The 57,671-nt window shown below is 68.0% G+C and carries 52 protein-coding genes, 3 tRNA genes, 1 pseudogene and 1 other annotated feature (1 of these 57 running past the window's edge); of the genes and pseudogenes, 32 read left to right on the top strand and 24 right to left on the bottom strand.

All coding sequences use genetic code 11. The features are described from left to right. The coding region (locus GX543_RS14885; protein ID WP_290853002.1) for a hypothetical protein at positions 1-387 on the bottom strand (387 nt) is incomplete at its 3' end. Between the two features lie 14 nt (positions 388-401). Then, positions 402-1,115 carry a LuxR C-terminal-related transcriptional regulator gene (locus GX543_RS14890; RefSeq protein WP_290853004.1) on the bottom strand — a complete coding sequence of 238 codons (714 nt, stop codon included), beginning with the start codon at positions 1,113-1,115 and terminating at the stop codon, positions 402-404. A 209-nt stretch (positions 1,116-1,324) separates the two neighbouring features. Here GX543_RS14890 and GX543_RS14895 point away from each other — a divergent pair, with 209 nt between their 5' ends. Beyond that, a complete protein-coding gene (locus GX543_RS14895; RefSeq protein WP_290853006.1) occupies positions 1,325-2,056 on the top strand; it encodes a response regulator in 732 nt (243 codons plus the stop codon). Positions 2,057-2,065: 9 nt separating this feature from the next. Here GX543_RS14895 and GX543_RS14900 read toward each other — a convergent pair whose 3' ends face one another. Beyond that, complete coding sequence (locus GX543_RS14900) at positions 2,066-3,100, bottom strand: BadF/BadG/BcrA/BcrD ATPase family protein (RefSeq protein WP_290853007.1); 1,035 nt, start codon at positions 3,098-3,100, stop codon at positions 2,066-2,068. A 136-nt stretch (positions 3,101-3,236) separates the two neighbouring features. Here GX543_RS14900 and GX543_RS14905 point away from each other — a divergent pair, with 136 nt between their 5' ends. Then, positions 3,237-4,403: a cation:proton antiporter gene (locus tag GX543_RS14905; protein WP_290853009.1), complete on the top strand. Its 1,167-nt coding sequence runs from the start codon at positions 3,237-3,239 to the stop codon at positions 4,401-4,403. A 57-nt stretch (positions 4,404-4,460) separates the two neighbouring features. Here the strand turns inward: GX543_RS14905 and GX543_RS14910 are convergent, their stop codons facing one another. From GX543_RS14910 to GX543_RS14925, 4 genes are all read right to left on the bottom strand, one after another. Further along, complete coding sequence (locus GX543_RS14910) at positions 4,461-5,147, bottom strand: polysaccharide deacetylase family protein (protein WP_290853011.1); 687 nt, start codon at positions 5,145-5,147, stop codon at positions 4,461-4,463. 251 nt (positions 5,148-5,398) lie between these two features. Next, positions 5,399-6,814, bottom strand: coding sequence for an argininosuccinate synthase (gene argG / locus GX543_RS14915; RefSeq protein ID WP_290853013.1), 1,416 nt, complete (start codon positions 6,812-6,814; stop codon positions 5,399-5,401). Between the two features lie 167 nt (positions 6,815-6,981). After that, on the bottom strand, positions 6,982-8,427 hold the full coding sequence (gndA, locus tag GX543_RS14920) for an NADP-dependent phosphogluconate dehydrogenase (protein WP_290853014.1): 1,446 nt from the start codon (positions 8,425-8,427) through the stop codon (positions 6,982-6,984). A 247-nt stretch (positions 8,428-8,674) separates the two neighbouring features. Further along, a complete protein-coding gene (locus GX543_RS14925) occupies positions 8,675-10,861 on the bottom strand; it encodes an MMPL family transporter (protein WP_290853015.1) in 2,187 nt (728 codons plus the stop codon). A gap of 114 nt (positions 10,862-10,975) precedes the next feature. Here GX543_RS14925 and GX543_RS14930 point away from each other — a divergent pair, with 114 nt between their 5' ends. Continuing rightward, positions 10,976-11,236, top strand: coding sequence for a metal-sensitive transcriptional regulator (locus GX543_RS14930; RefSeq protein ID WP_290853016.1), 261 nt, complete (start codon positions 10,976-10,978; stop codon positions 11,234-11,236). 90 nt (positions 11,237-11,326) lie between these two features. On the opposite strand, the gene GX543_RS14935 is transcribed toward GX543_RS14930, so the two are convergent. Then, the gene (locus tag GX543_RS14935) at positions 11,327-12,628 is read right to left on the bottom strand and encodes a TrpB-like pyridoxal phosphate-dependent enzyme (protein ID WP_290853018.1); all 1,302 of its coding nucleotides are present in this window, start codon (positions 12,626-12,628) and stop codon (positions 11,327-11,329) included. Positions 12,629-12,664: 36 nt separating this feature from the next. Here GX543_RS14935 and GX543_RS14940 point away from each other — a divergent pair, with 36 nt between their 5' ends. Further along, entirely contained in the window at positions 12,665-13,603 is a 939-nt protein-coding gene (locus GX543_RS14940; RefSeq protein WP_290853020.1) for a zinc-binding dehydrogenase, read from the top strand. Positions 13,604-13,607: 4 nt separating this feature from the next. On the opposite strand, the gene GX543_RS14945 is transcribed toward GX543_RS14940, so the two are convergent. Both GX543_RS14945 and GX543_RS14950 read right to left on the bottom strand, forming a co-directional pair. Next, positions 13,608-14,516 carry a diacylglycerol kinase family protein gene (locus tag GX543_RS14945; protein WP_290853021.1) on the bottom strand — a complete coding sequence of 303 codons (909 nt, stop codon included), beginning with the start codon at positions 14,514-14,516 and terminating at the stop codon, positions 13,608-13,610. Then, positions 14,513-16,111, bottom strand: coding sequence for an FAD-binding oxidoreductase (locus GX543_RS14950; RefSeq protein WP_290853022.1), 1,599 nt, complete (start codon positions 16,109-16,111; stop codon positions 14,513-14,515). The genes GX543_RS14945 and GX543_RS14950 overlap by 4 nt, the downstream gene beginning before the upstream one ends. Before the next feature lie 41 nt (positions 16,112-16,152). Between GX543_RS14950 and GX543_RS14955 the strand changes: the two genes are divergently transcribed. Continuing rightward, complete coding sequence (locus GX543_RS14955; RefSeq protein ID WP_290853024.1) at positions 16,153-16,770, top strand: TetR/AcrR family transcriptional regulator; 618 nt, start codon at positions 16,153-16,155, stop codon at positions 16,768-16,770. Next, on the top strand, positions 16,767-18,344 hold the full coding sequence (locus tag GX543_RS14960) for a glycerol-3-phosphate dehydrogenase/oxidase (protein WP_290853025.1): 1,578 nt from the start codon (positions 16,767-16,769) through the stop codon (positions 18,342-18,344). The genes GX543_RS14955 and GX543_RS14960 overlap by 4 nt, the downstream gene beginning before the upstream one ends. Before the next feature lie 15 nt (positions 18,345-18,359). Here the strand turns inward: GX543_RS14960 and dinB are convergent, their stop codons facing one another. After that, positions 18,360-19,571: a DNA polymerase IV gene (gene dinB / locus GX543_RS14965; protein WP_290853027.1), complete on the bottom strand. Its 1,212-nt coding sequence runs from the start codon at positions 19,569-19,571 to the stop codon at positions 18,360-18,362. A 147-nt stretch (positions 19,572-19,718) separates the two neighbouring features. Here dinB and GX543_RS14970 point away from each other — a divergent pair, with 147 nt between their 5' ends. From GX543_RS14970 to GX543_RS14995, 6 genes are all read left to right on the top strand, one after another. Continuing rightward, complete coding sequence (locus GX543_RS14970) at positions 19,719-21,245, top strand: HNH endonuclease signature motif containing protein (protein WP_290853029.1); 1,527 nt, start codon at positions 19,719-19,721, stop codon at positions 21,243-21,245. A 152-nt stretch (positions 21,246-21,397) separates the two neighbouring features. Beyond that, the gene (locus tag GX543_RS14975) at positions 21,398-21,679 is read left to right on the top strand and encodes a hypothetical protein (RefSeq protein WP_290853031.1); all 282 of its coding nucleotides are present in this window, start codon (positions 21,398-21,400) and stop codon (positions 21,677-21,679) included. Further along, positions 21,676-22,614 (top strand): ABC transporter ATP-binding protein, encoded by a 939-nt coding sequence (locus GX543_RS14980; RefSeq protein ID WP_290853033.1) that lies wholly within the window; start codon positions 21,676-21,678, stop codon positions 22,612-22,614. Before GX543_RS14975 ends, GX543_RS14980 begins: the two co-directional genes overlap by 4 nt. Beyond that, positions 22,611-23,414, top strand: a complete 804-nt coding sequence (locus GX543_RS14985; protein WP_290853035.1) for an ABC transporter permease — start codon at positions 22,611-22,613, stop codon at positions 23,412-23,414. The genes GX543_RS14980 and GX543_RS14985 overlap by 4 nt, the downstream gene beginning before the upstream one ends. Beyond that, a complete protein-coding gene (locus tag GX543_RS14990) occupies positions 23,411-24,541 on the top strand; it encodes a histidine kinase (RefSeq protein WP_290853037.1) in 1,131 nt (376 codons plus the stop codon). Before GX543_RS14985 ends, GX543_RS14990 begins: the two co-directional genes overlap by 4 nt. Further along, positions 24,538-25,158 (top strand): response regulator transcription factor, encoded by a 621-nt coding sequence (locus GX543_RS14995; RefSeq protein ID WP_290853039.1) that lies wholly within the window; start codon positions 24,538-24,540, stop codon positions 25,156-25,158. The genes GX543_RS14990 and GX543_RS14995 overlap by 4 nt, the downstream gene beginning before the upstream one ends. A 38-nt stretch (positions 25,159-25,196) precedes the next feature. Here the strand turns inward: GX543_RS14995 and GX543_RS15000 are convergent, their stop codons facing one another. Further along, positions 25,197-25,826 carry a class I SAM-dependent methyltransferase gene (locus GX543_RS15000; RefSeq protein WP_290853040.1) on the bottom strand — a complete coding sequence of 210 codons (630 nt, stop codon included), beginning with the start codon at positions 25,824-25,826 and terminating at the stop codon, positions 25,197-25,199. A gap of 98 nt (positions 25,827-25,924) precedes the next feature. Between GX543_RS15000 and GX543_RS15005 the strand changes: the two genes are divergently transcribed. Continuing rightward, entirely contained in the window at positions 25,925-26,719 is a 795-nt protein-coding gene (locus GX543_RS15005) for an LLM class F420-dependent oxidoreductase (RefSeq protein ID WP_290853042.1), read from the top strand. A gap of 87 nt (positions 26,720-26,806) precedes the next feature. Here the strand turns inward: GX543_RS15005 and GX543_RS15010 are convergent, their stop codons facing one another. Further along, positions 26,807-28,510: an MDR family MFS transporter gene (locus GX543_RS15010; RefSeq protein ID WP_290853043.1), complete on the bottom strand. Its 1,704-nt coding sequence runs from the start codon at positions 28,508-28,510 to the stop codon at positions 26,807-26,809. A gap of 60 nt (positions 28,511-28,570) precedes the next feature. Continuing rightward, positions 28,571-29,992, bottom strand: coding sequence for an NAD(P)/FAD-dependent oxidoreductase (locus GX543_RS15015; protein ID WP_290853044.1), 1,422 nt, complete (start codon positions 29,990-29,992; stop codon positions 28,571-28,573). Positions 29,993-30,194: 202 nt separating this feature from the next. On the opposite strand from GX543_RS15015, the gene GX543_RS15020 reads away from it, so the two are divergent. The 6 genes and pseudogenes from GX543_RS15020 to GX543_RS15040 form a co-directional block, all read left to right on the top strand. Next, entirely contained in the window at positions 30,195-31,949 is a 1,755-nt protein-coding gene (locus GX543_RS15020; RefSeq protein WP_290853045.1) for a TPM domain-containing protein, read from the top strand. A gap of 153 nt (positions 31,950-32,102) precedes the next feature. Beyond that, positions 32,103-32,243: an integrase core domain-containing protein gene (locus tag GX543_RS18825; RefSeq protein ID WP_366929083.1), complete on the top strand. Its 141-nt coding sequence runs from the start codon at positions 32,103-32,105 to the stop codon at positions 32,241-32,243. Between the two features lie 43 nt (positions 32,244-32,286). Continuing rightward, positions 32,287-32,607 (top strand): transposase, encoded by a 321-nt coding sequence (locus GX543_RS15025; protein ID WP_290853046.1) that lies wholly within the window; start codon positions 32,287-32,289, stop codon positions 32,605-32,607. Then, positions 32,565-32,676: a sequence feature (AL1L pseudoknot), on the top strand. (Overlaps the previous gene by 43 nt.) Continuing rightward, the gene (locus GX543_RS15030; protein WP_290853047.1) at positions 32,604-33,086 is read left to right on the top strand and encodes an IS3 family transposase; all 483 of its coding nucleotides are present in this window, start codon (positions 32,604-32,606) and stop codon (positions 33,084-33,086) included. Its footprint overlaps the feature before it by 73 nt. The genes GX543_RS15025 and GX543_RS15030 overlap by 4 nt, the downstream gene beginning before the upstream one ends. Before the next feature lie 269 nt (positions 33,087-33,355). Continuing rightward, positions 33,356-34,705, top strand: a complete 1,350-nt coding sequence (locus tag GX543_RS15035; RefSeq protein ID WP_290853106.1) for an IS30 family transposase — start codon at positions 33,356-33,358, stop codon at positions 34,703-34,705. Between the two features lie 4 nt (positions 34,706-34,709). Further along, a pseudogene (locus GX543_RS15040) lies at positions 34,710-35,030 on the top strand (integrase core domain-containing protein); the annotation flags it as partial. A gap of 206 nt (positions 35,031-35,236) precedes the next feature. Here the strand turns inward: GX543_RS15040 and GX543_RS15045 are convergent. After that, positions 35,237-35,319, bottom strand: a tRNA-Leu gene (locus GX543_RS15045). 263 nt (positions 35,320-35,582) lie between these two features. On the opposite strand from GX543_RS15045, the gene GX543_RS15050 reads away from it, so the two are divergent. From GX543_RS15050 to pknB, 7 genes are all read left to right on the top strand, one after another. After that, positions 35,583-36,971, top strand: a complete 1,389-nt coding sequence (locus GX543_RS15050) for a DUF3662 and FHA domain-containing protein (RefSeq protein WP_290853048.1) — start codon at positions 35,583-35,585, stop codon at positions 36,969-36,971. Positions 36,972-37,080: 109 nt separating this feature from the next. Next, entirely contained in the window at positions 37,081-37,548 is a 468-nt protein-coding gene (locus GX543_RS15055) for an FHA domain-containing protein (protein ID WP_290853049.1), read from the top strand. Continuing rightward, positions 37,545-39,011 carry a protein phosphatase 2C domain-containing protein gene (locus GX543_RS15060; protein WP_290853050.1) on the top strand — a complete coding sequence of 489 codons (1,467 nt, stop codon included), beginning with the start codon at positions 37,545-37,547 and terminating at the stop codon, positions 39,009-39,011. The genes GX543_RS15055 and GX543_RS15060 overlap by 4 nt, the downstream gene beginning before the upstream one ends. Then, complete coding sequence (locus GX543_RS15065) at positions 39,008-40,435, top strand: FtsW/RodA/SpoVE family cell cycle protein (protein ID WP_290853051.1); 1,428 nt, start codon at positions 39,008-39,010, stop codon at positions 40,433-40,435. Before GX543_RS15060 ends, GX543_RS15065 begins: the two co-directional genes overlap by 4 nt. After that, positions 40,432-41,934, top strand: a complete 1,503-nt coding sequence (locus GX543_RS15070; protein ID WP_290853052.1) for a penicillin-binding transpeptidase domain-containing protein — start codon at positions 40,432-40,434, stop codon at positions 41,932-41,934. The genes GX543_RS15065 and GX543_RS15070 overlap by 4 nt, the downstream gene beginning before the upstream one ends. Then, positions 41,931-43,271: a serine/threonine-protein kinase gene (locus tag GX543_RS15075; protein ID WP_290853053.1), complete on the top strand. Its 1,341-nt coding sequence runs from the start codon at positions 41,931-41,933 to the stop codon at positions 43,269-43,271. The genes GX543_RS15070 and GX543_RS15075 overlap by 4 nt, the downstream gene beginning before the upstream one ends. 7 nt (positions 43,272-43,278) lie before the next feature. Further along, positions 43,279-45,195 (top strand): Stk1 family PASTA domain-containing Ser/Thr kinase, encoded by a 1,917-nt coding sequence (pknB, locus tag GX543_RS15080; protein WP_290853055.1) that lies wholly within the window; start codon positions 43,279-43,281, stop codon positions 45,193-45,195. Between the two features lie 84 nt (positions 45,196-45,279). On the opposite strand, the gene GX543_RS15085 is transcribed toward pknB, so the two are convergent. Beyond that, the gene (locus tag GX543_RS15085; RefSeq protein ID WP_290853057.1) at positions 45,280-45,936 is read right to left on the bottom strand and encodes an aminodeoxychorismate/anthranilate synthase component II; all 657 of its coding nucleotides are present in this window, start codon (positions 45,934-45,936) and stop codon (positions 45,280-45,282) included. Between the two features lie 55 nt (positions 45,937-45,991). Here GX543_RS15085 and crgA point away from each other — a divergent pair, with 55 nt between their 5' ends. After that, complete coding sequence (crgA, locus tag GX543_RS15090; RefSeq protein WP_290853058.1) at positions 45,992-46,270, top strand: cell division protein CrgA; 279 nt, start codon at positions 45,992-45,994, stop codon at positions 46,268-46,270. Positions 46,271-46,377: 107 nt separating this feature from the next. Next, the gene (locus GX543_RS15095; protein ID WP_290853059.1) at positions 46,378-46,818 is read left to right on the top strand and encodes a PH domain-containing protein; all 441 of its coding nucleotides are present in this window, start codon (positions 46,378-46,380) and stop codon (positions 46,816-46,818) included. A 37-nt stretch (positions 46,819-46,855) separates the two neighbouring features. On the opposite strand, the gene GX543_RS15100 is transcribed toward GX543_RS15095, so the two are convergent. Further along, entirely contained in the window at positions 46,856-47,605 is a 750-nt protein-coding gene (locus GX543_RS15100; RefSeq protein ID WP_290853060.1) for a rhomboid family intramembrane serine protease, read from the bottom strand. 124 nt (positions 47,606-47,729) lie between these two features. Then, entirely contained in the window at positions 47,730-48,260 is a 531-nt protein-coding gene (locus GX543_RS15105) for a peptidylprolyl isomerase (RefSeq protein ID WP_290853061.1), read from the bottom strand. Positions 48,261-48,328: 68 nt separating this feature from the next. Here GX543_RS15105 and GX543_RS15110 point away from each other — a divergent pair, with 68 nt between their 5' ends. The 3 genes from GX543_RS15110 to GX543_RS15120 all read left to right on the top strand — a co-directional run bounded on the left by GX543_RS15110 (position 48,329) and on the right by GX543_RS15120 (position 50,971). Continuing rightward, entirely contained in the window at positions 48,329-48,481 is a 153-nt protein-coding gene (locus GX543_RS15110; protein ID WP_290853062.1) for a hypothetical protein, read from the top strand. A 702-nt stretch (positions 48,482-49,183) separates the two neighbouring features. Then, a complete protein-coding gene (locus GX543_RS15115; protein ID WP_290853063.1) occupies positions 49,184-49,438 on the top strand; it encodes a DUF4190 domain-containing protein in 255 nt (84 codons plus the stop codon). A 105-nt stretch (positions 49,439-49,543) separates the two neighbouring features. Continuing rightward, positions 49,544-50,971 carry an aldehyde dehydrogenase family protein gene (locus GX543_RS15120; RefSeq protein ID WP_290853064.1) on the top strand — a complete coding sequence of 476 codons (1,428 nt, stop codon included), beginning with the start codon at positions 49,544-49,546 and terminating at the stop codon, positions 50,969-50,971. Between the two features lie 94 nt (positions 50,972-51,065). Here the strand turns inward: GX543_RS15120 and GX543_RS15125 are convergent, their stop codons facing one another. Together GX543_RS15125 and GX543_RS15130 are read right to left on the bottom strand one after the other, a co-directional pair. Then, the gene (locus GX543_RS15125; RefSeq protein ID WP_290853065.1) at positions 51,066-51,935 is read right to left on the bottom strand and encodes a universal stress protein; all 870 of its coding nucleotides are present in this window, start codon (positions 51,933-51,935) and stop codon (positions 51,066-51,068) included. A gap of 102 nt (positions 51,936-52,037) precedes the next feature. After that, positions 52,038-53,018, bottom strand: coding sequence for a diaminopimelate dehydrogenase (locus tag GX543_RS15130; RefSeq protein ID WP_290853066.1), 981 nt, complete (start codon positions 53,016-53,018; stop codon positions 52,038-52,040). Positions 53,019-53,200: 182 nt separating this feature from the next. On the opposite strand from GX543_RS15130, the gene GX543_RS15135 reads away from it, so the two are divergent. Beyond that, the gene (locus GX543_RS15135; RefSeq protein ID WP_290853068.1) at positions 53,201-55,246 is read left to right on the top strand and encodes a CocE/NonD family hydrolase; all 2,046 of its coding nucleotides are present in this window, start codon (positions 53,201-53,203) and stop codon (positions 55,244-55,246) included. A 62-nt stretch (positions 55,247-55,308) separates the two neighbouring features. Here the strand turns inward: GX543_RS15135 and GX543_RS15140 are convergent. From GX543_RS15140 to gyrA, 4 genes are all read right to left on the bottom strand, one after another. After that, a tRNA-Ala gene (locus GX543_RS15140) sits at positions 55,309-55,381 on the bottom strand. Positions 55,382-55,408: 27 nt separating this feature from the next. Further along, positions 55,409-55,485: transfer RNA gene (locus GX543_RS15145), tRNA-Ile, on the bottom strand. A gap of 60 nt (positions 55,486-55,545) precedes the next feature. Further along, complete coding sequence (locus GX543_RS15150) at positions 55,546-56,565, bottom strand: DUF3566 domain-containing protein (protein WP_290853069.1); 1,020 nt, start codon at positions 56,563-56,565, stop codon at positions 55,546-55,548. A 49-nt stretch (positions 56,566-56,614) separates the two neighbouring features. Next, positions 56,615-57,671: the end of a DNA gyrase subunit A gene (gene gyrA / locus GX543_RS15155; protein ID WP_290853071.1), read on the bottom strand. It continues 1,445 nt past the right edge of the window; only the last 1,057 of its 2,502 coding nucleotides appear in the window; the start codon falls outside the window, past its right edge; its stop codon occupies positions 56,615-56,617.

Raw genomic sequence — 57,671 nt, forward strand, 5'->3', positions numbered from 1 at the left:
GTCGGCCCCGACCAGCAGACTCTGAAGCACCACCGCCGTCACCACCGTGGGATCCCAGCTCCGCTCCGCATCGGTCTCGACATCAGGTGGAACGGTGCCGCCTGCGCTGGTGTCGTCTGCGCTGGTGTCGTTTGCGGGGATCCTGCCCCGCAACGCCGCGAGGGGTGCCGCAGTGCGGTCGTCGAGTGGGCTGAGGTCGTCGAGCAGATTGACGCCGGAAGGCAGCAGCGCTCGAATCCGAAACATGGCGGCCGTGAAGCCCAACCTCCCGGCGCACACGTCGGCGTGGACGCTCGACAGCATCTGCGCGAAGGCGTCGAGGCGTGACAGTTGCCCGTCCGGTTCGGGCTCGCCCTGCCGGGGTTCACGCTGCTGGCGTCCAGTCATGTACCGTCCTGCTCCTACTCCTGCGCGGGTCCCAGCGACCCATCGAGCCGCAGCCAGCCGTCCGCGACCATCGCGAGCAGCAATTGGGCCTTGTTCGCCACCGCTCGGCCCGACTGCTCGTAACGCCGCGACACGCGACGGTAGTGGGTGCGCACCGTGCACTCGGCGATGAAGTGTTCCGCTGCCGTCTCGGCGACCGTTGCGCCCAGCACATAGGTGGCCAGCACTTCCTGCTCGCGCGGCGACATCGCGACCCGTCCGTCGGCCGCACTGCCGAGGGCCTGCGCGATGGCTGCCTTCACCTCGCCGGAGGCGGCCCGGCCGTTGACGATCACGCGCGCCCGGCCGACCACCCTCGCCGGTTCTGCCGCATCGGTCAGCACGATCACGCAGGCCCGATCAGTCACCTCCCGCGGCAGGAGCGCCGACGTCTGCACCCCGTGGACCAGCAGGACGCGCGGGAGCGCGACCTGCTCGGCGAGATGGCCGACCTCGATCCCTGCCGCGTCGTAGCCGAGCGATCGTACCCACGACGCGGTGGCCTCACCTTCGAACGGACTGCGGGCGACCACCCCGACCGCGTCCACGCTGCTCGCGGGCAGAGATTCGACGGGTCGCGGGCAGGCGCGGACAACGGGCGCATGGCGCACGCTCCGCAATCGCAGTCCCCTGTCTCGAACCCCGCCCTCACGAGGCTCGTGGTCGCGGGCTCCCGCGTTGCCGGTCATGAGTGTGCTTTCCGCGATCGTCATTGATCGGTGGCCTCTCTCCAGAATCAAACGCACTTTCCGATAGAGAGAATCCTGGTGCCCCGCGTACGCTGAAACAGCGAGGCAATCATCCACTTTGGGCTTTTCAGGTAGAAGTTCGCGCACGAATCAGACCACCCCCATGCGCGATCATGCTCGATCTAGAATTTCTAGGTAAGATCTGACACGTGTCGACCGGTCTGCGCATCCTCATCGCCTCCCCGCTGGGACGCATCGTCGCGGCTCCGCTGGAAGCGAACTTCCCGGACGTGACGGTCACCGTCGCCGCCACCGAGTCCGAGTTCGATCGAGCGATCACCGGGCACGTGCGCTACGACGTCGTCGCCGCCGACCTCGTATGGAATCAGCCCGAGACCGAGTGGACCTTCGACGGCCTCGACGCCATCGACCGACTCCGTGAGGTCGACCGGCTGGCGCCGGTCATCCTCGCCACCCAGGGGCACAGCATGGAACTCGACCACCTCGACGAGGCCCGGCTGCGCGACGAGGTCTGGGGCGTGTTCCCGAAGTCGTCCGGCCTGCACCCGCTGATGGATTCGATTCGCTCGGTGGCTCTCGGCAACCGCTTGCCCGCGACCCCGCACGCTGCCACGACCGAGCCGCTGTACACCCACCTGCAGGGCAGACGAGGAAGCACTGCGGGCCGGCTGGCAGGCGCGATCGCGGCAGGCCGCGCCACCGACAACGCCTCACTCGCGCACGCCGCCAAGGTGGCCCCCAGCACCGCGAACAAGGTGACCAGCCACTACCTCGGGCCGATCATGGTTGCTCGCGGCGAGCACGACGCGTCACTCCCGCTGACGCAGGGCGCCGTCTACCGGTGGTGCGGTTTCCACGCCCGCTACCTGGTCAGTTGGTGCCGCCGGAACGGTCACGCCGACGTGCTGTCGGCCGACTGACCCCGGCGCTCAATCGACGTCGGAGATCGCCCGCACCACCAACGGTCGGTGCGTTCCGAAGGAGGCCGGCCAGCGCAGATCGCTCCCGGCGAGGGCGGCGACGGCATCCAGCCCGTCGTGCACCGCGTGCCATCGAATCCCACCGACGAGACCGCCCGTGCGGCGCTCCACCGCCGATCGGAACGCCTCGCGATACAGCTGGTCGCCCGCCATGCCTCCGCACTCGACCATCGTGACGTCGCGGTCGGCGGGCCAGTTCGCACCGCGCATCGCACGCGCCACCGTCGTCGCGAGCTCGTCGGACTGGGTCTGCACGATCCCCGTCGCCCGGGCATCGCCCTGCGCGGCCGCGGAGCAGACACCGATCGCGAACCGCGCGATCTCGGCTTTCATCCGCGGTCCGGCCACCGCCAGGTCGCGAAACGTCCGGGCCTCCCAGTCGGCGCTGTTCTGTTCTACACCGCCATAGCTCCGGCGGAACTGTTTCCGCAACGGCGTCTCGATGCCTTCTTCGACGTCACGAGCGACCGCGCGAATGCCGTCGAGGCCGACCCAGAAGGCCGAGCCCTCGTCGCCACCGACCCAATCGTGGCCGCCGCACTGCACCACCGACCCGTCGGTCGCGCGCACCAGCACGCTCGATCCGGTCCCGGCCACCACCACCCCGTCCGAATCGTGTCCAAGTAGCAGTCCGACGGCATCGTTCAGCACCGCGACGGCCCGCACCGCGCCATCGAACGACTCGGCGACCACCTCCTCGGCCGCGCGCTGGTACTCGTCGCGGAGACCGTCGACGAACCCGGCCGCCGCGATCACCACGACCACCGGCACACCACCGAAACCGTCGTCGACGTAACGGTGTTCGATCGGGGCGAGGATCTCGCGCATCACGTCCGCGATGCGCGCCGGGTCCAGATAGCCGGACAGCGTGGCGGTGCTGTCGAAGCGGATGGGACCGGAGCCTGCTCTGTCTACACCGTCGACGAGAAGCACGGCTTTGCTGCTGGTACCGCCGCAATCGACGGCGACCCGTACGCGCTCCATAGCTCCCACTTTCCGCTGGACCGAATGCGAGTCGCGGCAGTGGACCGCCCGACACCGACTCCAGGCTAGACATCGATTCACACCAACCTGCGATCATCCTGCGTCACCGACCCGTCGAACTGACTACGCTCGGAGGGTGACCGCTGCCACCCTCGTCATTGTGCCGCTACTTGCGGCGTTGGCTCCGTTGATCACCCGCAGCGTGCGACGGTGGGTCGCCATTCCAGTCATCGTCTTCGAACTGCTGCTCGGCATTCTGGTGGGTCCGTCGGTTCTCGGCCTGCTCGAACCCGGCTCGGCCCTCGACATGCTGTCGGAGATCGGCGTGGCGATGCTGTTCTTCATGGCAGGCACCGAGCTGAATGCGTCGGCCCTGCGCGGCCGCACCGGCACCCGAGCATGGCTGGGCTGGTTCCTCAGTTTCGCGATCGGGGTCGCGGTCGGCTGGGTGCTGGTGCCCGGAATCGGGGCGGTGATCATCGGCATCGCGTTGTCATCGACCGCGCTCGGCACGCTGATTCCCGTCTTGCGCGACAACCGCGAGCTGAGTACTCCGTTCGGTCACGCGGTCGGCGCCATCGGCACGGTCGGCGAGTTCGGACCCATCATCGCGATCTCGGTGGTGCTGTCGCATCGATCGGCGATCGTCGCAATCCTGGTGCTGGTGGTGTTCGCGGTGGTCGCCCTCTTCGCGATCTGGCGGGCACATCGGGCGGAGCACGGCAGGCTCCACCGGTTCGTCGACGCCACGCTCCACACCTCGGCGCAGTTCGCCATCCGCCTGGTGCTGCTCATCGTCGCCGCGCTGGTGGCCTTGAGCGCCTGGCTCGAGGTCGACATCCTTCTCGGCGCGTTCACCGCGGGCATCATCTGGCAGCTCCTGATTCGGGACGCCTCCCACGACATCCAGGAGGCGGTGGAGAGCAAGATCGAGGGCCTCGCCTTCGGCTTCCTCATCCCGATCTTCTTCATCGTCACCGGCATCAGCTTCGACCTGGACGCGCTGCTCGAGAAGCCCTGGACGCTGGCCCTGGTCCCATTGGTGACCCTGGCACTGTTCCTTGTACGCGGGCTGCCGTCGGCACTGGCCGCGCCCGAGGGCAGCGATCGTCGCACCAAGCTGTCGGTGGCCCTGATGGGTGCCACCGGGCTGCCGATCATCATTGTCGCCACCAGCACCGGCGTCGCCGAAGGCTACATCTCCGCTACCGCGGCCGCGGTCCTCGTCGGCGGCGGCATGCTGTCGGTGCTGCTGTTCCCGGCGACGGCCACCCTGGTGCGGAAACCTACGGCGAAGGCATGACCGGCGCGGTGTGCGCCGACACTAGACATGGCGAAGGTCTCCGACCGTGCCGCGAACTCAGGTCAGTCGCACGAAGCGTGTCCGCGCCGCCTTCAACGCGGGCAGCGCGGCCCGCAGTCCGTCGCACGTGGCGCCGCGCGGCTGGTTCATGTGCGCCAGCACGATCGCACCGTCGGGGGCGTTCACCAGTCGCTGTCGGACCGAGTCCGGGCGGGCGGTCGCGCCGTCGTCGGCGTTCACCGTGAAGCCGGCCACGCGCAAGCCGCTGCGGCGCACGATCTCGACCGCCACGTCGTCGTAGTGCGCGGTTCCCGCTCGGAACCAGCGCGGCACCGTCCCGGTCACTTCGGTCAGCAGACGTTGATTGGGTTCGATCTCGGCCAGCACGCCGCGCCCGGAGCGAGTACCGGCGATCCCGTATGCCGAGCGTCCGTCCACGCTGAGCGGACTGTGCCGGGACCCGTGCGAGGCGATCGCGAACAACCGATCGCGCGCCAGCTCCGCCGTCAGTCCGCGGTGGACACGGACCCACCGCTCGTTCAGGAACAGCGTCGCCGGAATGCGTTCGGCGCGCAGCAGCGCGATCAGATCGGCGTCGTAGCCGCGTCCGCCCGGACCGCCGCATGCGTCGAAGGTCAGTGCCAGGGTCGGCCGACCGCGCACGGTGCCGACGCGGTCCACGATGCCGGGCATGTGGGTTCCCCAGCGGGTGGGTCGACGGTCGAGGAGAACACGGTCGACCACCGGTGAGGTTCCCGGTGCGGCGGGCCCAGAGATCGAGGGGGCTGAGGTAAAGGAGGCAGGGGTCGAGGGGGCACTCGACGCCGCGACCGTGGTTCTGGTCGAGGCGGTCGTCTCGGCTTCGGCGACCCCGACCGGCGCCCCGCCGTCACCCATCCGAACGGCGGCACCGCCAAGGCCCAGGGCACCGACACCGAGCGCGCCGACCAATAAGGTGCGGCGCGCTACGGGCTTCTTGCGTGTCAGATCGGTGCCTAGTCGACGCCGAAGTCGATCGCGGCCCTATCGAGGGCCTCGGAGGCCGCGTCCTCGGGCTGGCCGCCCGCGATGGCGTCCGCGCCACCGGCCGACAGCTCGCCGACCAGATCAGCGGTCGCACCGCCGACGATGCCGAGCTGCGCGTACTGCTCGAGACGGGAGCGCGAGTCGGCGATGTCGAGGTTGCGCATGGTGAGCTGACCGATGCGGTCCGACGGGCCGAACGCGGCGTCGCCGACGCGCTCCATCGACAGCTTGTCCGGGTGGTACGACAGGCCGGGGCCGGTGGTGTTCAGGAAGTGGTAGTCGTCGCCGCGGCGCAGGCGGACGGTCACCTCACCGGTCACGGCGGAGGCGACCCAGCGGACCAGTGCCTCGCGCAGCATCAGCGCCTGCGAGTCCATCCAGCGGCCTTCGTACATCAGGCGACCCAGGCGACGACCCTCGTTGTGGTAGTTCGCCACGGTGTCTTCGTTGTGGATCGCGTTGACGAGGCGCTCGTAACCGATGTGGAGCAGTGCCATGCCCGGGGCCTCGTAGATGCCGCGCGACTTGGCCTCGATGATGCGGTTCTCGATCTGGTCGGAGACGCCGAGTCCGTGGCGGCCGCCGATCTCGTTGGCCTTGAGGACCAGGGCGACGGCGTCGTCGAAGACCTCGCCGTTGATCGCGACCGGGCGGCCCTGCTCGAAGCGGATGGTGACGTCTTCGGTCTTGACCTCGACGTCGTCGCGCCACGCGGCGACGCCCATGATCGGCTCCACGACGTCCAGGCCGTGGTCGAGGTGCTCGAGGGTCTTGGCCTCGTGGGTGGCGCCCCAGATGTTGGCGTCGGTGGAGTACGCCTTCTCCTGCGAGTCGCGGTACGGCAGGTTGCGCTCGACGAGCCACTGGCTCATCTCGTCGCGACCGCCGAGCTCCTCGACGAACTGGGTGTCGAGCCACGGCTTGTAGATCCGCAGGTTCGGGTTCGCCATCAGGCCGTAGCGGTAGAACCGCTCGATGTCGTTGCCCTTGTAGGTGGAGCCGTCGCCCCAGATGTCGACGCCGTCTTCCTTCATGGCGCGGACGAGCAGCATGCCGGTGACGACACGGCCGAGCGGCGTGGTGTTGAAGTAGGTCTTGCCGGAGCTGCGAATGTGGAAGGCACCACACTGTAGTGCGGCGAATCCTTCCTCCACCAGAGCGGAGCGGCAGTCGACGAGGCGCGAGATCTCAGCGCCGTACTGGCCCGCGCGGCCGGGCACCGACGCGATGTCGGGCTCGTCCGCCTGACCGAGGTCTGCGGTGTAAGTGCATGGGATAGCGCCCTTTTCGCGCATCCAAGCAACAGCGACAGACGTATCCAGACCACCCGAGAACGCGATACCGACGCGCTCTCCCTTCGGCAATGAGCTCAGCACCTTCGACATATGTCCAGCTTAAACAGTGCTTCGGCCCATACGAAACCGGGTCCGGTCGGCGCGTTCGGATTTCGTCACGCCGCTGCCGTCGCGACCGCCGACGAAAACAGGCCGGAGACGGGACCGTGAGGGAAGATTGCCCTCGGCGGCCTGTCTCCGGCCTGAAGTTTGCGGAACTACGCCTCGACCTCGCTGCGATCGCCGCTCCACAGTGTGTGGAACGAGCCGGGCTTGTCGACGCGCAGGTAGGTGTGTGCGCCGAAGTAGTCGCGGAGGCCCTGGGTCAGGGCTGCAGGCAGGCGCTCGGCACGCAGCGCGTCGTAGTACGACAGCGACGACGCGAACGCGGGCACCGGGACGCCCATGCCGGTGGCGGTGATGATCACTCGACGCCAGCTCTCGACAGAGTCTTCGACGGCATCGCGGAAGTACGGCGCCAGCAGCAGGGCCGGGAGCTCCGGGTTCTCGGCGTAGGCCTCGCGGATACGGTCGAGGAACTTGGCGCGGATGATGCAGCCGCCGCGCCAGATGGTGGCGAGCTTGCCCGGCTCCACGTTCCAGCCGTACTCGGCGCTGCCCGCGGCGATCTGATCGAAGCCCTGCGAGTACGCGACGACCTTCGACGCGTACAGCGCCTTGCGGATGTCTTCGACGAACGCGGCCTTGTCTTCGGGCGCCAGCGCGCCGGTGGTGCCCGCCGCCAGGCCCTGCGCGTTCTTGCGCTGGGCGGTGGAGCTCGACAGGGCGCGGGCGAAGACCGCCTCGGCGATGCCGGTGGTCGGGATGCCGAGGTCGAGAGCCGACTTCACGGTCCAGCGGCCGGTACCCTTCTGGCCTGCGGCGTCGACGATCACGTCGACCAGCGGCTTGCCGGTCTCGGCGTCGACCTGCGAGAGCACCTCGGCGGTGATCTCGATGAGGTAGCTGTCGAGGACGCCGGTGTTCCACTCGCGGAAGACGTCGGCGATCTCGGCGACCTCCATGCCGAGCACGTTGCGCATCAGGTCGTAGGCCTCGCCGATGAGCTGCATGTCGGCGTACTCGATGCCGTTGTGCACCATCTTCACAAAGTGGCCCGAGCCGTCGGGACCGATGTGGGTGCAGCAGGGAACGCCGTCGACGTGTGCGGAGATCGACTCCAGCAGCGGGCCCAGCGACTCGTACGACTCGGCGGGACCGCCCGGCATGATCGACGGGCCGTTGAGCGCGCCCTCCTCGCCGCCGGAGATGCCCGCGCCGACGAAGTTGAGTCCGCGCGCGGCCATCGCGGCCTCGCGGCGGATGGTGTCGGTGTAGAGCGAGTTGCCGCCGTCGATGATGATGTCGCCGGGCTCCATGAGGCTCGCGAGCTCTTCGATCACCGAGTCGGTCGCGTCGCCGGCCTTGACCATGATCAGGACGCGGCGCGGGCGCTCGAGCGCGGCCACGAACTCGGCCATCGTCTCGGTGCGGATGAAGTCGCCCTCGCTGCCGTGCTCGGCGATGAGCGCGTCGGTCTTGCCGATGCTGCGGTTGTGCAGAGCGACGGTGTGTCCGTGATTGGCGAAGTTGCGGGCGATGTTCGAGCCCATCACCGCGAGTCCGGTGACACCGATCTGTGCGAGACGTCCTGATTCGACCATGGAATTCCTTCTCTTGTCTTCCGGCCGCCGAGCGCCCGGCCCTTGCCCAACTTTCAGTACTACCCGCTCGATTGTCCCTGTACCGACCCTTCGGCGCGACCGCCGGGTGGCGGTGAGCCGCGTCACGCCAAGGCGGGCATGCGCCGTACAGCCCGTCGAGCAACCCACCGAACAACGCAGTGAGGCCGGACCCGGTGGGTCCGACCTCACTGCAGTTCATCCGATCATCGTCGGACCTTTGCGTGCTCTAGTCGTGCGCGAAGCTGATCTTCGGCAGGATCTTCTGCAGCCACTTCGGCGATGCCCACGCGGCCTTGCCGGTCAGGCGCAGGATCACCGGCAGCAGGACCAGGCGGACCAGGAACGCGTCCAGCAGGACGGCGACACCCAGGATGATGCCCATCTCCTTGGGGGGCAGCGGGCCCGACAGCGCGAAGGTGAAGAACACCGCGACCATGACGCCGCCCGCGGCGAAGATCACCCGGCCCGAGTGCGCCACCGCACCGACCATGGCGGCCTTGGCCGTGCCCTCCTTCTCCCAGTGTTCCTTAGCCGAGGCCAGCAGGAACACCGTGTAGTCCATCGCGATCGCGAAGATCATCGCGAAGAAGAACACCGGCGCCCAGGCGTCGAGGAAGCCCTGCGATTCGAAGCCGAAGAACGACGCTCCGATGCCGTCCTGGAAGATCAACCGCGCCACACCGAAGGCCGCTGCTGTGGACAGCAGGCTGACCAGGGTGCCGAGCAGGGAGATCAGCGGCGCCTGCAAGGCGACCAGCAGCAGCAGGAAGCCCAGGACCATCACCACGGCGATGACGATCGGAGTCGACGTGTCGAGCTGCGCCTTCAGGTCGAGGTTCTCCACCGCGGCTCCGCCGACGAGTGCTCCGTCGGGCAGATCGGCGCGCAGGTTCTCGACCGTCTGCGCCAGTGCGGGATCGGAGGGGTCGACGGTCGGCACGGCCTGGATCATCCGCAGGTCGACGCCGTCGGTCGGCTCCATCGCGGGCATTGCGGCGGCGATGCCCGGCTCCGCCTTGAGCACCTGCTCGGTCGCGGCGACCTCGTCGGTCGGGACGACGATCGACAGCATGCCCGGGGCGCCTTCGCCGAGCCCGGCCTGGACGTAGTCGTAGCCGACGCGTGCGCTCGAATCCTCAGGCAGCACCTTGATCGACGGCATCGCCGTGGTGAGACCCACCAGCGGGATGGCCAACGCGACCAGGATGACCAACGCGGCACCACCCCAGCGCAGCGGCTGACGCCACAGGCGCTGCGCCCACCGCTCGAACCCTGGCGACCGGTGCTCGCCAGCCTTCGACCACGGCAGCGCGAACTTGTTGATGCGATTGTCGAGCTTGGCCAGAACCAGCGGCAACAAGGTCAATGTCGCCGCTAGGACGAAGACCACCGAGATCATGATTCCGCCCGCCATGGATCGGAATGCAGGCGAGGGAACCAGCATGACCGCGGACAGGGAGATCAAGACGGTGACGCCCGAGAGCAGGATGGCTTTACCTGCTGTGTCCATGGTCTGCGCTATCGAATCGCGCATCGACAGCTTCTGCCCCATCCGGGCTGCGCGGAAGCGGACCACAAGGAACAGTGCGTAGTCGATGCCCAGCGCGAGGGCGAACATCATCGCGAAGTTCATCGCCCAGATCGAGACCGGCATCAGCTCATTGAGCAGGACCAGCACACCCGCGGAGGCGATCAGACCCGCCAGGGTCAGCAGCAGCGGCAGGCCGGCGGCGACCAGCGCACCGAACGCGAGCACCAGAATGCCCAGCGTGACCGGCCAGGAGATCATCTCCGACTTCAGCATGGCCGAGAGGTTCGCGGAGTTGAAGTCCGACCACAGGACGGAGGCGCCGGTCGGTGCGACGGTGATCGTCTCCGTCGACAGTTCCTGCAGCGCCGGAGTCAGGTCGGTGGCCGCTCGGACCATGTCGTTGGTGTCGGCGCCGGCACCGGCCAGCACGACGCCGGTCTTGCCGTCGGGCGACAGCGTGGCGCCCGGCATCGGCGCGACGATCTCACTGATGCGGTCGTCGGCCTGCAGCTTCTCGGTCACCTCCGCGAGGATCCGCGGACCGTCGCCCTCGGTGAGCGGCTGCTCCGAGGCCAGGACCACCTGGATGGCCGACGACGCCTGGCCCCCGAAGTGCTCGACGGCCAGTTCGCGCGCAGCGACCGAATCCGAGCCCTCGGCCTGCCAACCGGCACCGGACAGGTTCTTCTCGACGAACGGCGCGAAGATGCCCAGGCCCACCACCAGGAGGATCCAGACGGCCGCGACCATCTTGCCGTGGGCGGTGGCCCAGAGGCCCAGGCGCGCCAGCGGTCCGTGCTTCTTGGGGGTCGAACCGGTGTCGTGAGGATCCTCGGCGGGCTCCGCCGACGGATTCTCCCCGTCTCGAACTCTGTTGCTCATAACTCTCCTCGTCATATCCCCCTGGGGGGTTCCACACGAGGGACACTAGCATCCCCCCTGGGGGTTGTGCAATAGTGGTGTGAACAGCCACGACAACCAGAAGGCGGCCCAGCCATGCAGCTCCCCGACGACGAACTCAAGCCGATCCTCACCCGCCTGCGGCGAGCGCACGGCCATCTCGCGACGGTGATCCGGATGCTCGAAGAGGGCGCGGAGTGCGAGGACGCGCTGACCCAGCTCGCAGCGGTCAACAAGGCGATCGGCCGCGGCGGCTACGCGCTGGTCGCGACCGGGCTGCGGACCTGCCTCATCGAAGAGGGCCCCGAGAACGTCGACACCGCCAAGTTGGAGAAGCTGTTCCTATCGATGGCCTGACGCAGGTCTCGGACCTACCGATGACCGAAGACGACAGCACCCCCTCGCCGAGATCGGCGAGGGGGTGCTGTCGGTATGCACGGGGCGGGGTCAGAAACCGCCGTCGAGGAACGCCGCGTACGACGGCAGATCGAGCTGGCCGTGGCCGGACAGGCCGATCACGACGACCTCTTCCTTGTCGCTGTTCGCCACATGTGCGGCACAGGCGGCGATGGCGTGGGTCGATTCCGGGGCCGGGACGATGCCCTGGGTGCGGGCGAACAGCACACCGGCCTCGAAGGCGTCGTGCTGCGCGATCGCGGTGCCTTCCACCAGACCGAGCTCGACGGTGTGGCTCAGCGCGGGCGCCATGCCGTGGTAGCGCAGGCCACCGGCGTGGATCGGGTCCGGGACGAAGTCCATACCGAGGGTGTGCATCTTGAGCAGCGGCGTCAGACCTGCCACGTCACCGTGGTCGTAGCGGTACTCGCCCTGGGTGATCGACGGGCACGCGGCCGGCTCGGCAGCGACGATGCGCGGGTTGGAGCGCCCGTGGATCTTCTCGCGCAGGAACGGGAACGAGAGGCCCGCGAGGTTCGATCCGCCGCCCGCGCAGCCGAACACGATGTCGGCGCCGCCCGGCTCCACGGCGTACAGCTGGTCGACGGCCTCCTGGCCGATCACGCTCTGGTGCAGGACCACGTGGTTCAGCACGCTGCCGAGGGCGTAGCGGGTGTCGTCGTTCTTGGCGGCCACCTCGACGGCCTCCGAGACGGCCATGCCCAGGCTGCCGGTGGTGTTGGGATCCTTGGCGAGCATCGCGCGACCGGACTCGGTGAGGTCGGACGGGCTGGGATGCAGCGTGCCGCCGTAGGTGCGGATCAGGAAGCCGCGGTACGGCTTGGAATCGTACGACGCGCGGACCTGCCACACCTCGACGTCGATCCCGAACTGCGCGCCGGCGAACGAGAGGGCGCTGCCCCACTGTCCGGCGCCGGTCTCGGTGGTCAGCTTCTTCACGCCGTCGATGCTGTTGTAATACGCCTGCGCGACGGCCGAGTTGGTCTTGTGGCTGCCGACCGGGCTCACGCCCTCGTACTTCACGTAGATGTGCGCCTTGGTGTTCAGCGCTTCCTCGAACTTTCGGGCGCGGAACAGCGGCGACGGGCGCCACATCTGGTAGATCTCACGGACGGCCTCGGGGATCTCGATGTAGGCCTCGGTGGAGACCTCCTGCTCGATGAGCCCCGCGGGGAACAGCGCCGCGAGGTCCTCCGGGCCCACCGGCTCCTTGGTGCCGGGGTGCAGGTGCGGCGGAATCGGCTCGTCGAGCTCGGCCGCGAGGTTGTACCAGTGGGTCGGGACGTCCACCGTCACCAAGTCGGGATTCGACGCATCAACATTGCTTGTCATGGAGGTCACAATAGTTGGGGCGGTAGGGTGCGGCACATGGTGGGCATCAGGTGGGTGGCGGACGGCGACGCCGGGTTGGACGACTTCGCCGCGGTTCCCTGCGAACCCGCAGATCCCGGGGCCGGTGAACTGACCGTTCGGGTCAGCGCGGCCGGGGTGAATCCGGCCGATCTCAAACACGTCGCGCGGATCAGCGATCCCGCCGACTTCCCCGCGCCGATCGGCTACGAGCTGGCCGGCGTGGTGACCGCCGTCGGCCCCGATACTCGCGCGGCAAGCGGACGGGTGGCGGTCGGCGACCGGGTCGCGGCCTTCCGCGTCCACGGGGCCTATGCGACCGAGATGACGATTCCCGCGGAGCAGGCCTTCGTGCTGGGCCGAGACGTCCCCGACGAGCAAGCCGCGGGCCTGCTGTTGGCCGGGTGCACGGCGGCCGAGATGCTCACCCGATCGGGTGCCCGCGCCGGAGACACGATCCTCGTCCACGGGGCGTCGGGTGCCGTCGGAGCGATTCTGCTGCAGCTGGCCGCGATGGCGGACGTCGCCGTGGTCGGCACGGCCGGACCTGATCGGCAGAAGGCCGTCGAGCAGTTCGGCGGCATCCCGGTGGTCTACGGTCCGGGCTTGGCGGAACGGGTGCAGCGGGCGGCGCCCGCGCCGGTGGTCGCCGCGCTCGACGCCGCAGGCACGCCGGAGGCCACGCAGACCTCCTTGCACCTGGTGGCCGACCGCTCGCGCATCATCACCGTCGTCGACCGCAAGGCCGCGGCAGAGCACGGTTTCGTCGCACTGTCGGGATCGGATCCGGCGAGCGCCGCCTACCGCGACAAGGTGCGCGGCGAGCTGCTGCGGCTCCTGGCGGCAGGGGAGCTCACCGTGCCGATCGCGCACGTGTTCCCGCTCAGCGACGCCGTCGAGGCCCTGCGGTTGGTGACGTCGGGCGCGGCGCACGGAAAGGTGGTCTTGCGCCCCTGACCAACTACGGGACCAGGATCGGCAGCACCAGCTCGCGAACCTCGACGGTCACTTTCCCGTCGCCGAAGTAGTCGCCGTCGGAGTGCACCGGGAGCTTGCGATCAGTGCTGAACTCCACCCGCTTGCCGGTGAGGATCTCGACGTCGGGACGAGAACCGTGCGCACCGTGCTTGGCCTGCGCCATCAGCTTGGCGAGCCGCAGTTTGTACGTCTTGCCGTCGACGATGAAGACGTCGAGATGTCCGCTGTCGACCGACGCGGTCGGAACCATTCGCAGGCCATGGCCGTAGTCGCCGGAGTTGGCGATCACCACGAAGTGCGCGGACAGCTCGCGCTCGAGTCCGTCCACCGTCAGCGTCATGCGCATCGGCTTCCACTTGATCGCGGTGAGCACCGGCGCCACACGGTAGGCCAACGGACCCATCCAGCGGAGGTCGTTGATCAGTTCGGTCGCCACCGAATCCAGTCCGACGTACACGTTGCCGACGGCGAGCGCCTTGCTGCCGTCGGCCCGCGTCACGTCGAGGATGTCGATGCGACGTTCCCGACCAGACACCAGGGTCTGGGCGATGAGAGCCGGGTCGGACGGCAGACCCAGATGTCGGACCAGATCGTTTCCGCGCCCGGCCGCCGCGATCCCGAGGCGAGCGCCGTCGACGGTCAGCACGCCCTTGGCCACATCGCGCACATGCCCGTCGCCGCCGACTGCGACGGTGATCGCGCCGCGCGCGGCCGACTCGGCCGCCACCTGCGTCGCATGCTCCGACGACTGCGACTCGATCACCGAGATGTCGTGGACGCCGAGCCGCTCCAGTTCCGCGGCCACCGCGGGCCACTGCTGGTGCGAAGCGCCCCCGCCCGAGATTGGGTTCACGACCGCCACGATCGACGGCAGGTCAGCAGAGTTCGTCACGGCAACAGTATCCCCGGGTTCAGCAGACCCTTCGGATCCAACGCATCCTTCACCGCGCGCAGGGCGGTCTGCTGGACGTCGCCGATCTCTTCCAGGTACGTGCCGCGGTGGTCGGTGCCGACCGCGTGGTGGTGCGTGATGGCGGCTCCGGCCGCGCGGATCGCGGCGTTGGCGGCGTTCTTGGCCTTCATCCACTGCTCTAGCGGGTTCTCGAGCGCCTTGGCGATCACGGTGAAGTACAGCGACGCGCCGGTCGGGTAGACGTGCGAGATGTGGCACATCACCACCGCGGGGGTGCCCTGATCGCCGAGCGCACCGGTGACCGCAGCGGTGACGTCAGCCTTCAGCTTGTCTAGGTTCGACCAGAAGGTCACCGTCTCCAGCGTCTCGACCAGCGCGCCGGCGTCGAGCAGCGGATCGCGCAGGTACGGACCGCGGAAGCGGCCCTCGCGCCAGTGCTCACCGGGTTCGGTGCCGAGTGGGGTGCCGCCGAGCTTCGCGAGCTGTGCGGTCACGTAGGCGTCGCGGCAGTCGACGTCGGCCTCGTCGCCCTCGAATCCGACCACCATCAGGCAACCGCCCACCGGGCCCGCGGAGGCGCTGCCCGCGCCCGCGGGATTGGCCAGGTTGAGACCGGTCTCGGCTTCGTCCGACAGTCGCAGGACGGTCGGCTTCACATTGTTCTGCGCAAGCGCGCGGATGGCCGCGGCACCCGAGCCGAAGTCCGGGAAATGCCAGCCGTAGAAGCGGCGGACGGCCGGGACCGGGTGTACGCGGACGCGGACGGTGGTCACGACGCCGAACGCGCCTTCGCTGCCCAGGATCAGCTGACGCAGGTCGGGGCCTGCTGCGGACTTCGGCGCGGTGCCGATCTCGGCGAGACCGATCGGGGTGGCGATCGTGAGTCCGACCACCATGTCGTCGAATCGGCCGTAGCCCATCGACGACTGGCCGGCCGAGCGGGTCACCGCGCAACCGCCGACGGTCGCACCCTCGTACGACTGCGGGAAGTGGCCGAGCTCGAAGCCGCGCTCCCCGAGTAGGCGCTCGGCGTCGGGCAGGCGGGTGCCCGCGGCGAAGGTCGCGATCTGCGAGATCTCGTCGAACGCCACCAGACCGGTCAGGCGTCGGAGGTCCAGGCTGATCACCGGACGCTCACGGCCGGGCATGATGCCGCCGGTCACCGTGGTGCCACCGGCGAACGGGTTGAGGCTGAGGTCGTGCTGATCGGCCACCCCGAGGATCGCGGCCACCTGGGCCTCGTCGGTCGGGGCGACCACGACGTCGGGGGCGTCGCTGCCGTCGCCTTCGCGGAACTTCAGCAGGTCGGGGGTCGAGAAGCCGCGCATCCTGGCGCGACGGGTCGCGGCGTCCGTGGTGACGGCGGCACCGGTCGCTTCCAGAGCGGAGAGCGCGGCATCGGCGATGCGAGTCTCCGGGATCGCGACATCCGCTGGCGCGGGAGCCGGTTCGTTGATGCCGAGCATCGTCAGCGCGCCGATCACCGAGTCGGACAGGTGCATCGGGTCTGCCGGGTTGCCCCAGCGCCCGGGCTCGAAGTCGACTACGTCGACTGTGGTCTCGCTCTGCGTCATTCTCTCGCCTTCCAATCGGACTTGCTGATACAGTTTTACACATGGTGTCGCAGCAAATCAACGATCCCGACTCGGACGTCCCCCGCCGGACGGCCGCGAACGCAATCTCCGCGGACGTGATCCTCGACGCCGCCACCGGGTTGATGACCACCATCGGCATCCGTCGGACCACCATGGCCGACGTCGCCCGCGCCGCGGACGTCTCCCGCGCCACCCTGTATCGGCGGTTTCCCAACGTAGAGGCCATCGCCGCACAGGTGACTACCCGCGAGTTCGAGCGCGTCGTCGCGACCGCCCCCATCGCGGACGGACCCGTCGATCGCGCTTCGCTGGTGGCCACCGTGGTGCACCTGGTCCGCGAAGCGCGCGCGCATCCGCTCCTGCAGCGCATCATCGACCTCGACCCCGAGTTCCTGATGCCGTATCTGCTGCATCGCTCCGGCCGCACCTCGCGCGGTCAGTTGGCCGTCATCACCGAGTTCCTCATCGCCGGTCAGACCTCCGGCGAGGTCCGCGACGGCGATCCCGAACGCCTGGCGACCACCGTGCTGCAGATGGCCTGGTCGTTCGCGCTCACCGGGCCGGTGTTCGCGGGCGACGACCTCGACATCCTCGATTCCGAACTCTCCGACCTGCTCGAAAGGTACCTGCGCCCATGACCACGAACTATGCCGACATCATCGCCGCACATCCGTCGATCGCCACCTCCTCGCTGCTCTCAGCGAAGCGCCGCGCAACCGATCTGCAGGACCTCGTCGCGTCGCCGTCGGTGGACCTCGTCGTGATCGGCGGCGGCGTCACCGGTGCGGGCGTGGCCCTCGACGCGGCGTCCCGCGGCCTGCGGACCGTCCTGATCGAACGCCGCGACCTCGGCTTCGGCACCAGCCGGTGGTCGTCGAAGCTGGTACACGGCGGCCTCCGCTACCTGGCGTCGGGCGCCGTCGGCATCGCGTACGAGAGCGCCGTGGAGCGCGACGCGCTGATCTGTCGCATCGCCCCGCACCTGGTGCGGCCGCTGCCGCAGGTGGTCCCGCTGCTGCCGGGGGTCAAGGCCGCCGACACCGCCCTCACCCGCGTCGGCTTCCTGGCCGGCGACGCCCTGCGCATCGCAGCGCGCACCCCCGCCGCCACGCTGCACCGGTCGCGTCGGATCGGTGCCGCCGAGGTGGCCGCGCTGGCGCCGACCGTCCAGCGCGACGGCCTCCGCGGGGGCCTCCTGAACTGGGACGGGCAGCTGAACGACGACGCCCGTCTCGTCGTCGACATCGCCCGCACCGCAGCGAGCCTCGGCGCCACCGTGCTCACCCATGCCACGGCGAGTGAGGTCACCGGCACGTCGTTGCGGGTGACCGACGAGCTGACCGGCGAATCGTTCGAGCTCGCCGCGAAAGCCGTCGTCAACGCCACCGGCGTCTGGGCGGCGGAGGTCGACTCCGCCATCAGCCTTCGACCCAGCCGCGGCACCCACCTCGTGATGAGCCAGGAGAGCTTCGGCGGCCTGCGCGCAGGACTCACCGTCGCCGTCCCCGGGCACTTCGGCCGCTACGTGTTCGCGCTGCCGCAGCCCGACGGTCGGGTGTACGTCGGCCTCACCGACGAGGAGACGTCGGGCGAGATCCCCGATGTCCCGCAGGCCGAGGAGAGCGAGATCGACTTCTTGCTCGACACCATCAACCTCGCGCTCGGCACCCCGCTGACCCGCGACGACGTCATCGACACCTTCTCCGGCCTGCGCCCGCTGCTCGATTCCGGTGCCGGCGAGACGTCCGACGTCTCCCGCAAGCACGCGGTCCTGACGCGCGGCGACGGTCTGGTGACAGTGGTCGGCGGCAAGTTGACCACGTACCGGCGGATGGCGGAGGACGCCGTCGACGCCGCCCTCACCGTGTCCGGACAGACCGCAGCCCCGTGCCGCACCCGTGACCTTCCGCTGGTCGGCGCGCCGTCGGGCAAGAACCCCACTGCCGCCCTGACGCGCGTGGCCGCGCCCGACAGGCTGGTCGCGAAGTACGGAACCGAGGCGCCGGCGGTCGTCGCGCTGGCCGAGGCCGACCCGTCCCTCGCCGAGCCGGTGGCCGACGGCACCGAGATCACCGGCGCCGAGCTGGTCTTCGGAGTCCTCGCCGAAGGAGCGGTCGACGCCGCCGACCTGCTGGAGCGTCGTACGCGGTTGTCGCTGACGTCGCTGGTCGCCGAGGCGGCACGGCCGGTCGCGGAGCGGGTGCTCGGGTAGAACGCCCCACGGCGCTCAGTCCGGCAGCATCGGCGTGTCGGGCATCGCACGACGACCGACCAGCACACCGCGCGTCACCGCCCCCTTCCCGAAACGGGTACGGAGCGAATCGATGGTGACGTCGAGTTCGCCCGCGTGGTCGTCGCCGTCGAACGGAATGGCCAACTGCACCGCGCCGTGGTCGGAGAGATTGGTCAGCGACAATCCGATCAGCGTGCAGCCGCGCTCCCGGATCAACGGCATCGCCTCGTCCAGCAGTCCGCGCGCGACAGCCAGAATCGTCTCGGTCCCGTCTGTCGGTTCGAACATCGAGCGCGACCGGGTGACCCGTTCGAAGTCGTGAAAACGCAGGCGCAGCACGATGGTTCGCGTCAACCGGTCCGCTGAACGCAGGCGCCGCCCGAGGCCGTCGACGATCCCGACCAGGGTGGCCTCGATGTCGGACTCCGCCTTGATCCGCCGACCGAGGGCTCGCTGAGCGCCGATGGAACTGCGTCGTCGCCCGGTGGTGACGCGGCGCGGGTCACGCGCCATGGCCAGCGAGTACAGGTGCCTTCCGGAACTGCGCCCCAGCAGTGACCCCAGGCGGTCCTCGCCCAGGGAAGCCATCTGCCCGACTGTTTCGATACCCGCGTCGCGGAGTCGCTGTTCGGTCTTGGCGCCCACGCCCCACAGGCTGCGCACGGGCAGCGGATGCAGGAAGTCGACCTCTTTGCCCGCGACGATGTGGAGCAGGCCGTCGGGTTTGCCTGCGGCGCTCGCGACCTTCGCGACGAACTTGCTGGTGGCGACGCCGACGGTGATCGGCAGACCGACGTCGTCGCGTACCCGGCGACGGAGTCGTTCGGCGATCGCGACCGGTGTTCCACTGATCTTTCCGAGGCCGCCGACGTCGAGGAAGGCCTCGTCCACCGAGATCCCCTCCACCAGCGGGGTGACGTCGTGGAAGATGTCGAAGACATCGCGGCTGGCCTGCGTGTACGCCTCGAATCGCGGACTCACCGTCACCGCTCGCGGCACCAGCGCCCGCGCTTCGTGTCCGGGCATGGGACACCGCACGCCCAGCGCCTTGGCTTCATAGCTCGCGGCAACCACGACTCCCCCGCCGACTAGGACCGGCCGGCCGCGCAGCGAGGGGTCGTCGCGCTGTTCCACCGACGCATAGAACGAGTCGAGGTCGGCATGCAGGATGGATGCCTGCTCGCGCTCACCCGATGCGATTCTCATGACCGCATGGTGCCACTCGGGTACGACATCCCCGTCCGGAATCTTCGAAAACAAGTTCGAACTAATCATTGACTCTATCGCAGCATGGAGTAATCTAGATCATATCAGCAGCAAACATCAGTTCACACTCGGGAGGAGGCGCAGCCGATGACCACCACCCTGCCCGACGACCCGATCGCCCTGGCACAACTGCTCGTCGAGGCCACCGACGCCCTCCGGACCGCCAACCTCGACGCCCTCACCGAGGACCAACTGGTCACCGTCGCCGAAACCACCGAGCAGGCACGCCGGGTCGCCGACGCCGCCGACGCGGCCATCATCACCGCCGTCTCCGACCGCGCGGCCTACCGCAAAGCGGGCTGGATCCGCCTGTCCCAGTTCCTCGGGTTCGGCCTGCGCCTGGGGCCCGGCGAAGTCAAACGCCGCACCCTGGCCGCCACCAAGGTCGGCCGCCTCACCAGCCTCACCGGCCAAACCCTCGACCCGGTCCAGCCCGCCAGCGCCGCCGCGCTCGGCGACGGCGCGATCTCCGCAGCCCACGTCATCGTGATCGCCGAAACCCTCCGGCTGATCCCCGACCGCGTCCCCGCCGACATCATCGCCGGTGCCGAAGCCCATCTCGCCGACGCCGCCCGCACCCTGGCCCCCGACCAACTCAAAAAGGTCGGCATCCGCCTCCTGGCCCATCTCGACCCCGACGGCCAACTCACCGACGACCGCGACCGTCGCCGCCACCGCGAACTGACCCTCGCCCAGCAAGACGTGCGGCTGATGTCCAAGCTCACCGCGCACCTGACCCCGCAGGTCCGCGCCAAGCTCGAAGTGATCCTCCACGCCTGGGCCGCCCCCGGCTTCAACAACCCCGAAGACCCCGACACCCTGCACGGCGCCGCCGACGCCCCCGGCATCGATTCGGCCGCCCGCCAGGCTGCCGCCGACCGCGACCACCGCTCCCCCGGGCAGCGCAATCACGACGCCCTCGAAGCCCTCCTGGACTTCGTCCTCACCCACGGCGCACTCGGCGCCCCCGGCAAACTGTCGGCGTCGCTGGTCATCACCGCCGACCTCACCGACCTCGCCGCAGGGACCGGCATCGCGCTGACCGCCACCGGCACCCGGCTGCCGGTCCCCGCGCTGCTCGACCTCGCCGCCGACACCGTCCCCTACCTGGAAGTGTTCGCCGGTGCCACCCGCGAGATCCTCTACCTCGGCCGCGGGCGCCGCCTGGCCAGCAAAGCCCAGCGACTGGCGTTGTTCGGACGCGACCGCGGTTGCACCGGCCCCGGCTGCGACCAACCCTTCGCGCGCACCGAAGCCCACCACATGCCCGACTGGCAGCACGGCGGCCCCACCGACATCGACCACCTCGGCGCCGCCTGCGGACCCCACAACCGCGCCGCCAGCACCGGCCCCGCCCGCTGGAACACCACCATCCTCGGCGCCGAAGCCGGCCACCACGCCGGACGCGTCGGCTGGACTCCCGCCGACCGCGACACCACCCCCACCGTGAACCCCATCCACCACGCTGACCTCCCCCTGCGACGGCCACCACCGGCCGCGTACCCGCCCTCGGCGCGCACCTCCGCCGCCGAGTACCGACTCCTCGGCCTGCTCGCCGCCCACCCCGCAACACCCGTCGGCGACACCGACCTGCGGCTCCCACCCGCTGCCTGACCCCCAGGCAGCGGGCAGGAGGCGGTGGGCAGGGGCATGGGGCCTGCCCACGCGAGTGATGACATCTGTCATGCGAAAGCCATGCAGAACCCACGCCAACCGATGACGCAGCGCACTACAGCACGCGCGTCCGGGCCGCCAGAGTTGATGGCATGACAACCGCCGATCACCACCCCGAATCCTCGACCCGACCGCCGGCCGGCTTTCGCGACGCCTCACCGCACGAACTGTTCGTGGACTGCTGCCGCCTCGGTCCGGCCCCCACCCGCTCACGCGAACTGTTCGTCATCGGCGTCTCGGCCGTGCTGCTCGCCGTCCTCTTCGCGATCCTGACGCCGACCGCCGGGTTCGTCGTGGCGGTGACCTGCTTCGTCGTCCTGTACATGGTCGGTCGCTGGGTGGTCGGCACCCGCACCAAGTGGGCGAAGCGATGAGCCCGATCATCGCCGCCCGCGGACTGCATCGTTGGTACGGCCACGGCGACGACGCGTACCACGCGGTGCGGGGTGTGGACCTCGAGGTGCAGCAGGGTGAGGTCTTCGCCCTGCTGGGCACCAACGGCGCGGGCAAGACGTCGACCCTCGATCTGCTCGAGGGCCTCACGGCACCGGACGAGGGCACCGTCGAGGTGTTCGGCATGGATCCGCTGCGCGACCGCCGTCGGGTTCGCCCCGAGGTCGGGATCATGCTGCAGTCGGGCGGCCTCCCCGCCGAACTCACCGTCGCCGAGACCCTCGAGATGTGGCGCGGCACGTGCAGCCATCCGACCACCGCCGACGACGTCCTCGCCAAGGTGCACCTGACCGATCGGGCCGACGTCCGCGTCGGCGCGTTGTCCGGCGGCGAGCAACGCCGCGTCGATCTGGCGTGCGCGCTCCTCGGTCGACCTCGACTGCTGTTCCTCGACGAGCCGACCACCGGGCTCGATCCGGAGAATCGGCGCGCCACCTGGCGACTGCTGTCGGAGTTGAAGGAGTCGGGCGTGACGATGGTGCTCACCACGCACTACCTCGACGAGGCCGAGGCCCTCGCCGACCACATCGCGATCATGCACGCAGGCCGGATCCATCGAACGGGCACGCTGCGCGAGATGGTCTCCGACCACCCGGCGACCATTGCCTTCGACCATCCCGGCATCACCCTGCCCCAGCTGTCGGCCGCCCGCATCGACGCGGGCAGCCGGGTGGAGATCTCCACTCATCACCTGCAGGATCACCTGCTCGAACTGCTGTCGTGGGCGCAGGCCAACCACCTTCACCTCACGGGCCTCACCGCCCGCGCCGCCTCGCTCGAGTCGGTGTTCCTCGACGTCGCCGATCACGATGCGACCGATGACGCGCTCGACGCACCGATTGGAGCCCTCACGTGACCACCGCCGAAGCCACCTTCCGCCGTCGCCCGCTCGCCGCGCTGTCGGCCGCCGAGTTCACCCAGTTCCGCCGCAACAAGACCCTCGTCTTCACCGCCTTGGTGTTCCCGGTCGCGATGCCTCTCGGGTTGTTCCTACTGGCCTCGCGAAACGGGGCCACCGCCGAGGCCGCCGGCGCGACCTTCGACATGTACGCCCTGTTCGCGCTGATGTTCGTGCAGTTCTACACCGTGTTGTCGATGGTGACGACCCGCCGCGGCGAAGGCGTTCTGAAGCGGCTGCGCACCGGAGAGGCCGCAGACTGGCAGATCCTGACCGCCCCGGCAATGCCCGGCGTGGCCATCACCGTCGCAACGGCGACGGTGGTCGCAGCCGTCGTCTACGGCTTCGGTGCTCCCGCTCCGGTGAACCCGCTGCTCATGATTCTGGGTCTCGCCGCGGGGTCGGTGCTGTTCGCCCTGCTGGCACTCGCGACGAGCGCTTTCACCAAGAACGCCGAGGCCGCCCAGATCACCTCGATCCCGGTGATCGCACTGACGATGGTCGGGGCCGGGCACATCCGCGCGGCGCTGCCCGACCGCGCTTCCGAACTCCTCGGCTACACGCCGTTCGCGGCGATCAGCGACCTGATCAATCTCGGTTCCGCGGGCAAGACTGCGGTCGCCGGGGCCGACATCCCTGCCGCCGACTTCGCGGGGTCGTTCGGCGAGATCGGGCAGCCGCTTGCCACACTGGCGGTATGGACCGTCAGCGCGATCGCACTCGTCTACAAGTGCTTCCGCTGGGACGATCGCGGGTGAACCTGACACCGGGCCCGTGGCGCCGATTGTCCGACCCGGCCAAGTATCGGCTGTACACGCGCGTCACCTTGCAGGTGGTGCTGCTTGCACTGGGCGTCGTCGGCGTCGTGCAGTCCGGTGATGTCGCGGCCGGTGTGTTCAGCTTCCTGGCGCTGATCGCAGGCGTCGTCTTCCTGCAGGTGCGCCCGGAACTGACCGGCGTCGAGCAACACCCGAACGGTCGACGAATCGAATTCGCCTGCGTCGCAGCGGTGGTCGTCGCGTGGGTGGTCGGTCTGATCCTCATCCGTGCGGGCGACCACCGGATGGTCGGTGCCGTCGGGACGATCACGGTGGTCACGGCCGCCCTCGCAATGCTTCCGTTCTTGCGCTACCACTGGATCGCCCTGGTCGCCGTCTCGACCGCCACCATCTTCGGCTACGGCTACGAACGTGACCCGCTGCTCGGCATTGCGATACTGACTGCGATCGGCGCTTTCATGATTGTGACCACGCGCGCCTCGCTCTGGACCCTGCGGATCGTCGACGACCTCGACACCGCCCGGCGCGCCGAGGCCCAGTTGCGGGTCGCCGAAGAACGCCTCCGATTCTCTCGCGATCTGCACGACGTGGTCGGTCGCTCGTTCTCGGCGATCGCGGTCAAGAGCGAACTCGCCTCACGCCTGGCCCGCACCCCGGGCAATGGCGACCGCGCCGCGGCCGAGATGGATGAGGTCAAGAGCCTGGCCGTCGAGTCGATGGAGGAGATGCGGACGCTGGTGCGCGGCTACCGCGGCATCGACCTGCCCGGCGAGGTGGCCGGGGCACGGTCGTTGCTCGAGGCCGCGGGATGCCGACTGACAGTGGAGGGCAGTCCCGACTCAGTGCCCGCCCACTTTCATGAGGCGGCCGCATGGGTGGTTCGCGAAGGAACCACCAACATCGTGCGACACTCGTCGGCCACCGCGGCCACCCTGGCACTCGGCAGCTCCGGGCTCACCCTGAGCAACAACGGTGCGCCCGACTCCACCGGCGACCGCTCCGGGCTCGACGGTCTGGCCGAACGCCTGCGCGCCGTCGGCGGCTCCCTCGATGCCGGCTCGGACAGCGGCGTCTTCACCCTTCGAGTCCGCTGGGAGAATGCATGATTCCGATCCTGATGGCCGACGACGAGACCCTGATCCGCTCGGCGCTCGCCACCATGCTCTCGCTGGAGGACGACCTCGACGTGGTCGCCGACGTCGGTACCGGCGAAGAACTCCTCGCCCTCTGGAAGCAGCGGGTCGACGCCGGCGCACCCGTCGCCGTCGCCGTCCTCGACCTGCAGATGCCCGGCATCGACGGCGTCGAGACCGCGGTCAAGATCCTCGAACTCTCGCCCGGCGCCGGCATCCTGTTGGTCACCAGCCACGGCCGCCCCGGCTACCTCAAACGCGCACTCGCGAGCGGGGTGCGCGGGTTCCTGCCGAAGACCGCGTCGTCGACCACCTTGGCGACAGTCATCCGCACCGTGCACGGCGGCGGCCGCTACGTGGATCCCGAACTGGCCGCCGAGGCCATCAGCACTGGCGACTCCGCGCTCACCGCCCGCGAAGCGGACGTCCTGGAGTTCGCCCTCGACGGCGCGTCCGTCGACGAGATCGCCGCGCGGGCGCACCTGTCCCCCGGCACCACCCGGAACTACCTGTCGGCGGCGATGTCGAAGCTCGGCGTCGGGAATCGGTACGAGGCGGCGGTCAAGGCCCGCGAGTTGGGTTGGATCTGACTTCGAGAGCTGGATCTGACTTCGAGAACTGGGGAGCGCTACGCCTTCCGCACCATCCGCAACACCACGTCGTTCACGTGATGTCCACCGCCTGCGGGGATTCCGCGCTCGCGGTTGTCGTTGGTGACGACCGTCCAACCGTCGCCGAGAATCCGGACCATGTCGTCGGGCCAGAGGAATCCCTCGGGACTGCGGCCGTGTGCGCGCATGCCCTCGGGGTCGTGCATCACCACCAGGAGCGTGCCCCCGGGCGCAACGGCTCCGGCGATCTTGTGCAGCGTCGCTTCGTCGTCGCTCGCGATGTGGAAGTAGCTGGCGGTGACCAGGTCGTACTTGCTGTCGAAGCTGTCGGCGGTGACGTCGAAGGCCTTCCACGTGATTGTTTCACGTGAATCAATCGCCTTCGCGCGGTCGAGCGCGACCTGCGAGATGTCGGCGCCGGTCACGGTCCAGCCCTGGTCGGCCAGCCAGCGGACGTCGGCTCCCTCGCCGGATCCGAGGTCGAAGGCCGATCCCGGTGTCAGACCGGTGATCTCAGCGATCACGGCCGGGTTGACGTTGCTGGTCCAGAGCCGATCGGCAGTGCTGTAGAGCTCGTCCCACTCACTCGCGGTGACGGGATGCGCGGGGGCCTGATGATCGTCATGGCTGTGCTGATGTTCGCTCACACATCGAGGCTGTCATATCGGACGCCCGGCTGTCCTTGCGCTTTGCGTCTCGAGCAAGAAGCGGGCGCGGACCCGTGTCGCGCGGCACACTGGACGCCATGAGTTCTCGCATCCGCATCGGTGTCCAGCTCCAGCCACAGCACGCTCCCGAGTATCGACTCATCCGCGACGCCGTGGTCCGCGCCGAAGACGCCGGCGTCGACATCGTCTTCAACTGGGACCACTTCTTCCCGCTCTACGGCGAGCCCGACGGCGCTCACTTCGAATGCTGGACCATGCTCGGCGCCTGGGCCGAGCAGACCTCCCGCGTGGAACTCGGCGCCCTGGTGACCTGCAACAGCTATCGCAATCCGGAACTGCTCGCCGATATGGCGCGCACCGTCGATCACCTCAGTGACGGTCGCTTGATCCTCGGCATCGGCAGCGGTTGGTTCGAGCGCGACTACACCGAGTACGGCTACGAGTTCGGCACCAAGGGCAGCAGACTCGACGACCTCGGGGCGTCGCTCCCCCGCATCACCGACCGGCTGTCGAAGCTGAATCCCCAACCGGTGCGCGACATCCCGATTCTCATCGGCGGCAGCGGCGAGAAGAAGACGCTCCGCCACATCGCCCGGTACGGCGACATCTGGCACGCCTTCGTGAACGTGGAGAGCTATCGCCACAAGTCGGCGGTCCTGGCACAGCACTGCGCCGATGTGGGCCGCGACCCGTCGGAGATCGAGCGCTCCGCGGAGGTTCGCTTCTCCGGCGACGTGGACTCCATGCTCCGCTTCGCCGACGACATCACGGCCGAGGGCGTCACCCTGCTGACCGTCGCCGCAGGCGGCCCCGACTACGACCTGACCGGCGTTGAGGAACTGGTGAAATGGCGCGACGCACTCCAGGGATAGCGCGACGAGCGACGGTCGCAGTGGCCACCGCGGTCGCGACTGTCGCGACGACCACCGGTCCCGTCGTGCGGTGACGGTCAGCAGGCGTTAGACCGGGGTACCCGCTCCGACTTCATCGTCTCGGTCGTCGTCGAGCTCACTCATCGGATCGTCGACGCCGTCTACTGCGGACACCGCGGCCTTGGCCGCAGCGGTCTGCTCCGCCTGGCTCTGCGCCTCGAAACCGGACGTGGTCGAGAGCGTCCGGTCGCGCAGGAACAACGACAGGACGAAACCGATGATCGCGACCGGCAGCAGATACCAGAACGACGGCGCCATGGCACTGGCATACGCGTCGACGATCGCGTTGTACGCCTCGGGGTCGACGTCCTTTAGGGCGCCGACCTTGTCGGGCGTCAGGCCGGCCGCGTCGTCGACGCTGGCGCCCGCCGACGGGAAGTCGGACTTGATGTCGGTCAGCTTCTCGGTGAGCTTGCTGGTGAACACCGTGCCGAACACCGAAGTTCCGACCGCCGCGCCGATCTCGCGCAGGAAGTTGTTGGTCGAGGTCGCCGTACCGACTTCGGACGGCGAGACGGCGTTCTGGACCGCGATGACGATCGTCTGGATCACCAGACCCATGCCGAAGCCGAGGACGAAGATCATGGCGCCGAACAGGATCATCGACATGTTCGCGGTGATCTGTGTCATCCAGCCGATGCCCACAGCGGTGACTGCCATGCCGAGGATCGGGTAGATCCGGTACTTACCGGTCTTGGTGATCATCAGACCCGAGCCGACGGCGGTGATCATCAGGCCGATGGTCATCGGCAGCATCAGCAGGCCGGAGTCGGTCGGGTCCACATCGCGCGCCATCTGCAGGAACGTCGGCAGGTAGGCCAGTGCCGCGAACATCGTCATGCCGACGACGAACGCGACGGCGACGGACACCGAGAACACCGAGTCCTTGAACAGGCGCAGCGGGATCAGTGGCTCCTCGACCTTCAGCTCAACGACGATGAAGAGAATCAAGCTGACGATGGAACCGATGAGCAGGCCGAGCAGCCACGGGTTCGACCAGTCGTACTTGCCGCCCGAGACGATCGAGGTCCACGAGGTGACCAGCACGATGCCGGTGGTCGCCAGCGCGAGGAACAGGGTTCCGAGGAAGTCGAACTTCTTCTTGACGTGCTTCATCGGGAGCTTGAGCGCGAAGAACGAGATGATCAGAGCGGTCAGCGCGACCGGAACATTGAGCCAGAAGCACCAGCGCCAGCCCGGCCCCTGGGCGAACCAGCCGCCCAGCAGCGGTCCGAGCACCGCCGCCACGCCGAAGATCGCACCCATCGGCCCCATGTACTTGCCACGATCACGCGCCGAGGTGATGTCGGCGATGATCGCTTGCGACAGGATCATCAGGCCGCCGGCACCCAGACCCTGCAAGCTGCGGAAGATCACCAGCTCGGCGAACGACGTCGAGAGGGCTGATCCCAGCGAGCCGCAGAGAAAGATGGCGATCGCGATCAGGAACGGCCAGCGGCGACCGAAGAGGTCGCCCACCTTGCCATACACCGGCATCACGATGGCGATCGCGACCAGGTACGAGGTGACGATCCAGCCTTCGTGCGAGACCGCGTTCAGGTCACCGACGATGGTCGGGAGGGCGGTTCCGACCACGGATTGATCGAGGGACGACAGGAACATCGCCGCGACCAGCGAACCGAAGATCAGGTAGACGACTTTCTTGTCCATCTGGACGGGGGCTTGGTCGTCGCTCCCCGGTGCCGGCGTGGTCGGCGCATTGGTGCTCATGCCGACACCATAATTCGGCTTTCTCCGATTAGGTCCGTTTGCGGTGTGGCCCGCTGGACTTCACCGAGACACGACGCCCTCGTTCAGTGCCGCCCGCGCCGCGCGGTAGCCGCACATCCCGTGAACCCCACCGCCGGGCGCCGTCGCCGACGAGCACAGATAGACGCCCGGCAGCGGCGTCGCATGCGGCCGGAGCGACGGCACGGGCCGCGCCAGCAGCTGTCTGAGAGTTGCTGCCCCACAGTTGATGTCGCCTCCGATGTAGTTGGGGTTGTGCGCCTCGAACCCGGCTGCCGTGGTGACGATGCGGTCGACGATCACGTCGCGGAACCCGGGCGCGCAGCGGTCGATCTCGGCGACGATCCGGCCGGAGACGTCGACGTCCGATCCTGCGGGCACGTGGCAGTACGCCCACGCGAGGTGCGCGCCATCCGGGGCACGCGAGCGATCGATGCGTGTGGGCTCGCCGCCGAGGATCCACGGCCGGTCGGGCAGTCGTCCGTGTGCGACCGCCGCTTCGGTCTCGCGGATCTGCGCGCGATCGGCAGCGATGTGAAAGGTCGCGGTCGCGCCGAGTGCGTCGGCCGTCGGCCCGGTCCACGGGATGGGTTCGCGAAGCAGGAAGTCGACCTTGCAGACCCCGCCGCCGTACTCGTATCGCTCCAGTGCCCGCCGGTAGCGACTCGGCAGTCGATCGCCCAGGATCCCGGTCAGCGCCCGGGGCGAGACGTCGAAGAAGACCTGATCGGCGGGCGGCAGTTCGGCGAAGTCGCGGACCGTGTGGGAGGTCTCGATGGATCCACCGCCCTCGACGACGATCGCCGCCAGGGCGTCGGCGATCGCCTGCGACCCGCCGGCTGCCACCGGCCATCCCGCCTCGGTCAGCATTCCGAGCAGCAGTCCGGGCGCGGTGGAGCCGAGGGCGGTGGTCGGACGTCCCGCGTGCGCGGCGATGGCGGCGAACGCCGTCCGGGTGCGCTCGTCGCGGAAGGCCACGCGGACGAACGCTTCAATCGGCGCCAGCGCGGTTGGACCGAATCTCATCAGCGCCAGCGGATGCTTCGGCATGCCGGGCAGCTCCAGCACATCGGCGGCCAGGTCTGCGCCGAGGGCGACCATCCGCTCCCACGATCGGGCGTCGCGGCCGAGCTCATCGGCCAGGCGATGTGGATCCCGGTACAGGGCCAGCCCGTCGTCCGCCGAGTACGCGTGCGCGACGGAGACCTCCGGCACCAGCCAGTCGATGCGCTCCGCAACACCGAGGTCGTCGAACGCAGGCGACGAATACCCCGTGGGATGCACCGCGGAGCAGATGTCGCGGCGGATCCCCGCGCCGAAGGCCTCGTCGGTCCGCGTCCCGCCGCCGATCGCGGGTCCGGCCTCCAGCACCAGCACCGAGCGGCCGGCGCGCGCCATCGTGGCGGCCGCCGTCAGTCCGTTGGGTCCGGCACCGACCACGATGGCGTCCCACCGATCGCTCACGTCACTCCCCTTCCACCGGTTCGCACTCGCCAGCCAAGTGTGGCGCATCGCCTCATTCGTGTCGTCCGAACCGACGACCTGCGACGACGCCCACCACTCGGTATTCCCGACCCGAGCGGCCCGAGGATCGGTTCCGTTTCGTTATCGACCATCGCGCGTTCCGCGCCCCGGAAACGTCCGATTCGCACGCTAGATTGAGTCCATGATCTCTGCGAGCACCCGACGCCCTGCCGGGGCAACCCGACTTGTCTCCATCGTCACCGTCTGGATCGTCACCGTCGCGCTCGCGATGCTCGCCACCCTCGCGGCCTCCGGCACAGCCCGCGCCCAGGCACCACTGCGGATGGCCGATCAGGTGGTCGACGCCGCGGGAGTGTTCACGCAGGAAGATCACACCGAGATCACCGAAGCCATCGACGATCTGTACAGCAGCCGACAGATTCAGATGTGGGTGGTCTACGTCGACAATTTCGACGGCATGACCCCCGCCCAGTGGACCGATGCCACCGAGAACCTGAGCGAGTTCGGCGACCGTGACGTGGTTCTTGCGGTCGCGACCAACGACGGCGCCTACCGACTCTCCGCGCCGACCGCCGTCGACGATCTCACGCAGGAGGAGATCGACAAGATCGCTAACGACTCACTCAAACCCGCGCTCCAGAAGAAGGAGTGGTCACGGGCCGCGATCGACACCATTCGCGGCATCGACAACGCCGGCGACGGCGAATCCCGAATCCTGTGGGTGGTCGGCGCACTGGTGGTCGTGCTGCTGGCCGTCGGCGGCGTGGCGTACGTACTGACCCGTCGTCGTCAGTCCGACGATGACGTCGACCTGACGCGCGTCGACGAATCACTCACCCTCGACCAGCTGGCCGAAGAACCGCTCGACGTCCTCGCCTCTTGGGCCGACGAGGTCCTGGTCGCCACCGATAATGCGGTCCGAACCAGCACCGACGAACTGACCCTCGCCCTCGACGAGCTCGACGAGAGCGCGGTCGCACCGTTCGCCAAGGCGCTGATCGCCGCCCAGCAGGCGCTGACGGAGTCGTTCGAACTCAGCCACGGCCTCGTGGGCGACACCCTCCCCGACAACGAGCACCGCGCCAAGCTGATCGAGATCATCACCGCGTGCTCGGACGCCGATGCGCGCCTCGACACCCAGGTGGACGCCTTCGACACCAAGCGCGACCTCCTGGTGAACGCCGACCAGCGTCTCGACGCGCTCGCCGAGCGCATCGCCGAGACGTCCGCGCGCATCGCGGGTACCGAGACGACGCTCGCCGGCCTCAGCGAGGCAACCGATTTCCCCGCGATCGCCGACAACCTCGCCCTGGCCGGCACCCACGTGCAGTTCGCCGACGACAGCGTCGGGCAGGGCCGCGACGCCGCCGCGTTGCCGACCGGGCAACGCGGACCCGCCGGGGCCGCGATCCGTTCGGCCGAGGCCGCCCTCGACGCAGCCGACAAGCTGCTCGACGCCATCGACATAGTCGACCTCACGCAAGCGAAGGTCGACGACGACGTCGATACCGCCGAGGGGAAGACGCAGGTGGCCGCCGACTTCATCGACACGCGCCGCGGCGCCGTCGGAGTCGTCGCCCGGGCCGAGCTCACGATGGCGCTCCGGCTCGACGCCAGCGCCGCCGACCTGTCCGACTCCGACTCGGCGAAGGCCTCCGCAGACGCCAAGCAGGCCGCACGCCACGCCGACGCAGCCCTCGTCGCGGCACTCGCCGACGTCGCCGTCTGGCGTACCGGCCAGCCGGCCGACGCCACGTCGGACCCGCTGGTCGCCACCGCGCTCACCGGGACGCTGATCGACGTCGTCCTGCCGGAGTCGTCGAGCGCTGACGGTGCGAACGGCAACGGCAACGGCTACAGCACGGGCGGTCGCAGCCCCGGCTCGTTCGGCGGTTCGTCGACCGGTGGTCGGATCGGAGCCGGCGGACGGTTCTGAGGTACATGACCGTCCCGCACGATGCTGCAAGCCGGGAAGCAAACGAAAGAACCGCGACATCCTTGGAGATGTCGCGGTTCTTTCGCTCTGCGTGGGCGAAGGGGTGTGTGAGACGGACACATCGTTGACACCTGCAGCGCGACATCGTTGACAGTGCCTTCGGCGTACGCCGCTGCCACGATCCCCGGCAGCCATCAACGACCAAATCACTTCGAGAAACTCCTCGAAGCCCACCTCAACGAATTCAGAACCTGGTACAACACCGAGCGCCCCCACCAATCCCTCGGCCGGTGAAGTACCCCAGGTTTAGTTCCGTCTTTCATAGGAGGATGGAGTTATGCCACGTCAGTATCCGCCGGAGTTCCGGCAACGAGCAGTGCGCATGTTGGAGACAGCGTTGGAGGCTGACGCTGAGCTCTCGGAGCTCGAGGCGATCCGCCGGGTCGCCGCCAAGCAGCAGGTGGCCGAGGAGACGTTGCGGCGCTGGCGCCGCAAGGCCCAGATCGATGCCGGTGAACGCGACGGCACCACCAGCACCGAGCACGCGGAGATCCGCAGGTTGAAGAAGGAGGTCGCCGAGTTACGGCGCACCAACGAGCTCCTCAAGTCTGCGAGTGCGTTTTTCGCGTCGGAACTCGACCGGACCACGACGAAATGATCACGTTCATCGACAGGATTCGTGACCGTTTCGGGGTCGAGTTCATCTGCCGCACCCTGCGTGCGGCCGGAGTGGTCTTTCTCAGCGCACGCGGCTACCGAGCCGCGAAATCCCGTGTGCCATCCTCACGTTCGGTTCGTGACCTGCAGATGGTCGAGGTCATCACCGAGGTGTATGAGCAGAACTTCTCGGTGTACGGGGTCAAGAAGATGCATGCCGCGCTACAGCGCGGCGGCTATCAGATCGGCCGCGAGCAGACCCGTCGGTTGATGCGCCGAGCCGGGGTGCGCGGGGTGCAGCGCGGCCGGACGGTGTTCACCACCAAGCCTGACCCGGCCGCCGAGCGTCCGGTCGACATGGTGAAACGCAATTTCGTTGCGACACAACCGAATCAGTTGTGGGTCGTCGATATCACCTACGTGCGTACCTGGCAGGGATTCGGCTACGTCGCGTTCGTGACCGACGTCTGCACCCGATAGATCCGCGGCTGGCACGTCGCATCCTCGATGCGGACCGAGGACCTTCCGTTACCGGCGTTCGATCATGCTGTGTGGCAAGCCAATACCGATCTATCGGGGTTGACTCATCATTCCGACCACGGGTCGCAGGGCGGATTCAACTGGTCGTCGCAACACATTGACTGTGGAGGTGGTCGACGGTGGCGACAAAGGACTGGTATGCGAAAGCGAGCGACGTTCCTGAAGGGGGTCGGCGGCAGTGGCGTGCAGATCGTGCGTTGCGCCCGCCGATGCGCTCACCCGGGCGGCCCGAACCCTCTCGAGCGGTGCAACGGCAGTTCTGGCGTCTGATCGCGACGGGCATCAACTCGGCCGAAGCGGCGTTGACGGTGGGCGTGTCCGTGCCGGTTGGCGCTCGCTGGTTCCGTCACGCTGGCGGTATGCCACCAATCTCACTGGCCGAACCTACCGGCCGCTACCTGTCTTTCGCCGAGCGTGAGGAGATCGCGCTATTGCGCGCTCAACGGGTCGGCGTGCGTGAGATCGCACGCAGGATCGGCCGCGACCCGGGAACGATCTCGCGCGAGCTGCGCCGCAACGCGGCCACGCGCGGTGGGAAGCAGGAGTATCGGGCGTTAGTGGCGCAGTGGAAAGCCCAGCAGGCGGCGAAGCGACCGAAGACCGCGAAGCTGGTGACCAACGACCGGTTTCGTGGGTACGTCCAGGAACGACTGGTCGGCAACGTTCGCAGGCCGGACGGCACCATCGTCGTCGGACCCGAGCCGCCGGCATGGAAGGGCCTGAACAAGCCGCACCGACAAGACCGGCGATGGGCAACCGCGTGGAGCCCGGAGCAGATCTCGCACCGCCTGAAGGTCGACTTCCCCGATGATGAGTCGATGCGCATCAGCCACGAAGCGATCTACCAGTCGCTGTTCATCCAGGGCCGCGGCGCGCTCACGCGCGAGCTCGTGACCTGTCTGCGAACCGGCCGCGCACTCCGTCGGCCACGGGCTCGAGCACAGAACCGACCACACGGGCATGTCACCGCCGACGTCGTGTTCTCCCAGCGCCCCGCAGAGGCCGCCGACCGCGCGGTTCCTGGGCACTGGGAGGGCGATCTGATCATCGGTACCGGCCGGTCCGCGATCGGCACGATCGTCGAACGCGCGAGCCGCTCGACCCTGCTGGTGCACCTGCCGCGGCTAGAAGGCTACGGCCAGAACCCGCCGGTAAAGAACGGCCCGGCGCTCGCTGGCTATGGCGCCGTCGCGATGAACGCCGCACTCAGAACGTCGATGATGAAGCTTCCCGAACAGCTCCGCAGGACGCTCACGTGGGACCGTGGCAAGGAACTCTCCGCGCATGCCGAGTTCACTCTTGAGACCGGCACCAAAGTGTTCTTTGCCGATCCCCACTCGCCGTGGCAACGGCCGACGAACGAGAACACGAACGGATTACTACGTCAGTACTTCCCGAAGGGCACGGACCTGTCCCGGTGGTCCGCCGACGACCTTGAAGCCGTCGCTCTCGCGCTCAACAACCGGCCCCGCAAGAGCCTGGGCTGGCGCACACCCGCCGAGGTGTTTGCCGAGCAACTACGCTCGATCCAACAACCCAGTGTTGCAACGACCGGTTGAACTCGCCCAGTACCTATCAATCACCTACACCGACCGGCTGGCCGAGCTGGGAATCACACCATCGGTCGGAACGGTCGGCGACAGCTACGACAACGCGCTCGCCGAGAGCGTGAACGCCGCCTACAAGACCGAACTGATCCGACGCCACGGCCCCTGGCGCACGGTCGAGCAGCTCGAGCTAGCGACCCTGGAATACGTGTGGTGGTACAACCACCAGCGGCTGCACGAGTCGCTCGGCTACCAGCCACCCGACGAGTACGAGGACACCCTGAACAGCACCCCACGAACCCGCGAGCCAGCCATCCCGGCCCTCGCAACCACATAGGAACTAAAGCTGGGGCACTTCAGCTGGGAAGACGGCAACGGCATCCAACACGGCTGGGGCGGCCGAAACCGATAAACCACCCCCACGCCACGCCCGGCCGTACACACATTTTGGCCTTTAACCCTCAAACCCGGCACCCGCGAACCCCCGGAAAAGCAATGAGTCGCGACATCGTGTGTAAACGATGTTGCGACTCATCACAACTGTGGGCGAAGGGGGACTTGAACCCCCACGTCCCTAAGGACACTGGCACCTGAAGCCAGCGCGTCTGCCATTCCGCCACTCGCCCGTGGCTTGGTCATTCACATGACCGGCGTCCGTGTGGACTTGAAAAAGATAGCACGCATGGGGGGCCAAACGAAAAATCGATAGCCGCCACACTCGCTGAACTGCACAGTTACCTGTGCATCCCACCTCGGCGACCAATGTTGCTGTTGTGACACGCGGTACAGGAGTCGCCTGTCGGCCCACACTCGGCCTTTCCGGCCGGTAACATGACAGGGCAAGGTATGCACGCCGACACGCCAGAGACAAAGAAGGGCCCGGGATCCCGTGGGTTTATTTGACCGGATCGAGCGCAAGCTCGAGTCCGCCGTCGACGGCGGGTTCGCCCGCGTCTTCGGAGGCAAGGTCGCGCCGCAGGAGATCGAGCACTCGCTCCAGCGCGAGGCCGAGACCTCGGCCGAAGACCTCGGCGACGGCGCAACGTTGGTGGCCAACAGCTACATCGTGACGTTGAGCGACTCGGATCTGAGCGAAGTCTCGACCGAGTACGAACTGAATCGTAAGATCGCCTCCCGCCACTTGGAGGACTTCATACGCGACAATGGATGGCAGACTTATGGGTCTGTCGTCGTAGAGTTCGAACCAGAACCGTCATTGCACACCGGACAGTTCCGCACTCGCGGTGTCGTCGACCCAGACGTCGCACCGCGACCAGTGGCACCGACCGGAGCACCGGCGGCCCCGCCGACATACCGACCCGAAAGTCACGACCGAGGAGCCCAAGCCATGACCAATCCCCCCGGAAACGACCAGGGCGGCCAAAACTACGGCTACGCCCCGCAGGGCGACCCGAACTACCCGCCGTACGACTACAACCAGCAGGGCGGCTACCCGCAGCAGGGTCAGCCGGCGCAGGATCAGTACGGTCAGCAGCCGCCGGCGCAGGATCAGTACGGTCAGCCGCAGTACGACCAGCAGGGCTACGGGCAGCAGCAGGCGCCGCAGTACGACCAGCAATACAGTCAGCCGGCCGACCAGGGCTACGGGCAGCAGCAGTACGACTACGGTCAGCAGGGTTACGACCAGGGCGGCTACGGCCAGCAGCAGGCGCCGCAGTACGCTCAGCCGGCGGACCAGGGCTACGGGCAGCCCCAGTACGACCAGCAGCAGGGCGGCTACGACCAGCAGGGTTACGCCCAGCCCGCCGCCTACGGTCAGCCCGAGCAGGCCTACGCTCAGCCGGCCGACCAGGGTTACGGACAGCCCCAGTACGACCAGCAGTACGCCCAGCCCGGCGGCTACGACCAGCAGTACGCCCAGCCCGCCGACCAGGGCTACGGACAGCCCCAGTACGACCAGCAGCAGAGCGGCTACGAACAGCAGGGTTACGGCGCCGCACCGGCCTACGGCCAGCCCGCGGGTTACGCACCGTCGGCCATCACCCTGGTTCTGGAGGACGGCAGCAACCGCACCTTCTCACTGCGTCAGGGCTCCAACGTCCTCGGCCGCGGCCAGGACGCCCAATTCCGCCTGCCCGACACCGGCGTCTCCCGTCGTCACGTCGAGATCCGCTGGGACGGCCAGACCGCGATGCTGACCGACCTGAACTCGACCAACGGCACCACCGTCAACGACCTCCAGGTCAGCAGCTGGGAACTGGCCGACGGCGATCGGATTCGATTGGGTCACTCCGACATCACGGTGCGATTCCAGTAGAAGATTCCGCATAAGATGCGGTCGAGTGATTTCACGTCACTCGACCGCTGAATGCATCCGGGGGCTGAGTCGAACCGGATACCGTCTGTGAGGGAGGTGATGGGAGTAGATGCAGGGCATCCTGCTGCAGGTGATCCGATTCGGATTTCTCATCCTGCTTTGGTTATTCGTGTACGCCATCATCCGCGCCATGCGCTCTGACCTGGCCGCGGCCAGTGGCACCCGCGTGGCGTCGACCTCGGGTCGCACCGCCCGCCGCGAGCGTGGCGCCAACCGTTCGCGCGGCACCGCGCGCTATTTGGTGGTGACGGCGGGTGCGCTCGCCAATACGCGGATCACCCTCGGCACCCAGGCGGTGCTGATCGGCCGAGCGGACGATTCGACCCTCGTCCTCACCGACGACTACGCCTCCGAACGCCATGCCCGACTGTCGCCACGCGGCGACGACTGGTACGTCGAAGACCTCGGTTCCACCAACGGCACCTACCTGGACCGAACCAAGGTGACGACCGCCGTCCGCGCCCCGATCAACACCCCGATTCGAGTCGGCAAGACCGTGATTGAGCTACGCCCGTGACCCTTGTGCTGCGCTACATCGCGCGAAGCGACCGCGGATTGGTCCGCTCCAACAACGAAGACTCCGTGTATGCCGGCGCCCGGCTGTTGGCTCTGGCCGACGGCATGGGCGGCCACGCGGCGGGCGAGGTCGCCAGCCAGCTGGTGATCGAGGCCCTGCGCCCGCTCGACAACGACGAGCCCGGCGGCGATCTGCTGTCCGCACTGGAGCGCGCGACCGCCGACGGCAACAACGCGATCGCCGAGCAGGTGGCCAAGCAGCCGGAACTCGACGGCATGGGCACCACTCTCACCGCGATCCTCTTCGCAGGCAGTCGGATCGGCCTGTGCCATGTCGGCGACTCCCGCGGCTACCTGTACCGCGACGGTCAGCTGACCCAGATCACCCGTGACGACACCTTTGTCCAGAGTCTGGTGGACGAGGGTCGGATCACTGCCGAGCAGGCGCACACGCATCCGCAGCGTTCGCTGATCATGCGCGCGCTCACCGGTCAGGAGGTGGAGCCGACGCTGATCATGCGCGAGGCTCGCGCCGGCGACCGCTACCTGCTGTGCAGCGACGGCCTCTCCGACGTCGTCAGCGACGAGACCCTGTCCGACACGCTCGGCTCCCTCAGCGACCACAAGGTGTGCGCGGATCGCCTCATCGAGCTCGCGCTCCGCAGCGGCGGCCCCGACAACGTGACCGTGGTGGTGGCGGACGTCGTCGACACCGAGTTCGGCGATTCCACGCCGATCGTCGGCGGTGCCGCGGGCGACGACGACTCCGCGGGCTACGTTCCGAATCCGGCGACGGCAGCCGGTCGGGCAGCCGCCCTGCGCGCACCTGCCCCCAAACCCGCGCGCCCGACCATCACCGCTGAGCCGACACCCGAGAAGAAGACGAGCTGGCGCTGGCCGCTGGCCATCATCGCCGTCCTTGCGATCATCGGCCTGCTGGTGACCACGTTCTTCGTGGTGCGGTCGAAGGCGATGGCGAGCACCTTCGTCACCGCGGTGGACGGGAACGTCGAGATCTTCTCCGGCACCCCCGACTCGCTGCTGTTCTTCACGGTGCAGTCACCCAAGGAACGCGCCTGCGTCGACGACCCGAACGCCGAGACCCCGCAGGTGAGCTTCCAAGCAGTCGACTCGTCGGAGCCGTGCAACCCGATGCGCGTCGCGGACCTCACCGGCATCGGCCGCAACGCGGTCACCTCGCAGAGCATCAAGAACGACTCGCTCGAAACCGCGCACGAACGCGTCCGCACATTGGCGTTCCTCCCGAAGTGCCCGGAACCCGCGCCGGTCCCCGAACCGAAGCCGAACGACCGCCGCACCGAATCGACCAAGCCGGGCGAGCCCAAGCCCACCGAGGCGCCCAAACCCGGTGAGCCCAAGTCGAACGAGCCCACGACCGCCGTGCCGTCGCCCGCCCCCACCACGGATGCGCAGGGACAGCCCACCTGTCGAGGCGCCGCATGACGTCCGCCCCCTCCGTGCACGCCCCGCCGAGTCCACCGCCGAAGAGCGCAGGACGCACCACCGAGATGGTGCTGCTGACCTTCGCGGTGGTCGTGGTGATCGCTGCCCTGCTCACCGTGCAGGCAGCGCAAGGCGTCACGTTCGGCCTGGACCTGGTGAAATACAGCCTGGCCTTCATCGTGTTGTTCGGCGCGGCGCACATGGCGATCCGCTGGCTCGCGCCGTTCGCCGATCCGCTGTTGCTGCCGTGCGTCGCCCTGTTGAACGGGCTGGGTCTGGTGATGATCCAGCGCCTGGACCTCGGTTCGGCGCGCCAGGACGAGGTCGTCAAGGCCGATCAGATGACGCACAACGCCGACCAGCAGTTGGTCTGGTTGGTGCTGGGCATCATCGTGTTCACCCTGACCCTGGCCTTCATCCGCGACCACCGCACGCTCTCGCGCTACGCGTACACGCTGGGCATCGGCGGCATCATCTTCCTCGCGATCCCGATGATCCTGCCCGCGTCGATGGCCGAGGTCAACGGCTCGCGCAACTGGATCAAGATCCCCGGATTCAGCATCCAGCCGGGCGAGTTCTCGAAGATCCTGATCATCATCTTCACCGCCGCCTTCCTGGTGTCGCGACGCGACCTGTTCACCACCGCGGGCAAGCAGTTCGCGGGCATCGACTTTCCGCGCCTGCGCGACCTCGGTCCGCTGCTGGCGGCGTGGGCCATCGCGATCATCGTCCTGGCCAGCGCCAACGACCTGGGCACCCCGCTGCTGATCTTCGCGACCGTGCTGACCATGCTGTACGTCGCGACCTCGCGGGTCAGTTGGTTGATGCTGGGCGTCACCCTGTTCGCACTCGGCGCGACCGTCGCGTACCAGCTCTTCAGTCATCTGCGCATCCGCGTCGCCATCTGGCAGGACCCGTTCGCGCAGTACGACACCTACGGCTACCAGATCGCACAGAGCCTGTTCGGGTTCGCGACCGGCGGCATGTTCGGCACCGGGCTCGGTTCCGGGCGCCCCAACATCGTCCCGTTCGCCAACACCGACTTCATCCTCACCTCGTTCGCCGAAGAACTGGGTCTGGTGGGGCTCGCCGCGATCATGATGCTGTACCTCATCGTCACCATCCGCGGCCTGCGCGCCGCGATCGCCGTGCGCGACAGCTTCGGCAAGCTGCTCGCCGCCGGCCTGAGCTTCACCATCATCTTCCAGGTGTTCGTGGTCTTCGGCGGCGTCTCGAAGCTGATCCCGCTGACCGGTCTGACGACACCGTTCCTGGCGTACGGCGGATCCTCGCTGTTGGCGAACTACATCCTGCTGGCGCTGCTGATCCGCATCTCGAACGCCGCGCGCGCACCCGACGTCCCCAAGGCGCGGACCGCGCCGCCGGTCGACGCGATGGCCACCCAGGTGGTGCGTAAATCGTGAATCGTCCCATTCGCAACGTCGCGATCGCCGTCATGGTCATGGTGGTCGTGCTGCTGGCGAACGCCACCTACGTTCAGGTCTTCAAGGCCGATGAGCTCCGCTCGGACACCCGCAACTCGCGGGTCCTGCTCGACGAGTACGCCCGCCAGCGCGGCGTGATCGTCGCCGCCGACGGCACGGTGCTCGCGGAGTCGGTGCCCACCGACAACAAGTTCAAGTACCTGCGCAAGTACCCGACCAGCCCGATGGCCTTCGCCCCGGTGACCGGCTACTTCTCGTTCGTCTACCGCGCCGACCGCGGCATCGAGTACGCCGAGGACAACGTCCTCAACGGCAACGACGACCGCTTGTTCACCCAGCGCTTCATGGACATGTTCTCCGGGCGCGACCCGCGCGGCGGCAACGTCGTCACCACCGTGAATCCCGCGCTGCAGCGCGTCGCGTACAACGAGCTCCGCAACGCGGGCTGCGACGGCCCGTGCCGCGGCGCCGTCGTCGCCATGGAGCCGAGCACCGGCAAGATCCTCGCCATGGCGTCGACACCCAGCTACGACCCCAACGAGCTCGCGTCGCAGGATTTCGCCGACGCCGAGAAGGCATGGGAGAGCTTCAACACGCCAGACGGCGACGAGCCGATGACCAACCGCGCCATCGACTCGCTGTATCCGCCGGGATCCACCTACAAGGTGGTCACCACTGCCACCGCACTGCAGGCCGGCCTCGGTCCGCAGACGCGGCTGACCGCGGCGCCGACCATCACGCTCCCGGAGAGCTCGGCGACGCTGTCGAACGACAGTGGAAGCACGTGCCCCGGATCGGTCGGCGGGACCGTGTCGCTGACCCAGGCCTTCGAGTACTCGTGCAACACCGCGTTCGCGCAGTTGATGACCGAGAAGATGCCGGGTAATCCGTCCGAGCAGTTCACCGCGACGTCGATGCTCTTCGGCGTCGGCGAGAACGCACCGGGCATCCCGATGGACGTCGCGAAGTCGACCGTCGGCGACATCGGCGACGACCTCGCCGCACTCGGCCAGTCGGCGATCGGCCAGCGCGACGTGCGGGTCACCGTCCTGGAGAACGCGGAGATCGCCGCGACCGTGGCCAACGGCGGTGTCCGGATGCGGCCGTACCTGGTCGAGAAGCTGCAGACTGCGGATCTTCGCACCATCGCGACCACGTCGCCGTCGGCGTTCAACCGGCCACTGAGTGCAGAGCAGGCCGATCAGATCACCGAGATGATGGTCCGGTCGGAGCAGAACACGGCCAACGCCCAGTCGGGCATCGCCTCCAAGACCGGTACCGCGGAACATTCCGCCGGATCACGCGGCGGCGAGACGCCGTACGCGTGGTACATCGCATTCTCGCCCAACTCCAACGCACGAATCGCGGTTGCAGTCATTCTAGAAAACGGAAATAGGGGACAGAGTTCGTACGGCGGCCTCGCAGCCGCCCCGATCGGACGCGCTGTCATCAACGCATACGCGGGAGGTGCTCGATGAGCCTGCAGAACGGCACCATCATCGCCGACCGGTACCGACTGGTCCGGTTGATCGCCACAGGTGGCATGGGACAGGTCTGGGAGGCGCTCGACACCCGGCTCGGCCGACGGGTGGCCGTCAAGGTCCTCAAGGCCGAGTACTCCAACGACTCGGAGTTCCTGCGCCGCTTCCGCACGGAAGCGCAGACCACCGCACGCCTCAACGACCCCGGCATCGCCAACGTCTTCGACTACGGCGAGACCCCGGACCGCAACGGTGGCGATCCGCTGGCCTACCTGGTCATGGAGTTGGTCGACGGCGAGCCGCTGAACTCGGTCATCTCCCGGATGGGCCAGCTGTCGTTGCCGCACACCCTCGACATGCTCGAGCAGACCGGTCGCGCGCTGCAGGCCGCCCACACCGCGGGTCTGGTGCATCGCGACGTGAAGCCCGGCAACATCCTCATCACGCCGACCGGCCAGGTGAAGATCACCGACTTCGGCATCGCCAAGGCCGTCGACGCCGCGCCGGTGACGCAGACCGGCATGGTGATGGGCACCGCCCAGTACATCTCGCCCGAACAGGCCACCGGCGGCGAGGCCACGGCCGCGTCCGACGTGTACTCGCTCGGCGTCGTCGGCTACGAGGCGCTGACCGGTCGCCGTCCCTTCCTCGGCGACGGCGCCATCACCGTCGCGATGAAGCACATCCAGGAGCCGCCGCCACCGCTGCCGCAGAACGTACCGGCACCGGTGCGCGAGCTCATCGAGATCACGCTCTCCAAGGACCCCGCCCAGAGGTACGCGACGGGCGGCGAGTTCGCCGACGCCGTCGCACAGGTCCGCGCAGGCCACCGACCTCCGGTTCCCCGTACCGCGGGCGGTGCCGCCGCGGCCGCCGCAGCGGGCACCCGGGCGATGACCTCTCCGGTCCCGCCGACCCCTCCGCAGCCGGCGCGCACCGGCGCGCACACGGCACCCGCACCCGTCCACCACGACGACGGCAGCTGGAGCACCACCCACAAGGTGCTGACGGCCGTCGCCGCGCTCCTGATGCTGGCAGCGATCGTGCTGGTGGCGGTGTGGATGACCTCGAGTCCCAGCACCAAGCCCGCCACCCCGTCCCGAACCACGACCACCGTGGTCGAGACGCAGGAGCCGACGACCCGCGATCGGCCCACCCAGACCACCTCGGAGGAGGAGACCACCACCTCTTCCGAGGAGACGACCACGACGACCCGAACGCGGCCGCCGGTCGAGAACACACCGGAGGAGACGACTCCCGAGGAGACGACGACCACCCGCCCACCGCTGTTCCCGACCTTCACGATTCCGGGTCTGCCCGGTGGCGGGGGATGATCGACCCATGAACGATCCGCACTATCTGTCGGAACGATACGAACTCGGTGAGACACTCGGCTTCGGCGGAATGTCGGAGGTGCAGTTCGCCCGCGACCTGCTGCTGCACCGCGATGTCGCGATCAAGATCTTGCGCCCCGACCTGGCTCGCGATCCGATGTTCTACCTGCGGTTCCGCCGTGAGGCCCAGAACGCGGCCAAACTGAACCACCCGACGATCGTTCAGGTCTTCGACACCGGTGAGGCGGAGACCGATGAGGGTCCGCTGCCGTTCATCGTCATGGAGTACGTGGAAGGCGACACCCTCCGCGACATCCTGCGCGCCTCCGGGCACATCGCGCAGAAGCAGGCGATGACGTGGATGGCCGACGTCGCCGCGGCGATGGACTTCTCGCACCGCAACGCGATCGTCCACCGCGACATGAAGCCCGCCAACGTGATGATCGACCGCGCGGGTGCGGTCAAGGTGATGGACTTCGGCATCGCTCGAGCGATGGACGACACGTCGGCCACCATGACCCAGACGTCCGCGGTGATGGGCACCGCCCAGTACCTCTCGCCGGAGCAGGCCCGCGGCATCAAGGTGGATCCGCGCAGCGACATCTACTCGATGGGCTGCGTGCTCTTCGAGCTGGTGACCGGCGAGCCTCCGTTCACCGGCGACTCACCGATCGCCGTCGCCCACCAGCACGTGCACGAGGATCCGCGACGCCCGTCGTCGATCCGCCCCGAAATCACTCCCGAGCTCGACTCGGTGATCATGCAGGCGATGAGCAAGAACCCGGCGAACCGGTACCAGACCGCCGCCGACTTCCGCGCCGACCTGATCAAGGTGCTGGCCGGCGGCAAGCCGTCGGCGCCGATGCTGTTGACCGACGAAGAGCAGACCGCGTACATCGACGCCCCCCAGCTCGCGGTGCGCAACGAATCGCTGCCGAGCCGTCGCCGTGCGCGGTCCGAGGACGGCGAGACCGAGGTCGAGAGCGGCGGCGGGCTGTTCCGCCGACGCGGCGTCCGCGTGGGCATCGCTCTTCTCGGCATCCTGATCCTGTTGATCGGACTGTTCTCGTGGTCGCCGTGGAGTTCGTCGGCGCCGCTGATCGCGGTTCCGAAGGTCGCGGGCCTCGCGGCCGACGCCGCCAAGGCCAACCTCGAGCAGGCGGGCTTCGCGGTGAAACAGACCGACGAATCCAGCGCTGAGATCGCCAAGGGCTTGGCCACGCGGACCGCGCCGGGCAACGACGTCCCGACGGCCAAGGGCTCGGAGGTGACGCTCTACATCTCATCGGGCCCCCAGCGAGAGTCGATCCCCGATCTCCGCGGCAAGTCGCCGAAGGACGCCCAGAAGGCCCTCGAGGTGCTCGGGTTCTCCGAGATCAAGACGCAGGAGACCGAGTCGACCATGGGTCTCAAGGGAAAGGTGGTGCGCAGCAATCCGCGCACCGGCCTCTCCGCTCCGGTCAACGCGCCGGTGATCCTCTATATCGGTACCGGCCCCAAGGAAGTCACCCTTCCGGACCTGCGCGGCCGCAAGTCCGACGACGCCCGCAAGACGCTCGATCAACTGAAGCTGGAGATGACGACCATCGCGGTCGATTCCGACCTTCCCGAAGGTCAGGTCGTCAGCACCTCACCCGAGCCCGGGACGTCGGTCGAGATCGGCAGCATCATTCAGGTGCAGATCTCGCGCGGCAACATGTTCGAGGTCCCCAACCTGCGCGGCAAGACCCTCGAGGAAGCGCAGGCGACGCTCGAGGCTGCCGGTTGGGAGACCAACACGCTGAACTCCACTCCCCGCGGCGTTGGCTTGAACAGCAAGGACGACGGCAAGGTTCTGTCCCAGACCCCTTCGGCGGGCAGCAAGCTTCGTAAGGATTCGGCGATCTCGGTCGTCGTCGGCCGAGCGAGCCTGCTTCCCGGCTGACAGACCCCGGCAGCAGCACGGAGCCCGCCTCGCCCGAATTCGTCGGGGAGGCGGGCTCAGTGCTCGATCAGGGGACGAGAACGCTCATTCGCGCGTGGAGCCCGCCAGCGCCTCGGCGGCCTGGGCTTCCAGTTCGGCCACCACGGCCTCGGAGACGTCCATTCCGCAGACCCGCAGCCAGTTGGCGAGCATTCGGTGCCCACCCTGTGTCAGGACGCTTTCGGGATGGAACTGCACACCGTGGATCGGCAGTTCGCGGTGACGCATCGCCATGACGATCCCGTTCTCGGTACGTCCGGTCACCACCAGGTCCTCGGGGATGGTCTCCGGGGCCACCGTCAACGAGTGATAGCGGGTGGCGACGAAGGGCTGCGGGAGTCCGGCCAGTACGCCGGTGCCGTCGTGCTCCACCAGCGAGGTCTTGCCGTGGAGCAGTTCGGGGGCACGCGTGACGGTGGCGCCGAACGCCTCGCCGATGGCCTGGTGGCCGAGGCAGACCCCCAGCAGCGGCGTGCCGGCTTCGGCCGCCACCGCAATGATGGGTTCGGTTGCGCCCGCACGGTCCGGAGTGCCCGGACCGGGGCTCAGCAGGATGCCGTCGAAGTCGTCGACCACCCGTGTGAGATCGGCCAACTGCTCGTCGTCGTTGCGCCATACGACGGCATCGACACCGAGCTGTCCGAGGTACTGGACCAGGTTGTAGACGAAGCTGTCGTAGTTGTCGATGACGAGGATGCGCACGTCGTCCAGATTAACGGGTTCCCTAACCGTGGCTCGACTCAGATACCGTAGAGGCATGCCTAAGTCAAAAGTCCGGAAGAAGACTGATTACACCATCAACACCGCGAGTCGTACCCCGGTGAAGGTGAAGGCCGGCCCGTCCGGCGTGCTCTACCAGTCGGTCATGTTCGGTCTCATGTTGATCGGCCTGGTGTGGCTGATGGTCTATTACCTCGGTGCCTCTGTCGGCCAGTACTCCGCGCTGGACTGGATGGCGAACCTCGGAGCCTGGAACATGTTGATCGGTTTCGGCTTCATGGTGGTCGGCCTGTTGATGACCATGGGCTGGCGCTGACGTCATCCACAGCGAGAACTCGCAGGTGACGTCCCCCAGCATGCGACTTACACCGATGTTATTCATCCCCAGTGTGGATAAGTCCTGTGGATAACGATCAACAGCCTGTGCATGAACAGTGGGCGACTCCGCTTCCCGGAGCCATCGCCCTCGTCGGCGTCGGTATCGCGCTCGCCGCTGCGGCGGCAGCCTCGTACACCGATCCCCCCGCGCTGATCTTCCTGGGCATCGCCGCCGTCATCGTGATCGTGGTCGGCGCCTTCGCGCTGGCACGCCGCCCCCGGCTGGCGCTGGCCACCGGGCCCGCGCTGATCGTCAAGACGGTCGGCGGCACTCGGCACGTCGCCTTCGACGACGTGGAGCGGATCTCGGTGCTGCACACGCGGCGCCTCATCGGCAGCTCACGGCAGGTGGTGATCGACCTTCCGGACGACCGCCTGCTGGTCTTCGGCCGTTGGGACTTGGGCGAGGAGCCCACCGTGGTCGTAGAGAAGCTGCGCAAAGCAGGCTTCCCCTACGACGACCGCGGCCCGGCCGACGCCGACTAGCTCTCGCGCGTCACGCAGCAGCGGCACCACCCGCGACCTACCCGACGCTCGCCTCCACCGCGAACGACGTCCCGATCGCGAGGGCTACCACCGCCAGCACGGCCAGCCCGTACCAGCCGATGCGGGTGACCTTCTGATACGTCTGCGCCTCGGGGGCGAGAATCTTGACGGGCACCCACAGGATGGCCGCGGCACTCGCCGCGCCGAATACGAGGCCGCCGAAGTGGCCCAGCAGTGAGATGTTCGGGATGCTCAGCGAGAGCGCCACGTTGATCACGATGACCGCGATCACCGTGGTGGCGGGCAGTTTGAGACGCAGGACCACCACCAGGAGTGCGCCCATCAGTCCGTAGATCGCCCCGGAGGCGCCCGCGGTCACCACCTGATCGGATTCGAATGCCATCACCGCGGCACTGCCGCCGAGCAGCCCGATCAGGTACACCGCCAGGTAGCGAGCTTTGCCGAAGAGCCGTTCCAGATCGGCGCCGATCACGTACAGCGAGATCATGTTGAGGGCCAGGTGGGTCACCGACCAGTGCAGAAAGCCTGACGTGAACAGGCGCCAGTAGTCGTTCTCGAAACCGCCGCCGCTGATCAACGCGCCCTGCTGCATGATCGTCGAGCGTCCGAGGCCGGTGAAGCCGCCGGCCTGCATCACCACGGCGCCGAACACGACGAGGTTGATCGCAATCAGGACGTAGGTGACGATCGGCGTGGTTCGCGCGGCATCGGTGTGGATGGTCGGAGCCGCGGTATTGACGCGCGCCGACGACGACGCCTGGCTCACGCAGTCCACACAGTGCTGGCCGACCGATGCCGACCGAAGACAGTCCGGACAAGCCGACCGCCCGCAGCGTGTGCAAGACAGCGCTGTCGGGCGGTCGGGATGCCGATAGCAGGTTTGCGTCAAATCAGCTGAGCTCAATGCTCTCGATGACGACGGCGTCCACCGGGCGATCCATGCGATCGGTGGCGGTGGTGGCGATCGCGTCGACCACGGCCTGCGAGGCCGAGTCCTTGACCTCACCGAAGATGGTGTGGCGACGGTTCAGGTGCGGGGTGGCGCCCACGGTGATGAAGAACTGCGAGCCGTTGGTGCCCGGGCCGGCGTTGGCCATGGCCAGCAGGTACGGGCGGTCGAACTGGAGCTCCGGGTGGAACTCGTCCTTGAACTGGTAGCCCGGACCGCCGCGACCGGTGCCGGTCGGGTCGCCGCCCTGGATCATGAAGCCGTTGATGACGCGGTGGAACACTGCGCCGTCGTAGAACGGACCCGAGGCCTCACCCTTTGCATTCTCGGTGGAGTACTCCTTCGAGCCGTCTGCCAGGCCGACGAAGTTCTCGACGGTGACCGGCGCGTGGTTCGGGAAGAGTTCGATGACGATGTCGCCGCGATTGGTCTTCAGGGTCGCGGTCTTCTTCTGATCACTCACACTGTCCATGAAACCACGTCTCGCCGACTGACGACCGGCAGTGGCGTGCACCCCCTGCCACCTGGCACGCTGGATGGATGCCGAACAAACTTCTCGTGGTTCTCGCCACCGCGCTCGCACTGCTGCTGTCTGCCGTCGTCGTGGTGCTGCGTCGGTCGCGCACCGACCATCCGCCGGCCTCCCTCACCGTCCCGCGCATCGAAGATGTGCGCGGCCTCAGCGACGATTAACCTTCACCAGGTATTTTGGAGACCGTGACTTCTGACGATCCACGTGAGCCGGGCCCGAGTCGACCTCAGGGCCCGAGCTCCGTACCACCAGCACAGCAGTCGCCCCCGCTCGGTTCGACCCAGTCCGGTCGTCCTTCGGCGCCCTGGGAGAGTAAGCCGCCCACTCCGAGCACTCCGCCTCCAGCGGCACCGGGCGCAGCGCCGTCGTACCGCCCCGCTCCGCCGGCGTCCTCGACGCCTCCCGGTTCGCCCTCGCAGCGACCGGTGACTCCGCCTCCGCGGCCCTCGGCCCCCGGGCAGCCGGCTCCTCGGCCGGCACCGGCGTCCGGACCGATCCCAGCCGCGCCCGGCGGCCGCCCCGCACCGCCGTCGCACCTCGGCAACGGCCCCGCTCCGCGCCCGTCACAGCCGGGCACCGGGCCCAATCCGCAGAGCCGACCGCCGCACCCGGCACCGAGTACGGGTCCAGGTCCGGCGCCCCGACCCCAGTCCGGGCCCACGTCCCAGCCGACGACAGCGGCTCCCTCGCTCGCCAAGTCGCCGACGCCCGCAGGCGACGACGCCTCCGAACGTCGGCTGGCCTATTCCGCGGTCACGGACGCTCCGGCATCCGCCCGACCGGCAACGGCACCGGTCGCACCGCCCGCTCCCCACAAAACTCCCGCCCAGAATCCTCCCGCGGCCAGTAAGGACTCCAAGCCCGTGGCTTCCAAGACCGCTTCTGCATCCCAGACCGAGTCGAGGTTCAGCTGGAACGCGGTCATCGCGTTCGTGCTGTCGGCAATTGGGCTCCTGTTCCCCTTCGGTCTGTGGCTCGGATACCGCACGCGCGGTCAGATCGACGGCGGGAACGGCGAGTACGGTCGTGAGTTCGCCACCGCGGCCATCATCATCGGCTGGCTGTGGACGGCGTTCGTGGTGCTCGGCCTGCTCGCGTACCTCTGGATCTTGATCTAGTCTCCGATCAGTCGGAACACTTCTCGGGATTTGTTCCAACGCGGCAGGTAGGTTGGAGTGTGTCCGCGCCCACAGGGCGGTGTGCATCACACGGAACGAGCGACGATGACAGATTTGACCAAGTTTTACATCAACGGCCAGTGGGTGGATCCCGTCGGCGAGCTGACCACGATCGACGTGATCAATCCCGCTACCGAGAAGTCCGCGGGCACGGTGGCCCTGGGCAGCAGCGCCGACGTCGATGCCGCGGTGATCGCCGCTCGGCACGCCTTCGAGGGCTGGGCTCACTCGAGCATCGACGACCGCATCGCCCTCATCGGCGCCATCCTCGCGGAGTATCAGAAGCGTGCCGACGAGCTCGCGCAAGCGGTGACCATCGAGATGGGCGCCCCGGCCGGGCTGGCCGCCGCCGCCCAGGTGCCGATCGGCATGGCGCACCTGGCCACCGCGGCCGAATCCCTCAAGACCTTCGCGTTCTCCGAGGACCGCGGATCGTCGCGCATCGTCAAGGAACCGATCGGCGTCTGCGGATTCATCACCCCGTGGAACTGGCCGCTGAACCAGGTGATGTGCAAGGTGGCGCCCGCACTGGCCACCGGCTGCACCATGGTCCTCAAGCCCAGCGAGGTGGCACCGTTCTCAGCAGCCATCGTCGCGGAGATCTTCGACGCCGCCGGAGTCCCCGCTGGCGTGTTCAATCTGGTCAACGGCGACGGTCCGGGAGTCGGGTCGGCGCTGTCGGCCCATCCGGACATCGACCTGATCTCGTTCACCGGCTCCACCCGCGCAGGCATCGAAGTGGCCAAGACCGCTGCGCCGACCGTCAAGCGCGTCGCTCAGGAACTCGGCGGCAAGAGCCCGAACATCCTGCTCGACGACGATTCTCTCGGAGCCAACGTGGCCGCAGGCGTCGGCCTGATGATGCTGAACTCGGGCCAGTCGTGCAACGCGCCGAGCCGCATGCTGGTGCCCTCGCACCGTCTCGACGAAGTGGCCGCTGCCGCGGTCGAGGCCTCGGCGGGGCTCACCGTCGGCGATCCGACCACCAATGTGCGGCTGGGACCGGTGGTCTCCGCGGTGCAGTTCGAGAAGATCCAGGGTCTGATCGAGCGCGCCATCGACGACGGCGCCAAGCCCGTGGTCGGCGGCGCCGGGCGTCCGGACGGCCTCACCGAGGGCTACTACGTGAAGCCGACCGTCTTCACCAACGTCACCAACGACATGGAGATCGCCCGCACCGAGGTCTTCGGCCCAGTCCTGGTGATCATCGGCTACGACTCGGTGGATGAGGCCATCAAGATCGGCAACGACACCGAGTACGGCCTGGCGGGCTACGTCTCCGGCGAGGACCTCGACGAGGTTCGACGCGTGGGTTCCAAGCTCCGCGCGGGGTCGATCTCGCTGAACTCGGCGGCGCCCGACCCGGGAGCACCGTTCGGCGGCTACAAGCGCAGCGGCAACGGCCGCGAATGGAGCGACTACGCCTTCGACGAGTTCCTCGAAGTGAAGTCGCTGCTGGGCTTCGGAGCCTAGCCCCGGCTATCTCCCGGACCAGACGGAGAAGGAGCGCAGCGACATGATGTCGCTGCGCTCCTTTCGCTTCGCAGGTCGTCGCAGACCTCGCCGATCAGTGGTTCTGAACCACCATCACCGGGCATTCCGCCACGTGCAGGATGGCCTGGCTGGTGGAACCGAGCGCGAGGCCCCGGAAACCGCCGCGACCGCGGGTACCGACGACGATCAGTTGCGCCGTGTCCGACAACCCGCTGATGTGCTCGGCCGGAGCCTCGGTGGTGAGCACGATCTCCACCTCGACCTCCGGGTACTTCTCCGCAGCGTCGGCCACCTGCGACTCGATCGCGATGTTGGCGTTGACCCGCAGGTTCTCCAGCGCTTGCCCGGAGTAGCCGTGGAACACCTCATCGGTGAAGCCGCCGAAGGAGTGGATCACGCGCAGCGGAGCCTTCATCGACGCCGCCGAGGCGAACGCCTGGTTGAGTGCTTCGGTCGAGACGGCCGAGCCGTCGATCCCGACCACCACGGGCCCGCTGTCCTTCGCGGCGCCCGTCGAGACGACCACGGTCGGGCACTCCGAATGCGCCACCAGATCGGTGCTCACCGAGCCCAGCAACAGGCCCTTGACGCCGCCGAGGCCGCGTCGACCGAGAACCAGCAGGTGCGATCGCGTCGACACATCGCGCAACACCAGACCCGGCTTGCCCTCGATGACCTGCTTGGCCACCGTCACGTCGGCCACGCTCAGGGCCAACTGCTCGGCGGCCGTGGCGGTCGCCTCCGCGGCCTCGCGCGCGGCCGCCAGCGCCGCCTCGTCCGACTGCATCGACAGCCGACCGAAGGTGGGCGACGCCGACGTCAGCACCGTGACCACGTCCAGCCGTCGACCCAGCCGCTGAGCCGCCTTGGCCGCCCAGCGCACGGCCTCGAGCGCATGACCCGATCCGTCTACTGCCACTGACACCGGTGAATTAGTCGTCATCTGCCCCATCCTTCCGAATACGCACTTACTGCCAACGTTTCCAGACTATCGGCCGGCCGGAGCGGCACCGCGGAAGTCGAGGACCTTGGTCCTGGCGTGCCGTCACAGGTAACCGGCGCGCAGTTCCTCGGGAGACAGCGGAGACAGCAGACCGGGAGCGACGTCGTACACCGTCTTCGCGCCGACGTCGCCCGCCCGGTTCATCCGGGCCGCTGCGCGGGCGTACGCCACCAGCACGCTGGCGGTGAACTCCGGATTCGACTCCAGCGCGAGGCGGTACTCGATGACCTGCTTGGTGCCTTCGGAGGTGGTGCCGCTGCGGATCACGAAGCCGCCGTGCGGCATGCCCTGGTGGTCCCGCGCGAGTTCCTCGGCGGTGATGAAGTGCACGGTGGTGTCGTAGGGCTCGAAGTAGTCGGGCATGGTGACAATCTCGTTCCGCACCGTCTCCGCGTCGGCCCCCTCTTCCAGGACCACGAAGCACTCGCGGGTGTGCCGCTCACGGGTCGACAATTCGGGGTTCTCCCCCGCGCGGACGCGCTCGATGGCCGGCTCGGACGGCAATGTGTACTGCACACCCGCTGCCACGCCCGGCACCCGCCGCACGGCGTCGGAGTGCCCCTGGCTGAGACCGCGGCCCCAGAAGGTGTAGGTGGATCCCTGCGGCACGATCGCCTCGCCGTAGACGCGGTTCAGCGAGAACAGGCCCGGGTCCCAGCCGGTGGAGATGACGGCGGTGGTGCCGCCGGCCTTCGCTGCGGCATCGACGGCGGCGAAGTGCTCGGGGATCCGCGCATGGTTGTCGTAACTGTCGACGATCGAGTACCGGGCCGCCTGCGCGGGGCTCTGCTCCGGGAGATCGCTGCGCGAGCCGCCGCACAGGATGAGGACGTCGATGTCGTCGCGGTCGCGATCCAGATCCGACATCGGGAAGGCCTGCGCGCCCACGGTGTCGACACCCTGCGGATCGCGGCGGGTGAACACGCCGACGAGTTCCATGTCCGGACTGAGACCAAGGGCGGTCTCAACGCCGCGGCCGAGGTTTCCGTAGCCGACGATGCCGATGCGGATAGGTGTGCTCACGTGGGGATTCCTTCTCACTGGGGCTTGCGCCGGCGAACCCGGCAGACAGCCCAGAGTCTATCGGGCGATGTTCGCCAGGCTCTTGACACTCACTACTGGCCAGTAATATCGTGCGTCATCAGTCACACAACTTAGAGACGGTGCCACTAGTCACGCCGTCCATCGATTGCTGGAATCAGACCTTGGGGGTCGGGATGGGCAAGTTCTTCACACGATTGGTGTCGATGGTCGCGGTGTCGACCATCGCCGTCGGTCTCGTCGCGGTACCGCAGGCGAGCGCGGCGACCACCGGCATCAATCCGCCGGAGTGGACGCAGACGTACAACGGACCGCAGCGATACGCGGGCGTCCATGTGACGCCGAGCGTGCCGATCCGGATGTCGGACGGCACCGTTCTGCGCGCCGACGTCTACCGCCCCGCCGACCGGTCCGGTCGCGCCAGCACCGACCGCAACCCGGTGATCGTGAACATGACGCCGTACAACAAGCTGATCAGCATGATCGCCGCCGCCGCGACCAACGTCCCCGGCCTCTCGCAGCCGGTCATCGACTTCTTTGCCGGCATCAATCTGTCCGGCACCCCCATCTCGGGGACCGAGCAGCTCCTCAAGGTGGCCAAGGGCGGGCTGATGAGCTCGTTCGCCGTCGACCCGAAGCTCGTTCGCAGCGGCTACACGCAGATCGTCGTCGACGTCCGCGGTACCGGCACCTCGCAGGGCAAGTGGGATGTCTTCGGCAACCGGGAACAGAAGGACACCCTCGAGGTGCTCGACTGGGCGCGCAAGCGGTCGTACTCCAACGGCGAGCTCGGCATGTCCGGCTACTCGTACTCGGCGATCAACCAGCTGCAGGCGGCAGCCAAGCGGCCCCTCGGTCTCAAGGCGATCTTCCCCGCGGCGCCGATGACCGACATCGTCGCCGACGTGGTCGCACCCGGCTCCGGGTACGGCGCGGGCTTTCTGGCGCTCTGGCTGTTCGCCGTCAACGGCGCCAAGATGGTCCCCGACCTGCCTAGCCTGTTGCGCGGACAGTTCGACGTGAAGTGGCTGCAGGACCGGATCAACAACCCCGCCGTCTTTGTTCCCGAGTTTCTGCAGGGCCTGGGTGCGCGGTCGACGGACGAGCTGACGGGCCGCACCCGGGAACTCGTCTCCCTGAAATCGGCCTACCGTCAGGCGCTCACCACCGATGCTGCGAAGATCCAGGTCCCGACGTTCGTCGTCGGCGGCTGGCAGGACCTGTTCACCAACATGGAATGGCGCACCCTCGACCAGCTCAGCGGCCTGCCGAACAGCAAGAAGAAGCTGCTGATGAGCGCCGGCCAGCACATGACCAACGGTTGGGACACCCTCGGTCGACCCGGTCAGCCGCCGGCCTGGGGCGTGCTGCAGCGCGCGTGGTTCGACAAGTGGATCAAGGGCGTCGACAACGGCATCGATCGGTACGCGCCCGCGACCAGCCACCAGCAGGGCGGCACCTGGGTGCAGTCGGAGTCGTTCCCGCGCCCCGGGCAGGTCCATCGTCGGATGTACCTCACGCCCAGGCGCAGCGGCACGTCGCCGACCTCGGTGGCTGACGGCTCGCTGTCGGCCACCGGACCCAAGCGCAAGGCCAAGTGGACGGTGGCGCCGGGAGTCACCACCCTGTGCTCGGGCGACACCAATCGCGATCAGATCGGCTTCCTGAGTCCGTTCGACATGTGCAGCAAGGACAACCGCATCGCCGAGCGCGGCGCACTCACGTTCACCTCCGCCCCGGCGCGGAAGGCCACGTCGATCAACGGTCCGATCAACCTCCATGTGCGCACCCAGGTCGACGCCAAGGACGGTTTCTACGCAGCGGTGGTCTCCGACGTCGCGCCCGACGGCACGTCACGCGTGATCACCACCGGATCCATGACGGTGTCGATCCGCAACCAGCTGGACAAGACGCTGACGGGGTACGCACCCAACGGTGACGTCGTCGATCCCCACTACTCCCTCGACGCCTTCAAGCGCAGCCTGGTGAAGCCCGGCGCCAAGCAGTACCTCGACATCGGAACGCTCGGCACCGACGCGCTCTTGAAGCCGGGCCACCGCCTTCGCGTGAGCGTCTACGCGTTCAATGCGCCCCGCGCGGTGTCGTTCGGGCCAATCTCCCACGATTCGCAACTCAAGCCCGAGCACGTTCTGCTCGACCCGAGCGAGCCGAGCTGGCTGCAGGTACCGAGCGATCGTCCGATCGGGTAGGTGACACGACAAGAAGACCCGGAAGCGATATATCCGCTTCCGGGTCTTTACTTCTCTTCTTGTGGAGCCTAGGAGATTCGAACTCCTGACATCTGCCTTGCAAAGGCAGCGCTCTACCAACTGAGCTAAGGCCCCGTACCGGCGAACCGGTCGGTTAAATTGTGGTGGGCCTAGGAGGACTTGAACCTCCGACCTCTTCGTTATCAGCGAAGCGCTCTAACCGCCTGAGCTATAGGCCCTCAACCGAGAATGAAGATTACCCGAGTAGCAGAACATCTCCAAAACGGCAGGTCAGAGGCCTAGTCGAGGTCAGCCAAGGTGATCTCCACACCACCGACGAAATCGGCGCAAACGTTGTAGATGTACGCCGAGATGGTGGCGAGCGCAGTCAGCAGAACCGAGCTCGCGACGCCGAACAGCGCGCTGAACATGAACACTTGGCCACCACTGATGAGATCCTGGCCACTGGTGCTGCCGTCAGCGCTCACGAGCGTTCCGAACGAGCTGTTGATCTGATCCCAGATACCCATCCCACCGAGGACGCCGTACAGGATCGCGACCGCGATCATCCAGATGAAGAAGCCCGCGACGCACAGCACGCCGGCCACCTTGAAAATCGACCACGGATCGACGCGTCGGATCTGCACCGCGGCGCGCAGCGGAGCACCCGAGGCACGGGCCGGGATGGTCTGGCTCGACGCCCGCGCGATGGCCTGCTCTTTGGCCTTCTCGGTGTGGTGAATCGAGTCCAGGTCCGGAAGCTGATCCTTGTCCGCCAACCGCTCCCGCGGGATGTTGCGGGTATCGGACTCGACGAACGGTGCAGGCTTGGACGGCGCCGGACTCGGCGCAGCCGCCGGGGGCGCCGGTGCAGCCTTCGGAGGCTGCTGTGCAGGCATCGGTCCGGACGGGGGTCCGGCCGTGACCGGACGTTGCGGCATCGGCGCGGGGCCCTGCGCGGGTGCGGGGGCCGGGCCGATCTTCGGGTTCGGTCCCGAATCGGGCTTGCCCTGTGGTCCGACCGGCCCGGGTCCCTGGGTGCCCGCCTGCGGTCCCTGGGGTGCAGGAGGCCCCTGCGGCGACGGTGGCGAAGACTGCGGGGGCTTCTGCTCCGCCCGCGGGGAATCGCCCGCGACCACTCCTCGCGGAGCGGGGCCGCCGGTCGACGGACCGGTGCGGTCGTCGTCGACCACCCCGGCGGCCTTGGCCAACTCACCAGCTGTCAGCCCGGTGGCGACGGATGTCTCTCCGCGCTTCCATGGCGGGGCCAGCGCCCCACGTTCGACATTCTTGTCGTCCGGCTGATTCGGTATGCTCACAGGCGATTCCTCACTGAACGGGTCCATCCCACCCTAAACGCTGGTCCGGCTATTCCTGATCTGCCGCGCCCTCGTCCTCATCGGGCTCGTCGGCATTGCGCGCAACGGCAATCAGGGTGTCACCGTCCGACAGGTTCATCAAGCGGACACCCTTGGTCTGGCGTCCTGCCTTCCGGACCTGCTTGGCCTTGGTGCGGATCACGCCGCCGCTGGAGGTGATGGCGTAGATCTCGCTGTCGAGGTCCACCACCAGAGCGCCGACGAGGTCACCGCGCTTCGGGTCGTGCTGAATCGTCAGCACCCCCTTGCCGCCGCGACCCTGCGCCGTGTACTCCTCGATGTCGGTGCGCTTGGCGTAGCCGCCCGACGTCGCGACCAACAGGAACGTGTCCGGGCGGACGACGGTGAGACTGAGCAGCTCGTCGTCGTTGTTGAACCGCATGCCCTGGACGCCGGAGGTCTGTCGACCCATCGGACGCAGCGTCTCGTCGCTGGCGGTGAAGCGGATCGACTGTCCCTTCTTCGAGACCAGGAGCAGGTCGTCCTCCGCGCTGCACAGGCGTGCGCCGACCAGCTCGTCCTCGCCACGCAGGTTGATGGCTGCGATGCCGCCCGAACGGTTGGAGTCGAAGGCGTCCAGACGCGACTTCTTGACCAGGCCGTCGCGGGTGGCGAGAACCAGGTAGTCGGCGTCGTCGTAGCCGGAGATCCGGATGACCTGCGCGATCCGCTCCTCCGGCTGGAAGGCCAGGAGGTTGGCGACGTGCTGGCCGCGCGCGGTGCGGTTGGCCTCGGGGAGCTCGTACGCCTTGGCGCGGTAGACGCGGCCCTTGGTGGTGAAGAACAGCAGCCAGTCGTGCGTGCTGGAGACGAAGAAGTGGGCGACGATGTCGTCCTGCTTCAGGCCCGCACCCTGCACGCCCTTGCCACCGCGCTTCTGACTGCGGTAGAGGTCGGTCTTGGTGCGCTTGGCGTAGCCGGTCTCGGTGATCGTGACGACCACGTCCTCGCGCGCGATCAGATCCTCGTCGGTCACATCGCCCTCGGCGGGGATGATCTTCGACCGCCGCTCGTCGCCGTACTTGTCGACGACCTCCTTGAGCTCA

It is taken from the genome of Gordonia sp. (in: high G+C Gram-positive bacteria) (genome assembly GCF_012515855.1).
Classification (GTDB): Bacteria; Actinomycetota; Actinomycetes; order Mycobacteriales; family Mycobacteriaceae; genus Gordonia.

Coding starts and splice junctions, on each gene's coding strand:
- GX543_RS15020 (WP_290853045.1), top strand. CDS start 30,195: ATGATCTCTGCGAGCACCCGACGCCCTGCCGGGGCAACCCGACTTGTC.
- GX543_RS15125 (WP_290853065.1), bottom strand. CDS start 51,935: ATGACGACTAATTCACCGGTGTCAGTGGCAGTAGACGGATCGGGTCAT.
- GX543_RS14925 (WP_290853015.1), bottom strand. CDS start 10,861: ATGAGCAACAGAGTTCGAGACGGGGAGAATCCGTCGGCGGAGCCCGCC.
- GX543_RS14935 (WP_290853018.1), bottom strand. CDS start 12,628: ATGACAAGCAATGTTGATGCGTCGAATCCCGACTTGGTGACGGTGGAC.
- GX543_RS15105 (WP_290853061.1), bottom strand. CDS start 48,260: ATGGACAGTGTGAGTGATCAGAAGAAGACCGCGACCCTGAAGACCAAT.
- argG (WP_290853013.1), bottom strand. CDS start 6,814: ATGTCGAAGGTGCTGAGCTCATTGCCGAAGGGAGAGCGCGTCGGTATC.
- GX543_RS14950 (WP_290853022.1), bottom strand. CDS start 16,111: ATGACGCAGAGCGAGACCACAGTCGACGTAGTCGACTTCGAGCCCGGG.
- GX543_RS15110 (WP_290853062.1), top strand. CDS start 48,329: ATGCCGAACAAACTTCTCGTGGTTCTCGCCACCGCGCTCGCACTGCTG.
- GX543_RS14970 (WP_290853029.1), top strand. CDS start 19,719: ATGACCACCACCCTGCCCGACGACCCGATCGCCCTGGCACAACTGCTC.
- GX543_RS15035 (WP_290853106.1), top strand. CDS start 33,356: ATGCGCTCACCCGGGCGGCCCGAACCCTCTCGAGCGGTGCAACGGCAG.
- GX543_RS15025 (WP_290853046.1), top strand. CDS start 32,287: ATGCCACGTCAGTATCCGCCGGAGTTCCGGCAACGAGCAGTGCGCATG.
- GX543_RS14960 (WP_290853025.1), top strand. CDS start 16,767: ATGACCACGAACTATGCCGACATCATCGCCGCACATCCGTCGATCGCC.
- GX543_RS14995 (WP_290853039.1), top strand. CDS start 24,538: ATGATTCCGATCCTGATGGCCGACGACGAGACCCTGATCCGCTCGGCG.
- GX543_RS14940 (WP_290853020.1), top strand. CDS start 12,665: ATGGTGGGCATCAGGTGGGTGGCGGACGGCGACGCCGGGTTGGACGAC.
- gndA (WP_290853014.1), bottom strand. CDS start 8,427: ATGGTCGAATCAGGACGTCTCGCACAGATCGGTGTCACCGGACTCGCG.
- GX543_RS15010 (WP_290853043.1), bottom strand. CDS start 28,510: ATGAGCACCAATGCGCCGACCACGCCGGCACCGGGGAGCGACGACCAA.
- GX543_RS15065 (WP_290853051.1), top strand. CDS start 39,008: ATGACGTCCGCCCCCTCCGTGCACGCCCCGCCGAGTCCACCGCCGAAG.
- GX543_RS15055 (WP_290853049.1), top strand. CDS start 37,081: ATGCAGGGCATCCTGCTGCAGGTGATCCGATTCGGATTTCTCATCCTG.
- GX543_RS15005 (WP_290853042.1), top strand. CDS start 25,925: ATGAGTTCTCGCATCCGCATCGGTGTCCAGCTCCAGCCACAGCACGCT.
- GX543_RS14975 (WP_290853031.1), top strand. CDS start 21,398: ATGACAACCGCCGATCACCACCCCGAATCCTCGACCCGACCGCCGGCC.
- dinB (WP_290853027.1), bottom strand. CDS start 19,571: ATGAGAATCGCATCGGGTGAGCGCGAGCAGGCATCCATCCTGCATGCC.
- GX543_RS14955 (WP_290853024.1), top strand. CDS start 16,153: ATGGTGTCGCAGCAAATCAACGATCCCGACTCGGACGTCCCCCGCCGG.
- GX543_RS14930 (WP_290853016.1), top strand. CDS start 10,976: ATGCAGCTCCCCGACGACGAACTCAAGCCGATCCTCACCCGCCTGCGG.
- GX543_RS14980 (WP_290853033.1), top strand. CDS start 21,676: ATGAGCCCGATCATCGCCGCCCGCGGACTGCATCGTTGGTACGGCCAC.
- crgA (WP_290853058.1), top strand. CDS start 45,992: ATGCCTAAGTCAAAAGTCCGGAAGAAGACTGATTACACCATCAACACC.
- GX543_RS14900 (WP_290853007.1), bottom strand. CDS start 3,100: ATGGAGCGCGTACGGGTCGCCGTCGATTGCGGCGGTACCAGCAGCAAA.
- pknB (WP_290853055.1), top strand. CDS start 43,279: ATGAACGATCCGCACTATCTGTCGGAACGATACGAACTCGGTGAGACA.
- GX543_RS15075 (WP_290853053.1), top strand. CDS start 41,931: ATGAGCCTGCAGAACGGCACCATCATCGCCGACCGGTACCGACTGGTC.
- GX543_RS14890 (WP_290853004.1), bottom strand. CDS start 1,115: ATGACCGGCAACGCGGGAGCCCGCGACCACGAGCCTCGTGAGGGCGGG.
- GX543_RS15120 (WP_290853064.1), top strand. CDS start 49,544: ATGACAGATTTGACCAAGTTTTACATCAACGGCCAGTGGGTGGATCCC.
- GX543_RS15030 (WP_290853047.1), top strand. CDS start 32,604: ATGATCACGTTCATCGACAGGATTCGTGACCGTTTCGGGGTCGAGTTC.